The 57306-nt window shown below is 64.3% G+C and carries 49 protein-coding genes; 21 read left to right on the forward strand and 28 right to left on the reverse strand.

The window, feature by feature from the left end:
- From Q0602_RS23855 to glpD, 4 genes are all read right to left on the reverse strand, one after another.
- The coding region (locus Q0602_RS23855; RefSeq protein ID WP_298848696.1) for an OsmC family protein at positions 1 to 544 on the reverse strand (544 nt) is incomplete at its 3' end.
- Between the two features lie 386 nt (positions 545 to 930).
- Positions 931 to 2439: a glycerol kinase GlpK gene (gene glpK / locus Q0602_RS23860; RefSeq protein WP_295035632.1), complete on the reverse strand. Its 1509-nt coding sequence runs from the start codon at positions 2437 to 2439 to the stop codon at positions 931 to 933.
- Between the two features lie 71 nt (positions 2440 to 2510).
- The gene (locus Q0602_RS23865) at positions 2511 to 3239 is read right to left on the reverse strand and encodes an MIP/aquaporin family protein (RefSeq protein ID WP_295035634.1); all 729 of its coding nucleotides are present in this window, start codon (positions 3237 to 3239) and stop codon (positions 2511 to 2513) included.
- Between the two features lie 100 nt (positions 3240 to 3339).
- Complete coding sequence (gene glpD / locus Q0602_RS23870; protein WP_298848604.1) at positions 3340 to 4854, reverse strand: glycerol-3-phosphate dehydrogenase; 1515 nt, start codon at positions 4852 to 4854, stop codon at positions 3340 to 3342.
- Positions 4855 to 5220: 366 nt separating this feature from the next.
- On the opposite strand from glpD, the gene Q0602_RS23875 reads away from it, so the two are divergent.
- Positions 5221 to 6096, forward strand: a complete 876-nt coding sequence (locus Q0602_RS23875; RefSeq protein ID WP_298848606.1) for a glycine betaine ABC transporter substrate-binding protein — start codon at positions 5221 to 5223, stop codon at positions 6094 to 6096.
- A 127-nt stretch (positions 6097 to 6223) separates the two neighbouring features.
- On the opposite strand, the gene Q0602_RS23880 is transcribed toward Q0602_RS23875, so the two are convergent.
- The 6 genes from Q0602_RS23880 to Q0602_RS23905 form a co-directional block, all read right to left on the reverse strand.
- Positions 6224 to 7717 carry a carbohydrate porin gene (locus Q0602_RS23880; RefSeq protein WP_298848608.1) on the reverse strand — a complete coding sequence of 498 codons (1494 nt, stop codon included), beginning with the start codon at positions 7715 to 7717 and terminating at the stop codon, positions 6224 to 6226.
- Between the two features lie 125 nt (positions 7718 to 7842).
- Positions 7843 to 10302, reverse strand: coding sequence for a hypothetical protein (locus Q0602_RS23885; RefSeq protein WP_298848610.1), 2460 nt, complete (start codon positions 10300 to 10302; stop codon positions 7843 to 7845).
- Positions 10302 to 11138 carry a 5-dehydro-4-deoxy-D-glucuronate isomerase gene (kduI, locus tag Q0602_RS23890; RefSeq protein ID WP_298848612.1) on the reverse strand — a complete coding sequence of 279 codons (837 nt, stop codon included), beginning with the start codon at positions 11136 to 11138 and terminating at the stop codon, positions 10302 to 10304. Before kduI ends, Q0602_RS23885 begins: the two co-directional genes overlap by 1 nt.
- Positions 11139 to 11172: 34 nt before the next feature.
- The gene (gene kduD, locus Q0602_RS23895) at positions 11173 to 11913 is read right to left on the reverse strand and encodes a 2-dehydro-3-deoxy-D-gluconate 5-dehydrogenase KduD (RefSeq protein WP_298848614.1); all 741 of its coding nucleotides are present in this window, start codon (positions 11911 to 11913) and stop codon (positions 11173 to 11175) included.
- Positions 11914 to 11969: 56 nt separating this feature from the next.
- Entirely contained in the window at positions 11970 to 13271 is a 1302-nt protein-coding gene (locus Q0602_RS23900) for a TRAP transporter large permease (RefSeq protein ID WP_367277010.1), read from the reverse strand.
- Between the two features lie 22 nt (positions 13272 to 13293).
- Positions 13294 to 13800 carry a TRAP transporter small permease gene (locus Q0602_RS23905; protein ID WP_298848618.1) on the reverse strand — a complete coding sequence of 169 codons (507 nt, stop codon included), beginning with the start codon at positions 13798 to 13800 and terminating at the stop codon, positions 13294 to 13296.
- Between the two features lie 165 nt (positions 13801 to 13965).
- On the opposite strand from Q0602_RS23905, the gene Q0602_RS23910 reads away from it, so the two are divergent.
- From Q0602_RS23910 to Q0602_RS23945, 8 genes are all read left to right on the forward strand, one after another.
- A complete protein-coding gene (locus Q0602_RS23910) occupies positions 13966 to 15000 on the forward strand; it encodes a LacI family DNA-binding transcriptional regulator (protein WP_298848620.1) in 1035 nt (344 codons plus the stop codon).
- Between the two features lie 117 nt (positions 15001 to 15117).
- Entirely contained in the window at positions 15118 to 16089 is a 972-nt protein-coding gene (locus tag Q0602_RS23915) for a TRAP transporter substrate-binding protein (protein ID WP_298848624.1), read from the forward strand.
- Between the two features lie 133 nt (positions 16090 to 16222).
- Positions 16223 to 17311, forward strand: coding sequence for a glycoside hydrolase family 88 protein (locus tag Q0602_RS23920; RefSeq protein ID WP_295037796.1), 1089 nt, complete (start codon positions 16223 to 16225; stop codon positions 17309 to 17311).
- A 251-nt stretch (positions 17312 to 17562) separates the two neighbouring features.
- Entirely contained in the window at positions 17563 to 19149 is a 1587-nt protein-coding gene (locus tag Q0602_RS23925; protein WP_298848627.1) for an ABC transporter substrate-binding protein, read from the forward strand.
- A gap of 76 nt (positions 19150 to 19225) precedes the next feature.
- Positions 19226 to 20230, forward strand: a complete 1005-nt coding sequence (locus Q0602_RS23930) for an ABC transporter permease subunit (protein WP_149436969.1) — start codon at positions 19226 to 19228, stop codon at positions 20228 to 20230.
- A 15-nt stretch (positions 20231 to 20245) separates the two neighbouring features.
- Positions 20246 to 21145, forward strand: coding sequence for an ABC transporter permease subunit (locus Q0602_RS23935; protein ID WP_295037799.1), 900 nt, complete (start codon positions 20246 to 20248; stop codon positions 21143 to 21145).
- A 64-nt stretch (positions 21146 to 21209) separates the two neighbouring features.
- Positions 21210 to 22250, forward strand: a complete 1041-nt coding sequence (locus Q0602_RS23940) for an ABC transporter ATP-binding protein (protein WP_298848630.1) — start codon at positions 21210 to 21212, stop codon at positions 22248 to 22250.
- On the forward strand, positions 22247 to 23251 hold the full coding sequence (locus Q0602_RS23945; protein ID WP_295037802.1) for a dipeptide ABC transporter ATP-binding protein: 1005 nt from the start codon (positions 22247 to 22249) through the stop codon (positions 23249 to 23251). Before Q0602_RS23940 ends, Q0602_RS23945 begins: the two co-directional genes overlap by 4 nt.
- Before the next feature lie 52 nt (positions 23252 to 23303).
- Here the strand turns inward: Q0602_RS23945 and Q0602_RS23950 are convergent, their stop codons facing one another.
- The 4 genes from Q0602_RS23950 to ugpB all read right to left on the reverse strand — a co-directional run bounded on the left by Q0602_RS23950 (position 23304) and on the right by ugpB (position 27543).
- Complete coding sequence (locus tag Q0602_RS23950) at positions 23304 to 24410, reverse strand: ABC transporter ATP-binding protein (RefSeq protein ID WP_298848632.1); 1107 nt, start codon at positions 24408 to 24410, stop codon at positions 23304 to 23306.
- Between the two features lie 22 nt (positions 24411 to 24432).
- Positions 24433 to 25278: a sn-glycerol-3-phosphate ABC transporter permease UgpE gene (gene ugpE / locus Q0602_RS23955; protein ID WP_295037805.1), complete on the reverse strand. Its 846-nt coding sequence runs from the start codon at positions 25276 to 25278 to the stop codon at positions 24433 to 24435.
- Positions 25278 to 26153: a sn-glycerol-3-phosphate ABC transporter permease UgpA gene (gene ugpA / locus Q0602_RS23960; protein ID WP_298848634.1), complete on the reverse strand. Its 876-nt coding sequence runs from the start codon at positions 26151 to 26153 to the stop codon at positions 25278 to 25280. Before ugpA ends, ugpE begins: the two co-directional genes overlap by 1 nt.
- A gap of 67 nt (positions 26154 to 26220) precedes the next feature.
- Positions 26221 to 27543 carry a sn-glycerol-3-phosphate ABC transporter substrate-binding protein UgpB gene (gene ugpB, locus Q0602_RS23965; RefSeq protein ID WP_298848636.1) on the reverse strand — a complete coding sequence of 441 codons (1323 nt, stop codon included), beginning with the start codon at positions 27541 to 27543 and terminating at the stop codon, positions 26221 to 26223.
- 297 nt (positions 27544 to 27840) lie between these two features.
- On the opposite strand from ugpB, the gene Q0602_RS23970 reads away from it, so the two are divergent.
- Positions 27841 to 28287 carry a universal stress protein gene (locus Q0602_RS23970; protein ID WP_295037808.1) on the forward strand — a complete coding sequence of 149 codons (447 nt, stop codon included), beginning with the start codon at positions 27841 to 27843 and terminating at the stop codon, positions 28285 to 28287.
- A gap of 10 nt (positions 28288 to 28297) precedes the next feature.
- Here the strand turns inward: Q0602_RS23970 and sbmA are convergent, their stop codons facing one another.
- Together sbmA and Q0602_RS23980 are read right to left on the reverse strand one after the other, a co-directional pair.
- Positions 28298 to 29536: a peptide antibiotic transporter SbmA gene (gene sbmA / locus Q0602_RS23975; protein WP_298848639.1), complete on the reverse strand. Its 1239-nt coding sequence runs from the start codon at positions 29534 to 29536 to the stop codon at positions 28298 to 28300.
- A gap of 303 nt (positions 29537 to 29839) precedes the next feature.
- Positions 29840 to 30577, reverse strand: coding sequence for a GntR family transcriptional regulator (locus tag Q0602_RS23980; protein ID WP_298848641.1), 738 nt, complete (start codon positions 30575 to 30577; stop codon positions 29840 to 29842).
- 193 nt (positions 30578 to 30770) lie between these two features.
- Here Q0602_RS23980 and Q0602_RS23985 point away from each other — a divergent pair, with 193 nt between their 5' ends.
- From Q0602_RS23985 to Q0602_RS23995, 3 genes are all read left to right on the forward strand, one after another.
- Positions 30771 to 31604, forward strand: coding sequence for an amidohydrolase (locus Q0602_RS23985; protein ID WP_298848643.1), 834 nt, complete (start codon positions 30771 to 30773; stop codon positions 31602 to 31604).
- Between the two features lie 67 nt (positions 31605 to 31671).
- Positions 31672 to 32973, forward strand: coding sequence for an SLC13 family permease (locus tag Q0602_RS23990; protein WP_298848646.1), 1302 nt, complete (start codon positions 31672 to 31674; stop codon positions 32971 to 32973).
- 120 nt (positions 32974 to 33093) lie between these two features.
- Positions 33094 to 34845: a peptidase M14 gene (locus Q0602_RS23995; RefSeq protein ID WP_298848647.1), complete on the forward strand. Its 1752-nt coding sequence runs from the start codon at positions 33094 to 33096 to the stop codon at positions 34843 to 34845.
- On the opposite strand, the gene Q0602_RS24000 is transcribed toward Q0602_RS23995, so the two are convergent.
- On the reverse strand, positions 34842 to 36338 hold the full coding sequence (locus tag Q0602_RS24000; protein ID WP_298848649.1) for an amidase: 1497 nt from the start codon (positions 36336 to 36338) through the stop codon (positions 34842 to 34844). The two genes, Q0602_RS23995 and Q0602_RS24000, sit on opposite strands and share 4 nt — an antisense overlap.
- Positions 36339 to 36464: 126 nt before the next feature.
- Positions 36465 to 37481 (reverse strand): 1-aminocyclopropane-1-carboxylate deaminase, encoded by a 1017-nt coding sequence (locus Q0602_RS24005; protein ID WP_298848651.1) that lies wholly within the window; start codon positions 37479 to 37481, stop codon positions 36465 to 36467.
- Positions 37482 to 37692: 211 nt separating this feature from the next.
- On the opposite strand from Q0602_RS24005, the gene Q0602_RS24010 reads away from it, so the two are divergent.
- From Q0602_RS24010 to pnp, 8 genes are all read left to right on the forward strand, one after another.
- Positions 37693 to 38184: a winged helix-turn-helix transcriptional regulator gene (locus tag Q0602_RS24010; protein ID WP_298848653.1), complete on the forward strand. Its 492-nt coding sequence runs from the start codon at positions 37693 to 37695 to the stop codon at positions 38182 to 38184.
- A gap of 160 nt (positions 38185 to 38344) precedes the next feature.
- Positions 38345 to 39262 carry a 5-dehydro-4-deoxyglucarate dehydratase gene (gene kdgD, locus Q0602_RS24015; protein WP_298848655.1) on the forward strand — a complete coding sequence of 306 codons (918 nt, stop codon included), beginning with the start codon at positions 38345 to 38347 and terminating at the stop codon, positions 39260 to 39262.
- Between the two features lie 120 nt (positions 39263 to 39382).
- On the forward strand, positions 39383 to 40738 hold the full coding sequence (locus tag Q0602_RS24020; RefSeq protein ID WP_298848657.1) for an enolase C-terminal domain-like protein: 1356 nt from the start codon (positions 39383 to 39385) through the stop codon (positions 40736 to 40738).
- A gap of 111 nt (positions 40739 to 40849) precedes the next feature.
- Positions 40850 to 41794 (forward strand): tripartite tricarboxylate transporter substrate binding protein, encoded by a 945-nt coding sequence (locus Q0602_RS24025; protein WP_298848660.1) that lies wholly within the window; start codon positions 40850 to 40852, stop codon positions 41792 to 41794.
- A gap of 106 nt (positions 41795 to 41900) precedes the next feature.
- On the forward strand, positions 41901 to 42401 hold the full coding sequence (locus tag Q0602_RS24030; RefSeq protein WP_298848662.1) for a tripartite tricarboxylate transporter TctB family protein: 501 nt from the start codon (positions 41901 to 41903) through the stop codon (positions 42399 to 42401).
- 34 nt (positions 42402 to 42435) lie between these two features.
- Complete coding sequence (locus tag Q0602_RS24035) at positions 42436 to 43944, forward strand: tripartite tricarboxylate transporter permease (RefSeq protein ID WP_295040674.1); 1509 nt, start codon at positions 42436 to 42438, stop codon at positions 43942 to 43944.
- Between the two features lie 153 nt (positions 43945 to 44097).
- Positions 44098 to 45675 carry an aldehyde dehydrogenase (NADP(+)) gene (locus tag Q0602_RS24040; protein WP_298848665.1) on the forward strand — a complete coding sequence of 526 codons (1578 nt, stop codon included), beginning with the start codon at positions 44098 to 44100 and terminating at the stop codon, positions 45673 to 45675.
- A 214-nt stretch (positions 45676 to 45889) separates the two neighbouring features.
- A complete protein-coding gene (pnp, locus tag Q0602_RS24045) occupies positions 45890 to 48019 on the forward strand; it encodes a polyribonucleotide nucleotidyltransferase (RefSeq protein WP_298848667.1) in 2130 nt (709 codons plus the stop codon).
- A gap of 65 nt (positions 48020 to 48084) precedes the next feature.
- On the opposite strand, the gene Q0602_RS24050 is transcribed toward pnp, so the two are convergent.
- The 10 genes from Q0602_RS24050 to dksA form a co-directional block, all read right to left on the reverse strand.
- Positions 48085 to 49110 (reverse strand): acyltransferase, encoded by a 1026-nt coding sequence (locus Q0602_RS24050; RefSeq protein ID WP_298848669.1) that lies wholly within the window; start codon positions 49108 to 49110, stop codon positions 48085 to 48087.
- A 162-nt stretch (positions 49111 to 49272) separates the two neighbouring features.
- Positions 49273 to 50229, reverse strand: coding sequence for a type I pantothenate kinase (gene coaA / locus Q0602_RS24055; protein ID WP_295041147.1), 957 nt, complete (start codon positions 50227 to 50229; stop codon positions 49273 to 49275).
- Between the two features lie 49 nt (positions 50230 to 50278).
- Positions 50279 to 50767 (reverse strand): GNAT family N-acetyltransferase, encoded by a 489-nt coding sequence (locus Q0602_RS24060; protein WP_298848671.1) that lies wholly within the window; start codon positions 50765 to 50767, stop codon positions 50279 to 50281.
- Complete coding sequence (panC, locus tag Q0602_RS24065; RefSeq protein WP_298848673.1) at positions 50760 to 51638, reverse strand: pantoate--beta-alanine ligase; 879 nt, start codon at positions 51636 to 51638, stop codon at positions 50760 to 50762. The genes Q0602_RS24060 and panC overlap by 8 nt, the downstream gene beginning before the upstream one ends.
- Positions 51638 to 52429, reverse strand: coding sequence for a 3-methyl-2-oxobutanoate hydroxymethyltransferase (gene panB, locus Q0602_RS24070; RefSeq protein WP_298848675.1), 792 nt, complete (start codon positions 52427 to 52429; stop codon positions 51638 to 51640). Before panB ends, panC begins: the two co-directional genes overlap by 1 nt.
- Before the next feature lie 173 nt (positions 52430 to 52602).
- Positions 52603 to 53100, reverse strand: a complete 498-nt coding sequence (gene folK, locus Q0602_RS24075) for a 2-amino-4-hydroxy-6-hydroxymethyldihydropteridine diphosphokinase (RefSeq protein ID WP_295041391.1) — start codon at positions 53098 to 53100, stop codon at positions 52603 to 52605.
- Positions 53093 to 54532, reverse strand: coding sequence for a polynucleotide adenylyltransferase PcnB (pcnB, locus tag Q0602_RS24080; protein WP_298848678.1), 1440 nt, complete (start codon positions 54530 to 54532; stop codon positions 53093 to 53095). Before pcnB ends, folK begins: the two co-directional genes overlap by 8 nt.
- Before the next feature lie 370 nt (positions 54533 to 54902).
- A complete protein-coding gene (locus Q0602_RS24085; RefSeq protein WP_298848680.1) occupies positions 54903 to 55166 on the reverse strand; it encodes a hypothetical protein in 264 nt (87 codons plus the stop codon).
- 431 nt (positions 55167 to 55597) lie between these two features.
- Positions 55598 to 56500 carry a tRNA glutamyl-Q(34) synthetase GluQRS gene (gluQRS, locus tag Q0602_RS24090; RefSeq protein WP_298848682.1) on the reverse strand — a complete coding sequence of 301 codons (903 nt, stop codon included), beginning with the start codon at positions 56498 to 56500 and terminating at the stop codon, positions 55598 to 55600.
- A 113-nt stretch (positions 56501 to 56613) separates the two neighbouring features.
- Entirely contained in the window at positions 56614 to 57051 is a 438-nt protein-coding gene (gene dksA, locus Q0602_RS24095; RefSeq protein ID WP_149437079.1) for an RNA polymerase-binding protein DksA, read from the reverse strand.
- Between the last annotated feature and the right edge of the window lie 255 nt (positions 57052 to 57306).

The following is a 57306-nucleotide window of genomic DNA, read 5'->3' on the forward strand; positions in this document are numbered from 1 at the left end:
CGATCTTCATGCCGAGACGCTCGAGGATCCCCGTCATGTTGGCGATGGTCTGCTCCAGCGGCAGGTCCTTGCCTTCGATCCAGGTCTCCTGGCTCTCGCCGTCCTTGTCGAGCGAGCCGCCCATCAGCAGCGCCTGGGCGTTCTCGTCGATGTTCTCCACCGCCTCGATCTGGAACTCGGGGTTGTTCTGGATCACCCGCTTGACCGAGCAGCGCTCGATGGAGCGCAGAATGCCGGTGCGATCCTTGTCGGAGATGTCCGCCGGCAGCTCGATCTGGATGCGGAAGATCTGGTTGTAGCGGTTCTCCGGGTCGACGATGTTGTTCTGCGACAGCCGGATGTTCTCGGTGGGGATCTCGCGGGCGTTGCAGTAGACCCGCACGAAATAGGCCGCGCAGAGCACCGTGGAGGCGAGGAAGTAGTCGAACGGCCCCGGCGCCGAGCCGTCGCCCTTGTAGCGGATCGGCTGGTCGGTGATCACCGTGAAGTCGTCGAACTTGGCTTCCTGGCGCAGGTTGTCGAGATAGTTGACCTTGATTTCCATGGGGCGGACCGGGTTGCTGAATGGCGTGGCCCGGGCGTCGGCCGGGCGAATGGCGGCCATTATCCGGGTTTGAAGGCGAGGTGTCTTGGGGGGATCGGGAGACTGCTGGCTCGGAGACGTCTTCGGCCGATGCACGACAAGGCCCGAGTCCCCTGGCTCGGAGGACTCGGGCGCTGTCTTTCAGGGTGCGAGCTTATCCGAGGCGCGGCGGGGTGCTCTTAAAGTTTCTTTCATGACCGTGGAAGGGATGGGCTTTCTCGGTGGCAAGCTTTCGCGAGGGCGCTGTAAACCCCTCCCTGGGCGCTACCCTTGCCATCCATGGCAAGGGACCCTCGCTTCGCCTTGCCCCCCGACGCCCATCATCACAAGTGTTTGGAAATGCGTTCTTAGGAGGCGACCTGGAACGCCATGGTGGCCTGCACCGCCCGCTTCCAGCCGTCGTACAGCTCGTCGCGTCGATCTTTACCCATCATGGGTTCGAAGCGGCGTTCGATCGCCCACTGCTCGGAGATCTGCTCGCGGGATTCCCAGAATCCGAGTGCCAGTCCGGCGAGGTAGGCGGCGCCGAGCGCCGTGGTCTCGCTGATCTCGCTGCGCAGTACGTCGACGTTGAGAATGTCCGCCTGGAACTGGGCCAGGAAGTTGTTGGCGATGGCGCCGCCGTCGGTGCGCAGTTCGGTCAGTTCGATACCGGAATCGGATTGCATCGCCTCGAGCACGTCGGCCGTCTGATAGGCCATGGATTCGATGGCGGCGCGAATGAACTGCTCCTTGCTGGTGCCCCGCGACAGGCCGAACATCGCCCCACGCACGTTGGAGTTCCAGTAGGGCGCGCCGAGACCGGTGAAGGCCGGTACCAGATAGACGCCGTCGTTGCTTCCGGCGCGCTCGGCGTAGGCTTCGGAGTCCGATGACTTGCCGAGCATGCGCAGCCCGTCACGCAGCCACTGGACCACGGAGCCGGCGACGAAGATGGCCCCCTCCAGGGCGTATTCGACCTCGCCGTTGATCTCCCAGGCGATGGTCGTCAACAGCCCGTTGTCCGATGTCGTGGCCTCGCTGCCGGTATTCATCAGCGTGAAGCAGCCGGTGCCGTAGGTGTTCTTGGCCATGCCGGGTTTGAAGCAGGCCTGACCGAACAGCGCCGCCTGCTGGTCGCCGGCGATGCCCGCGATCGGAAGCTTTGTGCCGAAGAAGAACTTCGGCAGCACGTGACCGTAGACTTCGCTGGACGACTTGACCTCGGGCAGCATCGATTCCGGCACGCCGAACAGCTCGAGCAGTTCCGGATCCCATTGGCGTTCACGGATGTTGAACATCAGCGTGCGCGAGGCGTTGGTCACGTCGGTGACGTGTTCGGCGCCGCCGGTCAGGTTCCAGATCAGCCAGGAGTCCATGGTGCCGAACAGCAGGTCGCCTTTCTCGGCCTTCTCCCTGACGCCGTCGACATTATCGAAGATCCACTTGATCTTGGTGCCTGAGAAATAGGCGTCGATCACCAGGCCGGTCTTGTCGCGGACCATGTCGGCGTGGCCCGCTTCGCGCAGCTCGTCGCAGATCTCGGCCGAGTGCCGCGATTGCCAGACGATGGCGTTGTAGACCGGCTGGCCGGTGTGCTTGTCCCAGATCACCGTGGTCTCACGCTGATTGGTGATGCCGATGCCGGCGATCTCCTCGACGTCGACCTGGGTGTTGTTGATCACTTCGGTCAGGGTGGTCAGCACGCTGGTCATGATGTCGCGGGGGTTGTGCTCGACCCAGCCCGGACGCGGGAAGATCTGCTCGAACTCCCGCTGGGCGACGCCGGCGATCTTGCCGTCGTGGTCGAACAGCATGGCTCGCGAGCTGGTGGTGCCTTGATCGATGGCCAGAACATACTTCTTCTTGTCACTCATGAGAAACCTGTCCTTCTGAATGGTGAGTCCTGAATGAGGAGTCGACGTGTCTCTGAATAGCCCGTGGCGGCTCAATAGACCGTTGCGACGAGTGCAGCGAGGCTGCTGCCAATGATCGGGCCCGCGAACGGAACCCATGCGTAACTCCAGTCGTTGGAACCCTTGCTCCGGATCGGCAACATGGCATGGGCCAGCCGTGGCCCCATATCCCGGGCGGGGTTGATCGCGTAGCCCGTTGGCCCGCCCAGCGACGCGCCGATGGCGACCACCAGCAATGCCACAGCCAGCGGACCGAGCCCGTTGGGTGTATGACCGAACATGATGATGACGAACACCAGCACGAATGTCCCGATGGCTTCGGTCACGCAGTTCCAGAAGCGCGATCGGATCGTGGGGATGGTCGAGAACGTCGCCAGAATGGTGGTGGCATCCTCGGTGTCGTCGTATTGCTTCTTGTAACAAAGGTAGCAGAGCACGGCTCCCAGCCAGGCACCCACGAACTCGCCCGTGAAATAGGCCAGCGTATTGTCCAGGGTGATGGGAATGCCGTCCGCATACTCGGTGGCCGGGCCCAGCAACAGCGCGAGCGTGATGGCCGGGTTGAGATGGGCGCCGGTGTCGAACGCGATCCACACCCCGCAATAGACCGCGAGTCCCCAGCCGAAGAAGATCAGCAGCGGTCCGCCATTGTGACCGCCGGTCTTCTTGAGCAGCACGTTGGCCACCACGCCGCAGCCGAGCAGCGTCATGCACGCCGTACCGGCAATCTCATGCAGCACTATCGTTTCTATGACTCCCATGGTCTTCCTTAACTGTGAGTGATGTTACGGCCGGCATGGCCCGGATGACTGCGTCACGACGACGTTGCGATCGGTTGTCGAGGCGTGGCGCGTTCGTCGGCTACGTTTCCCCCTGCATCGCTGCCGGAGGCGGGCAGGCCAGGTAATCGGCGAGCCGACGCTTTTCGCTCTCGTCGAGCCGCAGACCGAGCTTGGATCGTCGCCAGAGGACGTCATCCGCGGTCCGGGCCCATTCGTGTTGGCGCAGGTAATCGACTTCGGCGGCATAGAGATCGGCGCCGAAGTGTTCGCCGAGATCGGCAAGGCTTTGTGCCTCGCCGAGGAGTTTCATGACCCGGGTGCCGTAGTTGAAGACCCAACGGTCGGCCGTGCGCGGCGGGATGAAGGCGTGGCTGGCCTGCAGCGACTCGACCAGCTCCCGGGGGTTGGCGTTCTCGCCGCCGGGCAGTGGATGACCCTTGCCGGTCCAGGCGGGTTCACGGTTACCCAGCTCAGGAGCCAGCTTGTCGACGGCGTCCTCGGCCAGGCGCCGATAGGTCGTCAGCTTGCCGCCGAAGACGTTGAGCAGCGGGGCGCCGCCGGAGAGATCGAGCTGGATGCGGTAATCGCGGGTGATTTCGCTGGCGTTGTCCTCGCGATCGTCGAGCAGGGGGCGTACGCCGGAATAGCTCCAGACGACATCGTCGGGACCGATCGGCTGCTCGAAATAGCGATTGGCGGCGTCGCAGAGATAGCGAATCTCGTCCTCCTCGATGGCGATCCTGTCCGGCTCGCCCTCATGCTCGACATCGGTCGTGCCGATCAGCGTGAAATCGTGTTCGTAGGGAATCGCGAAGACGATGCGCCCGTCCGGCTGCTGGAAGATGTAGGCGTAGTCGTGGTCGAACAGCTGGTTCACCACGATATGGCTGCCCTTGATCAGGCGCAGCGAATACGGGTGATCCTGGGAGGCGATATCGTCCAGGAAGCGCGCCGCCCAGGGGCCGGCTGCGTTGACCAGTCCGCGCGAATGCGCCTCGGTCGTCGCGCCGTCGGTCGTCTCGAGCATTACCTGCCAGCCGTCGGCATGGCGCACCGCAGCCGTTGCACGGGTACGCGTCATGACCCGCGCGCCGCGGCTGGCCGCATCCATGCAGTTGAGCACCACCAAGCGGGCATCCTGAACCCAGGCATCCGAGTAGGCGAAGCCCTTGGTGAACTCGGGCTTGAGCGGAATACCGGCTGCATGATCGGCGAACTTGACGCCTTGTGAGCCAGCCAGCGTCTGTCGTCCGCCCAGGTGGTCATACATGAACAGGCCGATTCGGATCATCCAGGCCGGCCGCAGATGCTTCTGATGGGGCAGGATGAAACGCATCGGCCAGATGATGTGCGGCGCGGCCTTGAGCAGTATCTCGCGCTCGGCGAGTGCCTTGGCCACCAGCTTGAACTCGTACTGCTCCAGATAGCGCAGGCCGCCGTGGATCAGCTTGGTGGAAGCCGAGGAGGTATGGCTGGCCAGGTCATCGGCCTCCACCAGCAGTACCGAAAGACCGCGGCCCACGGCATCCCGGGCGATGCCGGCGCCGTTGATGCCGCCGCCGATGACAATCAGATCGTAGCTTTCGTTGGCCATGTTCGGATCTGCTCATTGATGTTCACTTGAGATCATTGTGGCGCGAAATTGAACCTGATGAACTAAGCAGAAAGTCGTAGTGTTTAGACTCTTCTGTGGTTGGTTTTGGAAAATTTAATTAAAAATCAAACGGGTACGTAATGTTAATTCTCTGGTGGAAATGTTCATCAGTGAAAAATTAAATCGATATTTGTGAATATTCGCTATTCGTATCAGAACATGGCCCGTGTGAGGCGGGGCCTCTCTCTGGAATTCGAGGGCCAGCCGGGTGCTAAAGCTCAGATCCGTAGCTGAAAACGCGTGCGCTTTGAGCGATACTCATAACGATTTTTTCTCGAATGACATAAAAAACAGAGAGTCTCCGTTATGAGAAAGATGCTTTGCCCGCTGGCAGCCACGGTTTTCACTGCGATGTCCCTCTCACCGGTTCACGCCTTCGCGCAGGAGAAGACACTGACCATCGGCACCAACAATTGGGCGGAGAACGTCGCCGTCGCCAACCTGTGGAAGCTGGTGCTGGAGAATCACGGCTACGACGTCGAGTTGTCGGCCGTCGGCAAGAGCGCGCTTTACGCGGGGATGGCCGCCGATGATATCGATCTGTCGCTGGAGATATGGCTGCCGCATACCGACAAGGAATTTCTCGCACCCTACAAGGACACGCTCGAGGTTCACGCTGCCTGGTACGACAAGACCGGGCTGGGGCTGGTCGTGCCGAGCTACGTCGATATCGACACCATTCCGGAGCTGGCGAAACACGCTGACGAGTTCGAGTATCAGGGGAGTCCCACGATCCTGGGTATCGATCCGGGTTCCGCCATTGCCGGCATGACCGACGCGGCCATCGAGACCTACGATCTGCCGCTGGCGCAGGTCAACAGCTCGGAGCCGGCGATGATGTCCGCGCTCGACAGCGCCTACAAGAATGAAGAGCCGATCGTGGTGACGCTGTGGAATCCGCACTGGGCGTTTGCCGACTATGATCTCAAGTATCTCGAGGATCCCGAGAATATCTACGGTGATGGCGACACCATCTACTGGTTCTCGCGTCAGGGCTTCGCCGAGGACGACCCCTGGCTGACCGCGGTGCTCGATGCCTGGCACATGAGCGACCAAAGCCTCGGCACGTTGATGTCGGAGATCGAATCTCGAGGCGACCCGGTGGCTGGAGCGCGGACCTGGCTCGAAGAGAATCGGGACCAGGTCGATGAATGGCTGGCCGCTGGCGAAGAGGCTGGCTGAGCTGGCGGCATTGGCGGGTATCTTGACTCGCGAGGCTGTGTGACGAGCCTCGCGGGGTACAGAACGCTACCGGTGCTGGAAAATGGTTATCCACCCACCGCTCTCTGAGCCGATAGCGGGCGCGTTTCTAGAACCAGGTCTCCGCCTGCATTCCAAAGCTCCACTGACTGCCGGCATAACCCTTTTCGCCGAAGGCGTCGTCGCTGGCGAAGTCATTGAGTTCGTCGTCCCAGGTGATATAGGACGCGAAGACGCGAAGTTCCGGACGCTGGAAGAAGCCGCCCACGAATGGCTTGAAGGTCGGAGCGACGGTCAACTTGCCGAAACTGCCCTGTACCTTCTGGCGTCCCTTGTAGCCCTGGGGGTCGAGATCCATGGTCTGGTAACTGGCTTCATACTGCATCTCGAAGTTTTCGGTGATCTCGTTGGCAAGACGGGTGTTGAAAGAGGCCCAGAAGTAGTCGTCGTCATGGACGAAACGATCCTTGCTGACCTCGGCCAGCAGCGACGGTGCGATGCGCCAGTGAGGGGAGAGGTAGGTGGTGCCGTAGACGGCCAGGCGTGTCGCACGGGCGTCGTCGAGCAGCTCGCCGTTGGCGCCGATCTGCTTGACCTCCGCGCCGAGGCCCTCGCCGTGCAGCAGCGCGGCCATGAAGGTGCCTTCGCCCAGGCCGAAGAAGCTGTCGCCGCGGTAGGCCAGCATCCCGTGCACGCCGCTGTCGGCAGCGGTGCCGCTGCCATCGACGATGCGCTGGTCGTTGTCGTTGGCGGAGAGCGCGCTGAGCATGACCTGCCAGGGGCCGACATAGTTGTTGGCGGTCAGCACCAGGCTATCGGTGTCGGCGCTGATCTCGGTGTTTTCCGGATCGACGCTGAAATCGTCGAAGCTGCGGCCGTAGAGCGTGAAGTTACCGCGCCAGTCGTCGCCCAGCTCGACGTCGTAGACGCCGCCGCCGACGCCCGCCAGCTTGACCACATCGCTGTCGACCCAGTGGACGTCGAAGTTGTTGCGGTCCAGGCGCTTGCCGGCCCAGAGCGTGGCGTTCTCCAACGCGGTGCCCTCGAAGCTGGGCAGCTCGGAAAGCTCGACGAACACCTGGCGGACATTGAGGCTGGATTCATCGGCGGTCCAGTCGTTGCTGGTGGTGACCGAATCGGCGAGGGCGAACTGGAACCGCTGCCTGGCGCCGTTTTCGTAAGTTTTCAGATGATTGAAGCGAGCGTGGACGTAGGTGTCCGGCTCATTGCCGAGCCGGCCCACCGCGCCGCCCACCGAGCCGGCCGGCGTGACATAAGGGCCGCCGGGGATGCTCTTGCCGTCGTTACCCAGCAGTAGTCCCGAGCGAGCGTAGGCGCTGAAGGAGAACTCGTCCCCGCTGTCGACCTCCTTTTCCAGAGCGGCAAGGCGCGTTTCATAGTCGCTGCTGTCGTCAGGACGACGCTCCGATTCGAGTCGCGCCACGTTCGCCTCGGCGTCCCGGGCACGCTGCTCGGCGGCGGCTACCCGAGCCTCCAGCGCCTCGAGACGAGCTGCCAGGTCGGCATCGTCCGCAATGGCCGATGTGCTGGTGCCCAGGGACAGGGCCAGGGAGGAGAGAATCAGCCGGGAGGAGTTTTTCATTCTAGTATCCTTCGTACCTTGGGTGAGCCGTTGTTATTGGTTTTCGGGCATGAGTGCTCCCCGGAAGGGGAGAGCCGATGCTCTCCCCTCCCTCGAGAAGCGGACTTCAGGGGGTTGAATCCGGGCTAGTCGGCGAGCCTTTCGCGCTGGCCCGCCAGGGTGAACGCGTCGGGATCAATGAGGCGCCCTTCGGCCTCCACCCGGCCGTCGTCATGGAACAGCACGCGGCCATACTCCGGGTCTTCGACGACCCAGGCTTGCTGCTCGCGCACGGGGGTGAGTTGATAACGCGCGAGGAACGCTTCCGCCGAGGATCCGCGTCCCAGCCGCACGACCCACCAGCTGCGCTGCCCGGCAACGCGTAGCTCGTGATGGGCCGAGGCGCCGCGCGTCATCAACGTCGGGGGGGCGCTGGTGGTCAACGCCAGCACGCCGTGCCCCGAACGCGCCACGGCGCCGCGCTCATCGAGTCGCCACTCGTCGAACGCCGGAGTGGGGAACCAGCAGTGGGTGAAATCGGGCTGGGCCTCGTCGCCGTCGAACATCATCAGCGCCAACTGGCGGTACTGCTGGACGCGCGGGATGCTGGCCGAGCCGCCCCAGAACGAGGGTCGACCAAAGCCCGCCTTTACCCGTTCGCCCGGGTGGTTGATCCAGATCTGGGCGTGGGGCTCGCGGCCAACCCGGGCCTGCAGCAGGGTTTCCTGATACCCCCATTCGAACCAGCGGTAGCGGGCGGCGCTGCCCATGGCAGTGTCGCGGGTCTTGTAGTGGTAGAGCCGGGCAAAGCCGTTCTCGCCCTGCTGATAGGACCACTCCTGGCCCTGGTCGGTCTGCCAGCAGGCGCGCTGCTCGAGCGTCTCGGGCAAGTGCAGGCCATGATCTCGCAGGCACAGCGCCAGCTGCGCCAGGCAGTGGACATGGGCGCCGAAGCTGCCGGTGCGCCACAGCAGACGCGCCAGCCCGGTCAGTTCCAGGGTGTCGGCGACACACAGTGAGTGCTGGTAGCTGCGCCCCTGGGCGCCGGTGAGAACGCCCTGATGCGCCGAGTTGGCGACGATCGTGGCCAGCCGCTCGATGGCCCGCGCCGCCCGCTGGCGCAGATCGTCGTCGGGGCCGAGGGCGAAAATCGCGGTGAAGCCCTTGAGGTCGATCGGGAAGTAGGGCGCTGAGTTGAACTCGGCCATTTCCGCCTTCTCGAAATGGTCGAACCACGCCATCAGCCTTTGGCGCCCCGTCTCGCGCTGCTCGGCGCCGGTGCGCCCCGAGCGCCGGAAGCGCGCTTGCGGGTGCAGATGGCCGGCCAGGTAGCAGGCGGTGTGGAAGAGCAGGGCGTGGTTCTCGGAGAAGTACCACTGCACGTCGTTGCCCGGTTCGTCCATCCAGTAGCGGTAGTCGAGGATGGCGGCATCGATGCGTGCCACCAGTGCCGGCGCCAGCCGGTGCCCGTGTTGGATTCGCGCCCACAGCAGCGGTACCAGCGAGAAATCGGCGCAGTCGTAACACTGCTCGATGGCCGGCAGCTCCGCCTCGATGATCCTTTCGGCAGTGGCGCGCATCGCCTCGCTGCCCTCGTCAAGGCAGGCCAGGGCGCGTTCGGTATCCGACTCGGCGTTGGCGGCGATCCAGGCCAGCGTCTCGTCGATGCGGTCGTGCAGCTCCGCGGCGGGCGCGCCCAGCGCGGTACGCCGGGTGATCTCCGCCCCCAGTCGCAGGTCGGTGACGAAGCCATCGTGGTCGAACGTGATATCGAAATAGCGGTAGTCGGCGGGCAGTTCACGGGACTCGCAGAGAGGTGCCCGCTGCGCGCCGGCGGGGATCTCGAGCTGATATCGCTGGCGGCCATGGGACATGAAATGCCCGGCGACCTCCACCCTGGCCGTCACGGACCGTGTGAACGGCCGGGGGCAGACCAGTTCGATCGCCTCGCCGTCGTAGACGGTGCGATCGAGGTGCATGGCCTCCAGGGCGCGCTCGACCTCGCGCACCGTCTCGGGGTCGGCCGTGAAGGGGTAGCCGACCTGGGCATCGGGGCCGTCGAGCCAGACCAGCGAGAGGCGAATCACCGCGTCGCGTTCGCAGAGATCCTCGAACTGGAAGACGATGTCGTTATCGCCGGCCTGCAATTCGGCCTCGAACTCGGTCTCGTCCATGGCGTTGCGGGTCGCCGGCGACAGCCAGCCGGCGCTTTCGCCATTGACGTAAAGGCGTGCCGCGCCGCAGATTCCCGCGCGCAGGCGTGCCTTGCCGGAACGCTCGGCCCGTATGGCGGTCCGTGCCCAGCCGCGGATGCGCGTCGGGCGGAACCAGAATCCCGACAGGTCCAGCCACGGTGAGCCCATGGGCAGCACGTTGCGGGCCGCGCGCCAGTCTGGCAGCGGCTGCGGCTCGAGCGGTCGATCGCGACGTTCGGCGATATAGGCGGTACGGCAGGGGTAGGTGTGCGGAATCCAGTTCTTCTCCTTGGTCAGGAAGAAGGTGGAATCCATCTCGCCCTCCATGGTGGTGTCGGCCACGTCGTAGGCCGCCTCCACCAGCGGCAGTACCTGCCAGTAGGTCAACGGTTCACCAACTCGCAGGTTCATCAGCGCAGGCTCTCGATGGCAACGGGATCGACGTCTTCGTAGGCCTGGTTTTCCCCGGTCATGCCCCAGACGAAGGCGTAGGGGCCGGTGCCGGCGCCCATGTGGATCGACCAGGCCGGCGACAGCACCACGTCGCCGTTGGCCACCACCAGGTGGCGAGTGTTGTCGGGGCGCCCCATGAAGTGCATGACGCGATCCTCGGCGGCCAGATCGAAGTAGCAGTAGGCCTCCATGCGGCGCTCGTGCAGGTGCGGCGGCATGGTGTTCCACAGCGAACCGGGGGCCGGGTCGGTGATCCCCATCAGCAGCAGGCACGAGGGCGCCACCTTGGGGTGCACGTACATCGCCAGCGAGCGCACGTTGCTTCTGGCCGCGTCGCCCATGGTGATGACCTTCGCTTCCGATTTGGGAATCAGGCGATGAGGGATGTCCGCGCCGGCGGGCACCGAGTTCATATAGAAGCGGGCCGGTGCGTCGGCCTCGTCGCTGCCCAGGGTGATCTCCTTCGCCCCGCGGCCGACGTAGAGCACATCGCGGTTGGCCAGCGCTTGGCGCTCCCCGTCGATCTCGATCCAGCCCGGCTGGCCCAGGTTGGCAATGCCCATCTCGCGCGCATCGAAAAAGAACGGCGTACCCACCTCGCTGCCGTCGCCGAAGGTCAGCGGAGACTGAAGAGGCACGGCGCCGCCGACGATCATCCGGTCCAGATGGGTATAGGTGAAGGCGATCTCACCGGGGGTGAAAAGCCCCTCGACCATGAAGGTGTCACGTAGTGCGGTGGTATCCATGGCGTCGATCTGGTTGGGGCCGGCGCCGTAGCGTGTGGTCATGCTCATGGTGTTGCTCCCTGAGGGATGGAAGAGAAAGGACTCAGCGCGCCAGCCAGCCGCCGTCCACGTTCAATACGGTGCCGTGGATGTAGTCGGCGGCCGGCGACGCCAGAAAGACGGCGCTGTCGGCGATATCGCGGGGCTCGCCCCAGCGGCCGGCGGGAATACGCGCGAGGATCGCCTCCGAGCGCTCGGGGTCGTTGCGCAGCGCTTCGGTGTTGTTGGTGGCGATATAGCCCGGCGCGACAGCGTTGACGTTGATGCCGGAGGCCGCCCACTCGTTGGCGAGCAGCTTGGTCAGCCCCGCCACGCCGTGCTTGGAGGCGGTGTAGGAGGCCACGCGAATACCGCCCTGGAAACTGAGAAGGGACGCGATATTGACGATCTTGCCCGTGGCCCCACGCGCCAGCAGCGCTTTGGCGAACGCCTGGGAGGTGAAGAAGAGCGCCTTGAGATTGACGTCGATCACGTCGTCCCAGTCCGCTTCGGTGAAGTCGACGGCGTCGGCGCGGCGAATCATGCCGGCGTTGTTGACCAGCACGTCGATAAGGCGGGACTGAAAAAGATCCCTCGCCGCCATGGGGTCGGCGAAGTCGATGGCCATGACTTCGGCGGTGCCACCCTTCGCCGTGATGGCGTCCACGGTCTCCTGCGTCGAACGACGCCCGGCGCAGATGACGCTGGCACCCGCCTCGGCGATGGCGATGGCGATGGCGCGGCCGATGCCGGTGTTGGCACCGGTCACCAGCGCCACGCGTCCCGTGAGTGAAAATCGTGACATGGGAACTCCTCTGATTCGTCAGTCTTTCCAATGGATCGGGCTGTCGTTCCCGCGGATTACATCAGCCCGAAGAGGTGCGGCAGCCCCAGCGACAGCCAGGGGATGTAGGTGACCATCAGCAGGGCGATCACCAGCGCAAAAAAGAACGGCAGAATCGGTTTCACGACCTGGTCGATACGCAGTCCGGCGATCGAGCAGCCGACGAACAGCACGCTGCCGACCGGTGGTGTCATCGAGCCGACCCCGAGATTGAAGATCAGCATGATGCCGAACTGCACCGGATCCATGCCCATCTGCTGGGCGATGGGCAGAAAGATGGGCGTGAAGATCAGTACGGCCGGGGTCAGGTCGATGAAAAAGCCGATGACCAGAAGGCACAGGTTCATGATCAGAAAGACCACGATCAGGTTGTCGAACTGCAGAATCGTATCGGCAATCATGTCGGGGATGCCTGCTATCGTCATGACGTAGGACATGACCCCCGAAGAGGCGATGAGAAACAGGATGGAGGCGGTCAGGATCGCCGAGCGGCAGAAGATGCGCAGGTATTCCCGGGGCGTGGTCATGCGGTAGGCCAGCGAGAGGATCAACGCGTAGAGCACGGCGACCGCCGCCGCCTCGGTCGCGGTGAAGACGCCGATGACGATACCGCCGATGATCACCACGATCATTCCCAGTGCCGGCAAGGCGCGAAGAACGATCTGCAGCGCTTCGCCGGGCGTGCTGCGAACGCTGCTCCGGTAGCCGCGCTTCCTGGCGATGATGCCCGCCACGATCATGACGGTCAGGCCCATCAGCATGCCCGGGATATAGCCGGCAATGAACAGTGCCGAGATCGAGGTCCCACCGGAGACCAGCGAAAACAGAATCAGTGGACCGCTGGGGGGAATCAGAATGCCGGTGGGAGCGGAGGCGATATTGACGGCGGCGGCGTAGTCGGGCGCGTAGCCCTCCTTGCGCTGCAGTGGCCCCATGGTGCCGCCCACCGCCGCTGCGGCGGCGATCGACGAGCCGGAAATCGCGCCAAAGAGCATGTTGGCGATCACGTTGGTATGGGCCAGGGAGCCCGGCAGTCGCCCGCCTACCAGACGGGCCAGATCGATCAGGCGAATGGCGATACCGCCCTTGTTCATGATGTCGCCGGCCAGAATGAAGAAAGGAATGGCCAGCAGCGTGAAGCTGTCCAGCCCGGAAAACATCTTCTGCGTCGAGATGAAAAGCGCGGTTTCCGGAGGCAGATAGGCGATACCCACCAGCAGCGAGGAGGAGACGATCGCCACCGCTATCGGCGAGCCCATGAAAAGCAGCAGGAAGAAGATACCGAACAGGACGAACGCGGCGTTGAGCGGATCTGCCATGAAGTTCATGTAGGCAATCATGTCAGAGCCCCCCGACGCCGGATTTGGCGTAAGGCAAGCGCAGGCGGCCCGTCATGATCAGAAAGACATTCAGGATCTGGAGGATGAAGATGATCACTGCCGATATCGGCAGGATTGAATAGGCGTACCCCATCGGAATCTGCATGATTGGCGACATCTGGGTCAGCGCCGATAGGCTGGCTTTCCACCCGCCCAACAACAGGACGAATCCTGCAAAAACCAGCACGACAACAGAGTTGATGAGATAAAGAACACGTCCGGCCTTTTCCGGCAGCAGTGAAGGAATCAGGTCCAGAGCCAGGTGCCTGTTGGTGCCAAAGCAGTAGGCCGCACCTGTCAGCGCCATCCATATCATCAGAAAGCGCAGGGTCTCCTCGGTATAGAGGGCGGGAACGCCCAGCAGATATCTTGTCGTCACCTGCCAGAGCATCAGGCAGACCATGGCGATCAACATCATCGCCATCAAAACCAGAAGAACTCTTTCCAGCCATCTCTTGAACGAAAGCATAAGATCACTCCGGGACCGAACCACGGAAATAGAAGCGTGCCGTTTTCTGAATGATGATTAATGGGTCGGTATTTAAAGATTGAATATCGAAACTTAATTTTGCAATATGAAAAAAAATTTCATTACTTATACGATAGTCATAACTATCGGATCCGCGAAAGGGCAATGCGAAAGGGCAATGCGATGAAGAAAAAGGGAAGGCGGCTGAAGCTTGCCGATGTGGCGGCTCACTGCAACGTTTCGATCAGCACCGCGTCGCGAGCGCTATCGGGGACGCCGGGGGTGCGGGCCGACCTGCGCGAGCGCATTCTCGCCACCGCGCGGGAGCTGAATTACCAACAACCCAGTACGCTGGCTGGTCAGCGTATCGTGGTACTGGCCAGCGCGAGAGCGATGGTGGACTACCAGCGCAACCAGTTCACGACCCATGTGCTCTACGGGATCAAGGCGCAGGCCAAGCTGCTGGACATGGAACTCGAGATGCAGAGCGCGCCGGATCGCCAGAGCGAACTGGCGCTGCTGAAAGAGGCCGAAGCATCGAAGGAAGTGGCCGGGCTGCTGTTCCTGGCGGTGGACGACGAAGTCGTGCTGGCGCAGGCGCGAACGCTGGCCAAGCCCATCGTACTGGTCAATGGCGACGACCCGTTGATGCAGCTCTCCAGCGTGGCGCCGCACAATCGCGCAGCGGCGGCGGCCGCCACCCAGTATCTCGTCGACCTGGGGCATCAGCGCATTCTGTTCTGCACCAACCCGGGCCGTCGCACCATCGAGCGGCGCCGCGAAGGCTGGCTCGAATCGCTGCCCGTCGAGGTGCAGGCAGATCGGGACGACCTCATAGTCGAGGTCGAGGAGTGGACGCCGGAAGCGGCGAGGGCGGGAATCGCGGCAAGGCTCGATCGGGGCGACGATTTCACCGCCGTGCTGTGCGCCGGCGACAGCCTCGCCATCGGCGTGGTGCTGGAACTCCGCGCCCGCGGACTGCGGGTCCCGCAGGATGTCTCGGTGGTCGGTATCGACGGACTCCCCCAGGGCGAATTCCTGGCACCCGCGCTGACGTCGGTACACGTTCCCATGAACAGTATCGGTCAGGCCGCGGTCAATCTGATGCGCGAACATGTGCTCGATGAAAGTTTCATTGCCCGTCGTGTCGAGCTCGCCTGCGAACTCGTAGTGCGCTCCTCATCGGGACTAAAGTCCTAGTTATGAAAATTTTTTTCATATAGATATTGGTTTTCATCCCGGGCAGAATCGATCCGAACCCTGCGGAAGCGTTGCGATAAACGATCGCGGCTGCGGATGGATAGACGGGAGAAAACCATGAAATTATCTACAACGGTTGTCACCGCATTTTCGGTGGTAACTCTGAGTATCGCCAGCGCTAATGCCGATGTAAGAATGAGGCTGGCCAACGCGTTGTCAAAGGATCATCCGAGCAGCGTCGTGCTTCAACGGTTCGCCGATGAAGTCCGTGAAAAAACGGATGGCGAGGTGTCGATCCGTCTTTTCGTCAATGGCGTGTTGGGCTCCGAACGGGAAGTCCTCGAGCAACTTCAGAATGGTGCCGTTGATATCACCCGCGTCAGCGCGGCAAGTCTGGAAAACTTCGATCCCGTTTTTCGCGTCTTTTCTCTCCCCTATATTTTCGAGGATGAAGACGATTTCTACGCAAAAATGAGGGGGCCTGTCGCCTCGACCGTTTACCAGGCGACAAAGGACGATGGTTTTCAGGGACTGACCTTTTTCGATAGCGGTGCCCGCTCTTTTTACACCATCTCCAAGCCGATCGAGACGCCCCAGGATCTGCAGGGGCTCAAGCTTCGGGTGATCAACTCCAATACCTCGATCCGCATGGTGGAACTGATGGGGGGGACGCCGACGCCGCTTCCCTACGGGGAGGTCTACACCGCGCTACAGTCGGGCGTGATCGATGGTGCCGAAAACAATCCCACCGCCCTGACCATCGGCCGCCACGGTGAAGTAGCGAAATACTACTCCCTCGATCAGCACCAGCGTATTCCCGACTTTCTGGTGATCTCCAACCGTGCCATGGAGAAGATGACGGACGAGCAGCAGGAGATCGTCCGCGAGGCGGCCGCCCACGCCACGGAGGCCTATCGCGGGCTATGGGACGAAGCGGTGCGGAAAGCCCTTGCCGATGCCCGCGAGATGGGGGTGGAGGTCAACCGGCCTGACCAGGAGCCGTTTCGTCGCGCCGTTCAGCCGCTTATCGATGAGTATCGTCGAGACGACATCGTCGGCCCCCTGCTGGAACAGATCGTTTCGGATTGAACTCTCCCCGACGTGAGTGCGTTGTCTAGCGATGCATGCGCCTTGATCCCGTGGATCGTGAAGGCGTCGCGTCAAGCGGCTTGCTCACCCTCGTTCCGCTCAAAGTGTTCCCGGTTACATGGATGGTTGTTTCATGAGCGCTCTGCCAGAAATTTCGAAAGATGGACTGAAACGTCATATCGCGCTTGTCATCAGAGGGCTGACCGAACTGCGCCACGACGGTCGCTTTCACGAACCCAATCTCGATGGCACCGCGGGCGATTACGTCAGTTTCAACAGTTGGGAGTGGCCCCAGGGCGTCGGACTCTACGGGATCGCCAGGCTCTGGCAGCATACCCATGATGAAGAGGCGAAAAAGCTGCTGGAGAACTGGTACGAGGCCCAGTTGTCCTCCGAACTGCCTCCCCTCAATGTCAATACCACCGCGCCGATGCTGGCCCTGTCGATCCTGTGGTCGGAAACCGGCGATCCCCGCTGGGAGGAGGCCCTCGCCAGTTGGGCCGAGCGGTTGATGGCGGAGATGCCACGCACACGCTGCGGCGGGTTTCAGCACAATGTCTCGGACAAGATCAACGACGACGAGCTCTGGGACGACACCCTGTTCATGGTTGCGCTTTTCCTGGCCAACTATGGCCGGGCCGCCGACCGTCCGGAGCTCTCCGAAGAGGCCTGCCTTCAGTTCCTGGTACACACCCACTACTTGAGCGAGCGCGAAACCGGCCTGTGGTTCCACGGCTGGACGTTCGACGGCCATCACAACTTTGCGCGGGCCCGCTGGGCGCGGGGCAACTCGTGGATTTCCGCCGGCCTGCTGGATTTCCTCGAAACCGCCGACCTGACACCATCGCTCGAGCGTTATTTCGGCTGGGTACTGCGTGCCCAGATGGAAACCCTGCTCGACTACCAGTGCCCCAACGGCGCTTGGCGAACGCTGGTCGACGATGAGATCTCCTACGAAGAGATCTCCGCCACGGCGGCGTTCGGCTACGCCTTCCTGAAAGGGGCGCGTCTCGGTTACGGCGACGAACGTTGGGAGCGTGCCGGCAGATTGGCGCTGCAGGCGGTGATCGACAACATCGAGGAAGACGGCACGGTTGCCAACGTCTCCTACGGTACGCGGATGGGAAACACGCTGCAGTTCTACCGGGACATCCCGATCCATCCCACCGCCTACGGGCAGTCGATGTCACTGCTGTGCCTGGTGGAGGCGCTCCAGCACTGAGTCTTTCTCAGCGACATCGATGAAGCTGGCCTGACGTTGCGCAGGCCTGTCCCATACGGCCATCACAGCCTCCTAGACTGAATGCCCCCTCGCTGCAACCACCCCTTCTCACGCTATTGGACAATTGATTAAACGCTGCTTCACGCTCTAGTCTGTGCCGATTGCCGGCTGTCTGACAGGCCGGCATCACAACGACAAGCGGCCACAAGCCGATATCACAAGAACAGCGATAGCTGTGCAGGAGATGGATAATGAAGAAGACGCTGCTTGCGGCTGGCATCGCCGCCATGATGCTGGGCGCGACCCCGGTCATGGCCAAGACGCTGGTCTACTGCTCCGAAGGCTCGCCGGAGGGGTTCGATCCCTCGCTCTACACCGCTGGCACCACCTTCGATGCGTCGAGCAAGACGATCTACAACCGCCTGGTCCAGTTCAAGCCGGGTACCACCGAAGTCGAGCCGGCCATCGCTGAGAGCTGGGACGTGTCGGATGACGGCCTGGAAGTGACCTTCCATCTGCGCGACGACGTCAAGTTCCAGACCACCGACTACTTCACCCCGAGCCGCATGCTCGACGCGGACGACGTCATCTGGACGTTCGAGCGTCAGATGGACGAGAACAATCCATACTACAAGCTGGCCAACGGCAGTTTCGAATACTTCAACTCGATGTCGATGGGCGAGCTGATCAAGTCGATCGAGAAGGTCGACGATCACACCGTGAAGTTCGTGCTCACTCAGCCCAACGCGCCGTTCGTGGCCAACCTGGCGATGGATTTCGCCTCGATCCACTCCAAGGAGTACGAGCAGCAGCTGCTCGACGAGGGCAAGCCGGAGCTAGCCAACCAGCAGCCGATCGGTACCGGTCCGTTCCAGTTCGTCAACTATCGTGAAGACGCGGCCATTCGCTACCAGGCCAACCCGGACTATTTCCGCGGCAAGCAGCCGATCGACAACCTGGTCTTCGCGATCACCTCCGATGCCCAGGTGCGCTATCAGAAGCTGATGGCCGGAGAGTGCCAGGTGATGCCGTTCCCGAACCCGTCCGATGTCGAGGAGATGCAGCAGAACGACGACATCAACGTGCTCGAGGAGGCCGGTCTGAACGTGGCTTATCTGGCCTACAACACCCAGATGGCGCCGTTCGACAAGCCGGAAGTGCGCAAGGCACTGAACATGGCGATCAACAAGCAGGCGATCATCGATGCGGTGTTCCAGGGTGCCGGCCAGGTGGCCAAGAATCCGATTCCGCCGTCCATGTGGGGCTACAACGACGCCATCCAGGACGATCAGTACGATCCCGACAAAGCCAAGCAGATGCTCGAGGACGCGGGGGTCGAGAACCTGAAGATGAACATCTGGGCGATGCCGGTCCAGCGTCCGTACATGCCCAACGCGCGACGCACCGCCGAGCTGATGCAGTCGGATCTGTCCAAGGTCGGCGTCGACGCGCAGATCGTCACCTACGAGTGGGGCGAGTACCTGAAGCGCTCGTCGGACACCAAGCGTGACGGTGCGGTCATCCTCGGCTGGACCGGCGACAACGGCGACCCGGACAACTTCCTGGGCGTGCTGCTCGGCTGTGACGGTGTCGGCGGCGCCAACCGCTCGCAGTGGTGCTACAAGCCGTTCGACGATCTGATCCAGAAAGCTCGCACCCTGGATAGTCAGGAAGAGCGCGCCAAGCTCTACGAGCAGGCCCAGGAGATCTTCAAGGAGCAGGCACCTTGGGACACCCTGGCCCATTCCACGGTCTTCATGCCGCTGCGCAAGGAAGTGACCGGCTACAAGATCGATCCGCTCGGCGGCCATAGCTTCGAAGGCGTCGACATCGAGTGATTCTCTCCTAGCGAAGACGCGGGGCGGCCCTGACAGCCGCCCCGCGTCTTAACGCGTGACTAGCCAGTACTCCAAAATGTTCAAATTCTTTCTGGTCAAGCTGGCGCAGCTGGTCCCGACGTTCATTGGCGTCACCATCGTTGCGTTCGCTTTCATTCGCCTGTTGCCGGGCGATCCGATTCTGCTGATGGCGGGGGAGCGCGGCATTTCCGCCGAACGCTACGCCCAGCTCGAATCTCAAATGGGCTTCGACCGCTCTCTGGTCGTCCAATATCTCGATTTCCTGAAGGGATTGCTGCATGGCGATCTCGGTAACTCCCTGGTGACCCACGCCCCGGTCATGGACGAGTTCATGAGCCGCTTCCCGGCGACGCTCGAACTCTCGCTGTTCGCGTTGGCGTTCGCCGTCATCATCGGCCTGCCAGCCGGCGTGCTGGCCGCGGTCAAGCGTGGCAAGACGCTCGATCACACCATCATGGGGGTCAGCCTGACCGGCTATTCGATGCCGATCTTCTGGTGGGGCCTGCTGCTGATCATGCTGTTCTCGAGCACCCTGGGCTGGACCCCGGTCTCGGGGCGCATCTCGTACATGTACTTCATCGAGCCGGTCACCGGCTTCATGACCATCGACAGCCTGATCGCCGGCGACTGGGGCGCGTTTCTCTCCTCGCTGCACTATCTGATCCTGCCGTCGATCGTGCTGGGAACGATCCCGCTGGCGGTCATCGCCCGGCAGACCCGCTCCTCGATGCTCGAGGTGCTGGGCGAGGACTACGTGCGCACCGCACGCGCCAAGGGACTGTCGAACTTCCGCGTGATCATGGTGCATACCCTGCGCAATGCGCTGATTTCGGTGGTGACGGTGATCGGTCTCCAGGTGGGCCTGCTGTTGGCGGGAGCGATCCTGACCGAAACGATCTTCTCGTGGCCCGGTATCGGCAAGTGGATGATCGACGCGATCTCGCGACGCGACTATCCCTCGGTGCAGGGTGGCCTGGTCCTGATCGCGTTCATCGTGATGATCGTCAATCTGCTGGTCGATCTCGCCTATGGCGTCATCAACCCGCGCATCCGCCATTAACAGGGGGCTTTCATCATGAGTACCATTTCCACCCCCGCCGCGCCCGGTACCTTTCGCTACCAGTTGGCGTCCTTCTGGAGTGATTTCAGTGCCAGCCGCGGCGCGCTGGTCGGCCTGATCTTCATCGTCTTCATTCTGCTGGTCGCGCTGTTCGCGCCATGGGTCGCGCCACACGATCCGGCGATGCAGGATCGCTCGGCGCTGCTGGTGCCGCCGGTGTGGCATGCCGAGGGCAGCTGGAGCTACCTGCTCGGCACCGACGCGGTAGGTCGCGACATCCTCTCGCGGTTGATCTACGGCGCGCGCTATTCGCTCTCGATCAGCGCCATGGTGGTGGTGATCTCGATGGGCGTGGGAATTTTCCTCGGCCTCCTGGCCGGGTATTTCCGCGGCTGGGTCGAGACCGTCATCACTCGCGTGATGGACGTGGTGCTGGCGTTCCCCAGCCTGCTGCTGGCACTGGGCCTGGTCGCCATCCTCAGCCCCGGTCTGACCAGCGCCATGATCGCCATCGCGCTGGTTCAGCTGCCTTACTTCGTGCGGCTGACACGGGCCGCGGTGATCGGCGAGAAGAATCGCGAGTACGTCATCGCCAGCCGGCTCTCCGGTGCCGGGCATCTGCGCCTGATGTTCAATACCTTGCTGCCCAATTGCATGGCGCCGCTGATCGTGCAGGCGACGCTCTCGTTCTCCACCGCGATTCTCGATATCGCGGCGCTGGGCTTCCTGGGCATGGGTGTCCAGCCGCCGACGCCGGAGTGGGGCGCGATGCTGGCCAACGCCCGCGAGTTCATGGGTAGCGCCTACTGGGCGGTGACGTTTCCGGGGCTGATCATCCTGCTGACCGTGCTGATGATCAACCTGATGGGCGACGGCCTGCGCGATGCGCTGGACCCGAAGATGAAAAGATCGTGAGCGCTTCGCTCGGCCTGGCGCATGGCGTTCGGGGGCGGGTGCGGCGACGCGATGAGGAGTTGTCATGGCATTACTAGATATCGAAGGGCTCAGCGTTCGCTTCAAGACCAGTAGCGGCCTGTTTGCCGCCGTGGAAGGCGTCGACATCAACGTCGACCGTGGCGAAGTGTGGTCGATCGTGGGCGAATCCGGCTCGGGTAAGTCGGTGTCCATGCTCGCCACCATGGGCCTGCTGCCGTGGACGGCGCAGGTCACCGCAGACAAGATGGCGTTCGACGGCCAGGATCTGCAGCAGCTGAGTTCGCGCCAGCGCCGGCGCATCGTCGGCGGCGAGATGTCGATGATCTTTCAGGAGCCGATGAGCAGCCTCAACCCCTGCTTCACCGTCGGCACCCAGATCGACGAGATGATCAAGCAGCACCTGGGCGGCTCGCGTAAGGAGCGCCACGAACGGGCGCTGGATCTGCTGGCGCAGGTGGGGATTCCCGATCCGGCGCGACGGATCAAGGCCTACCCGCATCAGCTATCCGGCGGCATGAGCCAGCGGGTGATGATCGCCATGGCGATCTCCTGCAACCCTCGCCTGCTGATCGCCGACGAGCCGACCACCGCGCTCGACGTCACCATCCAGGCCCAGATCCTCGAACTGCTGTTGCGGCTGCAGGAAGACACTGGCATGGCGCTGATCCTGATCACCCACGACATGGGCGTGGTGGCGGAGACCGCCAAGCACGTGGTGGTGCAGTACGCCGGCCGCCAGGTCGAGAAACAGGACGTGAAGTCGCTGTTCGCCAACCCGCGCCACCCCTACACCGAAGCGCTGCTGTCGGCGCTGCCGGAGCGCGCAGGCGACCGGGATCGCCTGCCGACCATTCCCGGTGTCGTTCCCGGCCAGCACGATCGGCCGAGCGGCTGCCTGTTCAATCCGCGCTGCCAGTACGCCACCGAGCATTGTCGCGAGGTGGAGCCGGTGCCGGCCGCGGACGATCCCGCCCGTACGTTGTGTCACTATCCCCTGGAAGACGGGATCTCGCCGTCGCCGGCTGCAGCGGGCGCTGCGCGAGACAACCCGCAATCCAGCCCGCATAGAGAGGTGCGCCCATGAGCCGCGATGCCGTATTGAGCGCCGTCAATCTCACCCGTCACTATCAGATCAAGGGCAGCCCGTTCTCCAAGCCGGCGACGGTGAAGGCGCTCAACGAAGCAACCTTCGAGCTCTATCCCGGCCAGACGCTGGCGGTGGTCGGTGAGTCCGGCTGCGGCAAGTCGACCCTGGCCCGGGTATTGACGATGATCGAGCCGCCCACCAGCGGCAAGTTGACCATCAGTGGTCACGAGGTGTCGCTCAAGGAGGGGCAGCGCCCGCCGGCGGCGCTGCGCCGCGAGGTCCAGATCATCTTCCAGAATCCCTACGGGTCGCTCAATCCGCGCAAGACCGTGGCGACCATGCTGGAAGAGCCGCTCAAGCTCAATCGCAAGGAGATGAGCGCTGCCGAGCGCCGCGAGGCGGCGCTGGAGATGATCGCCAAGGTGGGCCTGCGCCCCGAACATGCCGATCGCTATCCGCACATGTTCTCTGGCGGCCAGCGCCAGCGCATCGCCATTGCGCGGGCGCTGATGCTCAACCCCAAGATCCTGGTGCTGGACGAGCCGGTCTCGGCGCTGGACCTGTCGATCCAGGCCCAGGTGCTCAACCTGCTGGCGGATCTGCAGGAGGAGTTCGGGCTGGCCTACGTGTTCATCTCCCATGACCTGTCGGTGGTGCGCCGCATCGCCGACGACGTGATCGTGATGTACTTCGGCCAACCGGTGGAGACCGGGCCGGCGGAGGAGGTGTTCACCACGCCGCGCCATCCCTACACCCAGGCGCTGTTCTCGGCCACGCCGGTGGCGGACCCCAACCGCCGCCGCGAGCGCGTCCACCTCAAGGGCGAACCGCCGTCGCCGCTGGCGCCGCCGCCGGGCTGCCCGTTCGCGCCGCGCTGCCATCTGGCGACCGAGGAGTGTACCCAGCTCGACCCGCCGCTGGATCCCGTCAACGACCGGGTCGCGGTAGCCTGTATCCATGTCGATCAGGCCGCCGCCAAATACGCCGTGGCGGGCTGACGCGACGCGGGACACGCGGGCGTGGATCTGCGCCGGTCGGTGGGCGAGAAGATCAGACGGCGAAGAGGGATGACAGCGGCGTCAGCCTTGCCGCATGTTCGAGGCGGCGATCCTGGTCGTCGAACAGGTGCAGCGGGCCGTCGACGGCCAGCCGGATCGCGCCCTGCTGTCGAATGCCGGATGCGGCGAGCGCCGTCACCGGCAGCCTGGCTGTCAGCGGCTCGTGATGTTCCGGCAGCCGGCAGTGAACCAGGGCATCCACGCCCAGCGGTTCGATCATCTCCACTTTGCCTGCCAGCTCTCCCTGCGGGTCGAGTCTCAAGTGCTCCGGGCGCAGGCCGAGCGTGGCCGCCCGCGTGGTCGCTTCAGGGTCGCCGGAGAGCTGGAGCCCAGCACACAGGTGGGCGCCGTCGCGAGCCCGTTTGACGGGTATCAGGTTCATCGCCGGCGAGCCGATGAAGCGGGCCACGAAGCAGCTGGCGGGGGCCTCGAACAGACTCATCGGTGTACCGATCTGCTCGATGCGGCCTTCGCGCATCACCACCAGGCGGTCGGCCAGGGTCATCGCCTCCACCTGGTCGTGGGTGACGTAGAGCATGCTCGCGCCCAGCCGCTGCTGCAGGCGTCGGATCTCCTGGCGCATCTGCACCCGCAGCGCGGCGTCGAGGTTGGAGAGCGGCTCGTCGAACAAGAATAGGGCTGGCTCGCGCACGATGGCGCGCCCCATGGCGACGCGCTGGCGCTGTCCACCGGAGAGCTGGCGGGGACGACGCTCGAGCAGGGCATCGATACCCAACAGTGTCGCTGCCTCGTGCACCCGACGCTCGATCTCCGCGCGCGGGCGCCGCTGCAGCTTGAGCGCGTAGGCCATGTTGTCGAACACGCTCATGTGCGGATAGAGCGCGTAGTTCTGGAACACCATCGCTACCCCGCGCTGGGCCGGCTCCAGGGCATTGGCGACGGTCCCGCCGATGATCAACTGGCCACCACTGATGGCTTCGAGCCCCGCCACCATGCGCAGTAGCGTGGACTTCCCGCAGCCCGACGGGCCCACCACGACCATCAGCTCGCCCGCCTCCAGGGTCAGGTCCAGCGCCTCGACGGCTCGATGGCCGCCCGGGTAGGTCTTGGACAACTGGCGGCAGGTCAGTGTGGCCATGGTGGCTCTCCACGGTTGGAAATCATTTCTCGGTATCGGTCAGGCCGCGCACGAAGAAGCGCTGCATGGCGATGATGACCGCCACCGGCGGCAGCACGGTCATCACCGCCATGGCGGTGGCCAGTTGCCAGGGCGGCAGGGTGTCGGTGGACTGCACCAGGTTCTTCAGGCTGATCACGGCGGTGGCGTGTTCCGGCGAGTTGGCCGCCAGCAGGGGCCACAGGTACTGATTCCAGCCGTAGATGAACATGATCACGAACAGCGCCGCCAGGTTGGTCTTCGACAGCGGTAGCACGAAGTCCTTCAGGAAGCGCAGCGGCCCGGCGCCGTCGAGCCGAGCGGCCTCGAACAGCTCCTGGGGCAGGCTCATGAAGCTCTGGCGGAGCAGGAAGGTGGCGGTGGCCGAGGCGATCAGCGGCAGGATCATGCCGGCATAGGTATCGATCAACCCGAAGCGTGCCACCACGCCGTAGGTCGGCACGATGCGCACCTCCACCGGCAGCATCAGGGTGACGAAGATCAGCCAGAAGCAGAGCGTGCGGCAGGGAAAGCGGAAGAACACTATGGCGTAGGCGGCCAGCAGCGAGATCGCGATCTTGCCGATCGCGATGCCGAGCGCCATCACCAGTGAGTTGGCGAGCAGGCGCAGGGCGCTGACACCGAGCCCCGCGATCGGCTGTGACAGCAACTGCCAGTAGTTGGCCAGCCCCTCGCCGCCGAACCACAGCGGGGCGATGCCGCTCTGCAGCGCTCCGGCGCTGTGGGTGGAGGCGGTGAGCGCCAGCCACAGCGGCAGTCCGAACACGATCACGCCGAGGATCAGCAGCAGATGGGTCAGCCGGTCGAGGAGGGGGCGATCGTAGCGCATCAGTACTGCACCCGGCGTTCGAGGTAACGGAACTGGACGAAGGTGAGTGCGCCGACCAGCACCATCAGCAGCACCGACTGGGCGCTGGAGCCGCCGAGGTCGCGGCCCACGAATCCATCCTCGTAGAGTTTGTAGACCAGGGTGCGGGTGGCGCCGCCCGGACCACCGAGGGTGGTGTTGTCGATGGTGGCGAAGGTCTCGAACAGCACGTAGACGCTGTTCATGACCAGCAGGAAGAAGGCGGTCGGCGAGAGCAGCGGCAGGGTGATGCCGAAGAAGCGCCGGAACGGCCCGGCGCCGTCGATGGCGGCGGCCTCGAGCAGCGAGGCCGGTATCATCTGCAGCCCGGCGAGAAAGAACACGAAGTTGTAACTCATCTGCTGCCAGATCGAGGCGATCACCACCAGCGCCAGCGCTTGCCCGGGATGCAACTGCGCGTCCCAGTGCACGCCGAAGCCGGCCAGGACGTGGGTCAGCACGCCGAGCACCGGGTCGAACATGAACAGCCACAAAAGCCCTGCCACCGCCGGTGCCACCGCGTAGGGCCAGGTGAGCAGGACGCGATAGAGCCTGGCACCATGGAGCACGCGATCGGCGAGTACCGCCAGCAGCAGCGCCAGCAGCATGGCGCCGGCGGCCACCAGTACGCTGAAAAGCACCGTCACGCCCATGGCTTGCCAGTATCCCGACGAGGCCATGACCCGCTGGAAGTTCGCCAGGCCCACGAATCGTTCGCCGAGCCCGAAGGCATCCTGGACATAGAATGCCTGGCGCAGAGAGTCCGCGGCCGGCCAGAAGAAGAAGACGGCCACGATGGCGAGCTGTGGCGCCAGCAGCAGCCAGGGTGTGAAACGATGGCGCTCGAAGGTGGTCATCGGTGATTCGGCGGGCGGCTTGCGCCGCCCGCCGCTAGCAGGGAGAAAACGAGAATCGGCGCCAACGTCAGTGCGCCACGCTCTGCTGGAACTGCGCCAGCTCCTGGTTGCCACGCCGGGCGGCCTCGTGCAGCGCTGCGGCAGCCGGCTCGTCACCGTTGAAGGCTTTCTCCAACTGCTCGGCGATGATGTTGCGGATCTGCGGCATGTTGCCCAGGCGCACGCCACGGCCGTTGTCATTCGGCGTGCCCCGGGTCAGTTGGTCGATCGCCACGCTGGCCCCCGGGTTGTCCGCGTAAAAGCCCTGGGATTTCAGGCGCTGGTAGGCGGCGGTGGTGATCGGCACGTAGCCCGTGAAGCTTGCCCAGTCGGCCTGAATGGCGGGGGACGAGAGGAAGTTCAGGAACTTGGCCACGCCGCGGTAGACCGCGTCCGACTGGCCCCGCATGACCCACAGCGAGGCGCCGCCGATGATCGAGTTCCTGGGCTGGTTCACCGCCTTGGCGTCATAGGGCAGCGGGGCGATGCCGAAGGTGAACTTGCCCTCGGCGGCCTCCTGGATGCCGGCCCGCGAGGCGGAGGAGGTGGTCAGCATGGCGCAGCGGCCCGACTGGAACCGCTTGGTGCCGCTGTCGGCGCGGCCGCCATATTCGAAGGCGTGGCTCTTCTGCCACTCGGCCAGGTCCTGAATGTGGGCCACGGTCGCCTCCTGCTTGTCGAAGACCAGGCGAGCGTCGGTGCCATCGAAGCCGTTGGCATGGGTGGCGAAGGGCAGGTCATCGATGGCGCTGAAGTTCTCGAGTTGCGTCCAGCTTGGCCAGGCGGTGGTCAGCCCGCATTCTGAGGCGCCGCTTTCGACCAGCTTGTGGGCCGCCTCACCCACCGCTTTCCAGGTCGCCGGTGGCGTCTCGATCCCGGCCTTCCGGAACGCATCCTTGTTGTAGTAGAGCACCGGGGTGGAGGAGTTGAACGGCATCGACAGCATTTGACCGTTGCTCGAGGTGTAGTAGCTCTTGACCGCGGGCAGGAAGGCGTCGGGATCGAACGGCGTGTCGGTTTCCTCCATCAACTGATGGATCGGATAGATCGCGCCCCGCGCGTTCATCATCGTCGCGGTGCCCACTTCGAAGACCTGAGTGATGGCCGGGGCCTGATTGGCGCGGAAGGCAGCGATGGTCGCGGTGAGATTGTCGCTGTAGCTGCCTTTATAGACGGGCTTGACCACATACTCTTTCTGGGAGGCGTTGAACTCGTCGGCGATCTCGTTGACCTTCTCGCCGAGCACGCCCTCCATGGCATGCCACCAGGTGATGGTGGTCGCTGCCTGGGCCGAGGAGGAGAGTGACAGGGTCGCCAGAGCGGCGTAGCAGAACAGGTGATGAAGTCGCACGGCAATGTCTCCGGGCAAGTCGAGCGGGAGGAGTGGGGTACTGGTGGCGTACCTTAGAAGAGAAAGATGTCAGTCCGATGGCCGTGCCGTGACGGTGCTGCATCCCTGCGCCGGGTCGAGGCGGGCACCCATCTGCTCCTGCGACCTTTTGCGGCCTTCCCCACGGCGCTGGATTGGCTACGCTGAGCGAGAGTCCGGTGTCCTGCCCGTCTGGCGAAACACCGGCGTCTACCGCGACCGACGTTGCGCGGTCTTCGAGTGACCCGTGAATCGATCGCCAACCAGGGGGGAGCGACCATGTCTCAACGGATTCTGGTACCGATCGACGGTTCCACCAGTGCGCGCAAGGCGCTGGAGCACGCACGCCTCATCCAGCGCGCGACCCAGGCCCGGATTCACCTGCTGCACATTCCCGAGGTGCCGATAGCCAAGGATGCGCTAGGCGCGAAAGTCGGTGCCGCGCCGGCCGACTATACGCCGGAGAAAGGGCGCCTGGCGGGGGAGCGCCTGCTCGAGGAAGCCTGGCAGGCGGTGGCCGGCGATGGGGAGGACGTGACCTATCACGTCGTGGAAGGGAGACCCGCGCAGGTGATCGTCCAGCAGGCGGCCGACCTCGGGGTCGACATGATCGTCATGGGCAGCCGCGGCCTCAGCGATCTCAAGAGCCTGATGGTGGGCAGCGTGTCGCACAAGGTGTCGCATATTGCGCCCTGCCCGGTGATCACGCTGCATGTGCCGGATTAGGCACGGCCGGTCAGGCGCCCGGTGCCGGATCCGGGCGCGCCGGCGGCGCGTCTTGGACCTCGATCACCGCCTCGAACGTGCGTAGCCGTTTGACGATCGAGAGCAGCTCGATGATCGTCGACCAAGAGTTGACCAGGTACTGGAACGATTCGCGAACCTGGCCGAACACGTTGAGCACCTGCTGCAGCAGACCCAGGGTCAGCTTGCCGGCGACGATCGACGGCGTCAGCACCACGAACGCGAAGATCGTGTCCGCCTGCAGGTATAAGATGCGGGCGATGTTGAAGTAGGCGTAGTGCCAGTAGAGGCGGAAATAGTTATGACGCACGCGGGAAAAGAGCCCGGCCACCGCGGTCGGCTCGGCGCGCGAGGGGTCGTCTTCGCCATAGACCAGCTCCTTGCGGTAGGCCGCCTCCACGCGCTGGTTGCGAAACTCGAGCCCCGGCAGCTTGATCCCCACCAGCGCCAGAAACAGCGTGCCGAACACGGACCACACGACCGCCGCCCATACCAGCGCATCGGAGACATGGCCGACCAGCGGCAGCTCGGTGATGTTCTTCGACATCGCCACCAGCAGCGGCAGGAAGGCGATCAGCGTCAGCACCGCCTTGAGCAGGTTGACGCCCAGACCTTCCAGCGTGGTCGAGAAGCGCATGGTGTCTTCCTGGACACGCTGGGCCGCGCCTTCCACGTGCCGAAGCCGCGGCCAGTGCGCCATGTAGTAGTCGTTCATCGCCGTGCGCCAGCGAAAGATATAGTGGCTGACGAAGAACAGGTTGAACACGCCCACCGTCACCGCGACGAAGGCGATGCCGGCAAAAGTGAGCATCTCCCGGTAGAGATCCAGGGCGGTCACGTCGCTGCCACCGGTGAGCGCTTGTTGCACCATGTCCCAGAACGGACCGTACCAGGCGTTGACCGCGACGCTGGTCTGCACGGAGAAGTAGGTCAGGAACACGATCAGCGCGGTGCCCAGAATCGACCAGTACTGCCACCGGTGCGGGGCGAAACGAAACCACGCGGCGGCGAACAGCCCGACACAGAGCGCGTAGTAGAGGTAGAACCAGAGAAACGGCGCCGACCAGAAGCGGGAGACGCCGATCGGCAGGGAGGTCTCGTCCGCTGGCGGCAGCCCGATGGCGGCGCCCCAGGTGCTGGCGGCGGACTCCCACAGGACGATGGCGAATAGCGCCCATCCCAGGGCGGTGAAGAAGAACAGCGACGGCTTGGGAAAGAACGATCGGAACACGGTGACGGCCCTGCGGTTATCGATGAACGGCGAAGCAGCGCCATGACGGCGCTACTGCGGTCATTCATCGACCTCGAGCCGGTTGTTACGTTCCCTTACCCGGGTGGCGGCCCCGGCCAGTCGTCTCCGAAGGTGTCTACAAAATGCCTGCGCTCGGCGGCAATAAGGCGTTGAAATCGACCTCGTACGCGAGCCCGGTCAAAATACTCATTTATCCCGCGTATACTGGAACGCCAGCCCGGTCCTTTTTTCGGCCGATTTCGCCTTGTCTCGCCCTCGCTCGTCGAATGTGCAAACACCCTCTCAGGAAATGTCCACCTGGTAGCGGAACGTGCTGGCGGCGCCACGCGAACGTCGATACTCCAGCGGCGTGCGATCGTAGCCGAGCGCCAGCCGCTCCACCATGACGACCGGCTGCCCCGTGCCGATGCCCAGGATGTCGGCGATCGTCGCCCCGGCCGTCTCGACGGTGAGTGTTTCCCGCGCCGATCCGATCAACTGGCCGCAATGGGATTCATAGAAGGGGTAGAGCAGGTTGCCAAAGTCCGCGATGTCGATGTGCATCAGGGCATCGAAGCGGGTGGCCGGCAGCCAGATCTCCTCGTGCAGGAGCGTTGCCCCGTCGAGTTGGCGGATTCTCTCCAGCCGAATCGTCTGTTCGGCCTCCATCAGTTCCAGCGCCTCCGCGATATCCCCGGGAGTGGGCCCCAGATGGCGCGAGAGAATACGACTTTGGGGGATCCGACGGTCACCGTGGGCATCCACCTGGCGGAAGAAGCGGAACAGCGAGCCCTCGAAATTGGGGCGGAGAATGAAAGTGCCGCGCCCCTGGCTTCTCTTCATCAGGCCATCCTGGACCAGTGTGTCCACGGCCTTTCTCAGCGTGCCGACGGCGACACCGTAGTGCCGGGTCAGTTCCGCCTCGGTAGGTATCGCGCCGCCGGGTGTCCATTCTCCTGCAGCGATCTTGGCAAGCATATCGTCACGTAAACGTTGATAGAGCGGTAGGCGTTCGTCCGTCATCGAGCTCGTTCCCTTCATGAGTGTTTCCCTCGTCACCCTGTTTCAAACAAATGTAACACTCTTGTTATCGTCTTTAGTCGTAGGCTGGCTGAATTGCGACCAATTAGGTGTATGCTTTGGTCTGATCTATTCATATAGTTGAATAGATGTTAAGGATTGGCTGAACCCTCCGTTCGCCGTCACTGTTCATGCCATTTACCAAGGGCCATTCATGACGCAACTGGCTACCGTCGCGCTGACCGGTGTCGATACCCATGCGCATATTTTCCAGCACGACCTGAAACTGGCGGGCAACCGACGCTACAGCCCGGACTACGACGCCACCATCGAGCAGTATCTGGCGCATCTCGATCATTGCGGGCTCTCCCACGGCGTGCTTGTACAGCCCAGCTTTCTGGGTACCGACAACAGCCACATGGTCTCGGCGCTACGCCGGTTCCCGCAGCGTCTGCGCGGTACCGCGGTAGTGGAGCGGGACGTGGACGACGAGACGCTCGATGAGCTGGTCGAAGCCGGTGTCGTCGGGATCCGGCTCAACCTGATCGGGCAACCCCTGGAAGATTATCGTAGCGCGGCGTGGCAAACGCTATTCGCCAAAGTGGCACGTCGCGGGTGGTCGGTGGAGATCCAGCGGGGGATGGAAGATCTGGACACGATCCTGCCGCAGATCCTGGCCGCGGACGTGGCGGTGGTGATCGATCACTTCGGATTGCCCTCCGGAGAGATCGATCCGATCAACTCCCACCATCGGGGGCTGCTGTCTCTGCTTTCGAGCGAGGAGATCTGGGTCAAACTGTCGGCGACCTATCGCAGTCGCTCGAATCCGGCACAAGCGCTGCGTTCCATCGATCGACTGCGCGATGCCTATGGCCATGGCGAGCGCCTGCTGTGGGGCAGCGACTGGCCGCATACGAGGTTCGAGGATCAGGTCGATTACGACAACCAGTTCTCGATGATGCAGACGCTGTTGCCGGACGCCGGCGAGCGCCGGCAGGTCCTGGTCGACAACCCGGCCAGGCTGTTCAAGATCGGACCTGCGGACTGAAGGCCGACGGACGACACGACAAGCACGCATGAAGAGTGCATGACAAGTACGCAAGGGGAACAGGATTATGATGAGTCTACTGGTGGTGGGGGCGATCGTCGTCTCCATCATTCTGGGATACCGCACCAGGATCAACATCGGGCTGTTCGCGATCGCCTTCGCCTACCTGCTCGGTTGCTTCGGGTTGGGGCTGAGTCCCAAGGAAGTGATCGCCATGTGGCCGCTGAAGATTTTCTTCATCATCTTCTCGGTCTGCCTGTTCTACAGCTTCGCGATCGTCAACGGCACGCTGGAGAAGCTGGCCGAACACCTGATGTATCGCTGCCGGCACTTTCCGCACCTGCTGCCGTTCGCCATCTTCCTGGCGGCGGTGGTGATCTCGGCACTGGGCGCGGGCTACTACACCGTGCTGGCGTTCATGGCGCCGATCACGCTGCTGCTGTGCAGCCGCACCGGGCTGAACCTGATCGTCGGCGCCATGGCGGTCAACTACGGGGCGCTGGCGGGTGCCAACTTCGTTTCCAGCCAGAGCGGTATCATCTTCCGTACCCTGATGACCAGTTCGGGCGTCTCCGACAACCAGGCCTTCATCAACAGCTTCGGCATCTTCGCCAGCACCATGATCGTGCCGATCGTCGTGCTGTCCGGCCTGATCCTGTTCGGCCGCAAGCGGGGCACGGCGATGGCGTCTTTGGCGCACGTCGAGCGCCCCAGCCCGCTCAACCGTGACCAGCGCGCCACCCTGATCCTGACCCTGGTGATGATGGCCACGGTGCTGCTGCCGCCCATCGCCAGCCTGATCCTGCCCGACAATGCCGCGGTGACGTTCGTCAACGCCAAGGTGGACATTGGCCTGATCGCCAGCGTGTTCTCGGTCATCGCGCTACTGATGAAACTAGGCGACGAGCGCAAGGCGATCGCTTCGCTGCCGTGGGGCACGATCATCATGATCTGCGGTGTCGGCATGCTCATCTCGGTGGCGATCAAGGCGGGCACCATCGATCTGCTCGGCTCCTGGATCGGCACCAACATCCCGCCGGTGCTGATCCCGGTCGCGTTCGGCGTCGTTGCCGCGTTCATGTCGCTGTTCGCGAGTACGCTGGGCGTGGTCACGCCGGCACTGTTCCCGCTGGTGCCGTCGCTGGCCGGCACGCTCTCGATCGACCCGATGATCATCTTCATCGCCATCGTGGTCGGTGCGCAGGCCACCTCGATCTCGCCGTTCTCCTCCGGCGGCAGCCTGATCCTCGGCTCCTGTCCGACGGACGAAGCGCGCTCGGGCCTGCTGCCCAAGCTGCTGTTCCGTGCCGCCCCGCTCGGCTTCGTCGCCGCGCTGGTGTTCAACCTGCTGCTGACGTTCGTGTTCTGAACGTGGGGTGACAATTGACCATCGTCATCGTAGCGTGATGAGCGGCGGCGTCCTTGCTGGCAAGGGCGCCGCTTGTCGTTCGAAACGACCCTTCGGCCCTGTCATGAGAGGAGCATCGCCGTGATCCTGTTCGACAAGCGTTATCCCGCCACGCTCGACACGCTGGTCGAGGCGTCCATGGCAGCCACCTTGGAAACCTGGACGTTCGACGACCGGGCCACGCGCCTCCGGGCCGAGGAGACGCTGGCAAGCCGCGGCATCACCGCACGCTGCCGCTCGGCCTACAAGCCGCTGGTCTGCGCCTTCCGCGAGGAGATCACGACCGAGGGCCTAACGCGTGTCGAGGTCAACTACCCCCGGCATCCCGACGCCCCGGCCTCGCGCTTCCTGCTGGAGAGCTATCCGCTGGCGGCGCTCTATCCCGGCGTCGGCTTCCAGTTCGCGGCGGGCGACATGCGTGACGAGCTGCCGGTCTACCGCCTGCGGTTGCATTACGCCGATGGGCGAGACGAGCCTCTGGAAGTGCTGGCGCCCAACCGCCGGCATCTCGACTTCGCGGATGAACAGGCGCTCTCCCCCTGCGGCTGGCAGATCGTCGATGGCGCGGGCGAAACCCTGACGACCTCCTATGAGCGGCTCTTCGCCGAGGCGATGACGGCCATCCGCGAGGCCGAATGGGACAAGCGGAGTGGGGGCGGGGAGCCCTATTTCGAGGAACCCTATTTCGAAGAGCTGAGCATCACCGTAACGCTGCCGATCGCCGATGAGCCTCTCGGCTATGCCGACGAGGTGCTGTCGCTGCGGGAAGCCCTGCACGAGGAGTTCTACTTCTCGCTGCTGGAGATGTTCCAGCGTCGCTCGGGGAGGCCACTGGGTGATCGCCACCTGCAGCCGGGGCAGATCGTACCGGAGATCCGGCTCGGCAACGGCTACGAGGTGAAGGTGGAGACGCGCGCCTACGATCGCGGGTCGATATCGTCTCCCCGTGAAGCGCTCGACGCCGTGAGCCGGCCGTTAGCGCCCGCGCAGATCGCCGACGAGCTGGCGACGCTCGGCGGGACGCCGTTTTACGCCACCTCGATCGCGGGGCGGCGAGTCGAGGGGCGCTACGTGGCCGGGCGCGACCGTGGTGTGATCGTCTCCGCCGGCCAGCACGCCAACGAGACCAGTTCACCCGCGGGAACGCTGCTGGCGGCACAGGCGCTGGCGCAGTGCGAGGGCGCGCACTTCGCGCTCTGTCCGCTCGAGAACCCGGACGGCTACGCGTTGCACCGGCGCCTGATCGCGGACAATCCACGGCACATGCATCACGCCGCCCGTTACACGGCACTGGGCGATGACCTGGAGTACCGCGAAGCGGGTGAGCACGAAACGGCCATTCGTCACGAGGCGGAGCGGCTGACCGAGGCGAGACTGCATCTCAACCTGCATGGCTATCCGGCCCACGAGTGGACGCGGCCGCTGTCGGGCTATGTCCCGCGCGGCTTCGAGATGTGGACGCTACCGAAAGGGTTCTTTCTGATCCTGCGTCATGCCCCCGGCTGGGCCGACGCCTCGCGTTGGTTGATCGAGGCGGTCACGCTGGCGCTCGACGAGGTGCCAGGGCTGCGCGCCTTCAACGATCGCCAGATCGCCCTGTTCGAGACCCATGCCGGCGATACCGGATTCGAGAGGGTCAACGGTTTCCCGTGTCTGGTCACGGAGGACGACCGCCACCGGGTACCGCTGACACTGATTACCGAATACCCGGACGAGACGGTCTACGGTGCCGCCCTCCAGGCCGCCGTGGCGGCCCAGCGGGCGACGGTGCTGGCGGCTTATCGAGCGTATCAGCGAATGCCCGAGCGTCTGCTCGCCGGCATGCCACACTAGCCCGCGGACGCCAACGCCGGCGGCAGGCGGGCGAGGTCGCCACTGACCGCCTCGAAGGCGCGCGCCAGTTGCAGCACGCCCCAGTCATCCCGGGGCCGGCCGATCAGTTGGAATCCCATCGGCAGGCCCTCTTCGCTCAACCCGGCCGGCAGGCTGATGGCTGGTGCGCCGAGCATCGAGGCGGGTACGACGACCTCCATCCAGCGGTGGTAGGTGTCCATCGGCCGCCCGGCGATCTCGCTGGGCCAGTGGGTATCGACGTCGAATGGAAACAGTTGCGCGCTGGGCATGGCCAGGTAGTCGAACCGTTCGAACAGCGCGCTCCAGGCATGATAGGCGTCGCCGCGCTGGACGTTGGCGGCGTAGATCTCCTGCGCCGAGAGCTGCAGGCCGCGTTCGACTTCCCACTGAGCTTCGGGCTTCAACCGCTCGCGAGTCGCGGGGTCGGCGTAGTACACGCCCAGGTTACCGGCGACGGCCCAGTGGCGCAGCGTCGTCCAGCTCTCCCATAGCGTCTCCGCGGAGAAGGGCAGGTCGATCTCTTCCACCTGGCAACCCAGGTCGGCGAAGCGCGCCAGCGCCCTCGCGCACAGCGGCAGCACACCGCTCTCCATCGGCAGATATCCACTCCAGTCGCCGAGCCAGCCGATCCTGAGACCGCGAACGTCACGTTCCAGCGCGGTGTCGACGGTATCGGTTTCGCGCCGTAACGGCTCTCCCAGGGAGAGCGGGGCGCGCCGATCGAAGCCGGACTGGATCTCCAGCAGTCGCGCCACGTCCCCGACGGTTCGGCCCATCGGGCCGTTGGTCGAGAGCTGCTGACCGAACGGTTCGGCGGCCAACCCAGGGACCCGGCCGAAGGAGGGCCGAAAGCCGATCACGTCGTTGAAGGCGGCAGGATTACGCAACGAGCCCATCATGTCGCTGCCGTCGGCCACCGGCAGCATGCGCATGGCGAGTGCCGCCGCCGCGCCACCGCTGGAACCGCCTGCGGTGCGGGTATGATCGAAGGCGTTGCGGGTGGCGCCGAAGACCGGGTTGTAGGACTGGGAGCCGAGGCCGAATTCCGGGGTATTGGTCTTGCCGATGAAAAGGGCGCCGGCGGCGCGCATGCGCGCTGCCATCAGGCTGTCCTCCACGGCAATCGGCCCGACGAGCAGCGGCGAGCCCTGGGTGGTCGGCAGTCCCCTGGCATCGGAGAGGTCCTTGATCGCCTGCGGGAAGCCGTGCATCCAGCCCCGCGAGCGACCGGCCGAGAGTTCCCTGTCGGCGGCGTCGGCCTCGGCGAGCAGTGCTGCCCGCTCGCGCTGCGAGACGATGGCGTTGACCAGCGGATTGGCAGCGTCAATATGGTCGAGGTAGGCGCTCATCACCTCCCGGCAGGAGACGGCGCGATCGTGAAGCTGCCGCGACAGCGTGGTGGCATCCCAGGTCACGATCTCGGTCAGGGCGAGCGCCGGCGCGGCGCGATTCGAATCGGAAAGCGGTGTCATGAGGGGAGAGCTTGTTGTTGGAGGTGGCTCCAGCATAGCGCAATGGGGCGCGGAATCACCGCCGACGCCACGCCGGGACCCGGCGACGGATCGTGCCGCCGGAGCCACCATTTCCGCAGATCGTGTTCAGCCGCGAGAGAACCATTCGCTGTAGGCGCTGAGCGCCGGCGCGCCGCCCAGATGGGCGTAGAGCACTTTCGAGCCCGCCGGAAACTCACCCAGACGAACCTTCTCGATCATGCCGTGCATCGACTTGCCTTCGTAGACCGGATCGGTTAGCACGCCTTCGAGTCGCCCGCAGAGGCGAATCGCTTCCAGCGTACCGTCGTTGGGCAGGCCGTACTCCGGATAGCCGAACCGCGTATCGAGCACCACGTCGTCGGCGGCGATCGGCTGGCCGAGCTCCACCAGGTCGGCAGTGTGCTGGGCGATGCGCACAATCTGGGCATGGGTCTGCTCCGGCTTGGCGGAGGCATCGATACCGATCACTTGGCGGGCACGCCCGTCGGCGGCGAAACCGACGACCATGCCGGCCTGGGTGCTGCCGGTGACCGAGCAGACCACGATATAGTCGAAGGTGAATCCCAGCTCGCGCTCCTGCTGGCGCACTTCCTCGGCAAAGCCGACGAAGCCGAGGCCGCCGTAGGGATGCTCCGAGCAGCCGGCGGGAATCGGGAACGGCTTGCCACCCTTGGCCCGAACGCTCTCCAGGGCGCGTTCCCAGCTTTCGCGGATGCCGATATCGAAGCCGGCCGGATCGAGGCGCACGTCGGCACCCATGATCCGCGACAGTTCGATGTTGCCGACCTTGTCGTAACTGGCATCGTGATAGTTGACCCAGTTCTCCTGGACCAGCACGCAGTCGAGTCCCAGGTGGGCGGCTACGGCGGCGACCTGTCGCGTCTGGTTGGATTGGATGCCGCCGATCGAGACCAGGGTGTCGTAGCCGCCTTCCAGCACTTCCGGAATCAGGTACTCCAGCTTGCGGGTCTTGTTGCCGCCGAAGGCGAGTCCGCTGTTGCAGTCCTCGCGCTTGGCGTAGAGCTCCACCTCGCCGCCGAGATGCTCGCTCAGGCGCTTGAGCGGGGTGATGGGAGAGGGGCCGAATGTCAGCGGATAGCGAGTGAACTTGTCGAGTTTCATGGGAGCTCCGGCTGTTGTTCTGGAGTCGTGATGGAGTTGTGGCGTCGTGATGGCAATGACTCGATCTATCCTAGAGCGAAATGGCGTGCGACGTGTTGCAAACTGGGGCGGTTGATTGGCTGAAAAATCGTCGATACCGCAAAAAATGCGGTTTATATTTCGAACAAAAGAGAATACGTGAAATTACATTAACAGAAGGGTGAGCCAGGCCATGCCCCAGATCAGCAGCGACGCGGGCGCGTCACTGGACCGGATCGATCGCCAGATCCTCGATCAGCTGCAGCGCGACGCCTCGATCTCCAACGTCACGCTGGCGGAGCGTGTCAATCTCAGCCTGCCCGCCTGTCTGCGACGGGTCGAGAGGCTCAAGCAGCAGGGGATCATCAAGGGGACGGTGGCGTTGCTCGATGCCGACAAGCTCAACGTCGGCATGGTGGTGTTGATCGGCGTCGTGCTGGATCGCTCGACACCCCAGTCGTTTGCCGATTTCGAAGCGGCCGCGCAGCACATCTCGGGGTGCATGGAGTGCCACGTGGTGACCGGCGAGTTCGACTATTTCCTGCTGATTCGCACACGTGACAACCAGAGCTTCAACCGACTGCATGCCGAGCAGCTCATCTACCTGCCTGGCGTGCGTCAGATCCGCTCGTTCATGGGCCTGCGGGAAGTGCTGTCGACGACGCAGCTGCCGTTCGCGAAATGAAGGCGACGCAGTGACGTTCATCTAAGGTCTAACGGCATCATAGTATGATGTATGACAACATCGTCATTCCAATTTCGCAGCTCGTGTTCCTTCGATCGAGGCACAGCGGCTGGGCGACTCAGTGACCGATTTACGTTAACCCACGATGAGGGGAGTCAAGGTGAATTTTTCCAAACAAGCGGTTGTTGCCTCCATCAAGGATGGCCTGCTGTCCTTCCCGGTGACCGATTTCGATGCCGATGGCAAGTTCGACGCCGACAGCTACCGCCGTCGTCTGCTGTGGCTGAAGGAGTACGAGGTCTCCGCCCTTTTCGTGGCTGGCGGTACCGGTGAATTCTTCAACATGACGATCGAGGAGTATCGCGAGATCGTCACCATCGCGGTGGAGACCATCGGCGGGCACGTGCCGATCATCGCCAGCGCCGGGCAGAGCGCCGAACTCGCCAAGGCCCACTGCGAAGCCGCCCGGGAAGCGGGTGCCGACGGCATCCTGCTGATGCCGCCGTACCTCACCGAGTGCCCGCAGTCCGGCATCGTCGAGTACGCCGCCAGCGTCTGTGAGTCGACCGACCTCAGCGTGATCTACTACAACCGCGCCAACGGCTACCTCAATGTCGATGGCGTCCAGGCGCTGGCCGACCGCTGCCCGAACCTGGTCGGCCTGAAGGATGGCAAGGGCGACATGCAGGCGCTCAACATCATCATCAAGACGCTGGGCGATCGCCTCGCCTATGTCGGTGGCGTGCCGACGGCCGAGATCATCGCCGAAGCCTATCTCGCCATCGGCGTCAGCACCTATTCGTCGGCGGTGTTCAACTTCGTGCCGGAGATGGCGGTGAAGTTCTATCGGGAGCTGCGCCAGGGCAACCGCGATTTCGTGCGCCAGGCGACACGCGAGTTCTTCATTCCCTTCGTCACCCTGCGCGATACCCAGAAAGGCTATGCCGTCAGCCTGATCAAGGCGGGCGCCGACCTGGTCGGCTACCCGGGCGGGAACGTGCGTGCACCGCTGACCATGCCCAGCGAGCAGGAGCGGGCCACGCTCAAGCAGTTGATCGAGAAAGCGCGCACGCTCTGAGCGACGCGCTCTGCGGATCCTTCATCAAGCCGGGAGCGGCCTCCGGGCCGGCCCGGCGACGGGCAGGCCGGCGACGCCAGCCCGGTCCCCCCGCGTTCATCGCCTCGACGGAGACTTCCTATGCCGAGCCACGGCACGCCAACCATCACGAACATGAAGGTGATGCCGGTCGCCGGCCGCGACAGCATGCTGCTCAATATCGGTGGCGCCCACTCTCCCTGGTTCACCCGCAACCTGGTCATCCTCGAGGACAGTGCCGGGCATGTCGGCGTCGGCGAGGCGCCGGGCGGCGATACCATCCAGCAATCCCTGGAGCAGGCGCGACCGCTGGTCGTGGGGCAGCCCATCGGCAAGCTGCGATCGATGGTGGCATCGCTGCACTCCGCCGGTCGCGGTGCCGATTTCGAGGATTTCGGCAAGGGCTCCTGGACCTTCGAACTGCGCATCAATGCGGTGGCGGCGCTGGAGGCGGCGCTGCTCGACCTGCTTGGCAAGTTCCTCGACGTACCGGTGGCCGAGCTGCTGGGTGACGGCAGGCAGCGCGACAGCGTCGAGGTGCTGGGCTATCTGTTCTTCGTCGGCGACGGCCAGAAGACGCCGCTCGGTTATCGCGAGCGTACCGAGGGCGGGGGCAACGGCGATCTCAGCCACGAGTGGTATCGCCAGCGCGACATGGCGTCGATGACGCCAGAGCGCATCGTCGAGCTCGCTCGCGCCGCGCAGGACCGCTACGGCTTCCGGGATTTCAAGCTCAAGGGCGGCGCGCTGCCGGGGGAGCAGGAGATCGAGGCCGTCACCGCGTTGCACGACGCCTTCCCCGAGGCGCGCACGACCATCGATCCCAACGGCGCCTGGTCGCTCGACGAGGCGATCCGGCTGTGCCGGAACCTGCATGGGGTCATCGCCTATGCCGAGGATCCCTGCGGGGCGGAACAGGGTTTCTCGGGGCGCGAGATCCTGGCCGAATTCCGCCATGCCACCGGGCTGCCGGTGGCGACCAACATGGTCGCCACCAACTGGCGCGAGATGGCCCATGCGCTGATGCTGCGCTCGGTGGACATTCCGCTGGCCGATCCGCACTTCTGGACGCTGTCCGGCGCGGTGCGCGTCTCCCAGCTGTGCCAGGACCACGGCATGACCTGGGGCTCGCACTCCAACAATCACTTCGATATCTCGCTGGCGATGTTCGCCCAGGTCGGGGCGGCGGCCGTCGGTCGTACCACGGCGCTGGACACGCACTGGATCTGGCAGGAGGGCGACGCCCGGCTGACCCGCAATCCGCCGCGGATCGTCGATGGCAGGGTCGCGGTCACTGACGCTCCGGGACTCGGCGTCGAGATCGACATGGCCCAGGTCGAGCAGGCCAATGCGCTCTACCGCAGCCTGCCGGCCGGTGGCCGCAACGATGCCATGGCGATGCAGTACCTGATCGAGGGCTGGCAGTTCGATCCCAAGCGGCCGGCGCTGGTTCGCTGAGGCGGCCGGGCTGGGCCTCACTTCACGCGCGCAAGACGAGTAAGACGAAAGACAAGACATTCAGCACGCGCGAAAGACAAGACATCCAGAGAAGAACCGAAGGAGCCGATAATGAAAAAGCTACTGAGCACGCTGACCTTGGCCGCCGCGATGGTGGTCGGCGGGTCGGCGCTTGCCGACGACTACCCCACCAAGAGCATCGACATGATCGTGCCGTTCTCCGCGGGTGGCGGTAACGACACCTTCGTGCGCGCGCTGCAGCCGCTGCTGGAGAAGCAGCTCGGCGAGGATCTGGTCATCCGCAACATTCCCGGCGGCGGCGGTGCCGTGGGGATGTCGCGTGCGGTGGCCTCGAAGGCCGACGGCTACACCCTGCTGGCCGCCAGCAACGCCATGCTGACGCTGGAGGCGATGGGCAACGTTCCCTTCAAGCACACCGATTTCGACTTTATCGCCAAGGTGATCGAGGAGCCCTACGTGATCGCGGTCGGCGGTGACAGCCAGTACGCCAATCTCGAGGATCTGGTGAACGCGGCCACCTCCGGCACCACCATCAAGGTGGGGGTCTCCGGCGTCGGTTCCTCCGCGCACATCGCCGCCGTGGCCATGGCCAACCGGACCGGTGCCGAGTTCAACATCATTCCCTATCCCGGCGGCTCCGAGGCGATCTCCGCCGCCATGGGCGGCCATGTCGATGCCGTCGTGCTGGGCGGCGCCGAACTGCGCTCGGCGCTGCAATCCGGCCGCCTGAAGGCGCTGGCGATGAGTTACGCCGAACGTAGCGATTCGCTGCCGGACGTGCCCACCTTCCAGGAGCAGGGCTACGACCTGACGCTGACGGTATGGCGCGGCATCGCGGCGCCCAAGGGGCTGCCTGCCGACGTCGAGAAGCGGTGGGTCGAGGCGATCAAGCAGATCGTCGCCGACGGCTCCTATGAAGAGACCGCCGGGAACCTCGGCACGCAGGTCTCTCCGCTCTACGGCGATGAGCTCGATGCGTTCATCGACCAGTCCGCAGAGGTGATGCGCGAAGCGGCCGGCGATCTGGCGAAGTAGCGTGCGGGCCGGGCAGCGCGGCGCACTCGCCCGCGCTGTCCGGCCAGTCGACAGGGTCGCACGGCGACCGTCCCTCTTCCTGGCCGAGGCGCTGGAGTCTGAATCCATGGAACGTGATATCGGTAAGCCGATTTTCGATCTTCTGCTGCTGATCGCGTCGGCGGCGGCTTTCGCCGGTGCGATGGCGTTGCCCGACATCGAGATCGTCGGCGATCTCTCGCCGGCGTTCTTTCCCAAACTGATCTCGGCGATGATCTTTCTGTTCGCCATTCCCTGTCTGGTCAAGGACGTGCGCGAGTGGCGAGGCGCCGCGCCGTCCGGCGGGTCGCGGCCCGCCAACCGGCGAGGGGTCATGCAGTGGCTGTGGATCGTGGGCCTCACCGTCGTCTACATCCTGCTGTTCGAGCCGCTGGGGTACATACCCAGCACGGCGGTGTTCGCCTTCTGCTGTGTCATCGGGCTGCTGTTCGCCAGCGGTGCCTGGCGCGAACTGAACGCCTCGCAGCGGGTGAAATCGCTGGTGGGTGCGGTGATCTTCGCGATCGTGCTCGCGGTGGCGATCTATTACGTCTTCACCGATCTCTTCGAGATTCCGCTGCCGGAGTGAGTGGCAGCGTCGGCAGGTGATTTAGGAGCAAGACATGATTTCCGGATATCTCGATGGGTTGGGCATGGTGCTGCAGGTCGGCACGCTGCTGGCGATCGCCGGTGGCACCCTGCTCGGTATCATCATGGGCGCGCTGCCCGGGCTGACCTCGGCGATGGCCATCGCGCTGCTGCTGCCGGTGACCTTCGGCATGCCGCCGGTGATGGGCATCGGCATGCTGCTGGGCGCGCTGTGCGGAGCCGGTGCCAGCGGGTCGATCCCTGCCATCCTCCTCAACATCCCCGGCACGCCCTCGTCGGTGGCGACCACGTTCGACGGCTTTCCGATGGCCCAGAAAGGCGAGGCCGGTCGCGCGCTGGGGCTGGCGATCGTTGCCTCGTTCTTCGGCGGTGTCGCCAGCATGGTGATCCTCAGCCTGCTGGCGCCGCCGATCGCGGAGTTCGCGCTGCGTTTCGGCGCGGCGGAGTATTTCTCACTGAGCATCTTCGGGCTGGTGATCATCGCCTCGGTTGCCGGCAAGTCGCTGTTGAAGGGGCTGATCGCCGGGCTGATCGGCTTTTTCGCCTCGACCATCGGCACCGACCCCATCACCGGGGTGGGACGTTTCACGTTCGACCAGCTGTCGCTGCTGACCGGGATCAACCTGCTGCCGGCACTGATCGGGCTGTTTGCCGTCTCCCAGGTGCTCAAGGATGCCTTCGAGTACGATCCGCACCAGCGCCTCGAGGAGAGCACGCACCGCATCGATATCGCGCGTCCCCGCTTTCTGGAAACGCTGCGCCACTGGAAAGCGGTCGTGGCCGGTATCCTGTCCGGGTCCATCGTCGGGCCGATACCCGGCGCCGGTGGCAGCATCGCTTCCCTGGTCGCCTATGATCAGACGAGGCGTTTCTCGAAATCTCCCGAAAAGTTCGGTACCGGGCACGCCCCGGGGATCGTGTCGGTGGAGAGCGCCAACAATGCGCTGCTGGGCGGCGCACTGATACCGACGCTGGCGCTGGGCATTCCCGGCGAGGCGGCAACGGCCGTGCTGCTGGGCGGTTTGATGATTCAGGGCATCACGCCTGGCCCGCTACTGTTCGATGACCAGAGCGGCACGGTCTACGGCATCTTCCTGGCCTATCTGGTCGCCAACGTCTTCATGCTGCTGATCATGTGCCTGGGCATCAAGCTGTTCATTCGGGTGCTGATGGTGCCGCGCAAGCAACTGCTGTCGGCGATCCTGGTGTTCTGCTTCATCGGCGTCTACGGCGTCGATGGCGATGTGTTCAATCTCTATCTGATGCTGGGTTTCGGGGTGCTGGGCTATTTCCTCAACCGCTATGATTTCGGCACCGCACCGGTCATCCTGGGGCTGATTCTCGGGCCGATCGCGGAGTCCAACCTGCGGCGCGGGCTGCAGGCTTTCCAGGGCGACTGGACCCCATTCTTCACCCGGCCGATCAGCCTGACGTTCCTGGTGATCGCGGTGGGGTTGCTGGCACTGACGCTCTGGCAGAACTATCGTGGCAATCGCCGCACCGAATCGAACGCGTCCTCGTGACGGTTGTCCACTCCGATGAATGACACGGCGCGAGTCGGCAATCTAGGCGACAGACACAGGTTTGCCGAGCGGGACGCCGTGGCGACCAGGGCGGGTTGATGCCGGCCCCGGTCGCAAGATGAATGAGTATCCACCATCACTGCAGGAGGCAAGATGAAACTGACAGGTGAAATGCTGATCGGCCAGCAGGCCGTCAAGGGCAGCCGCGATCCGATCCAGGCGATCAATCCGGCCACCAACGAGCGCCTCGAACCGAGCTATCCCGGTGGCACTCAGACCGAAGTCGATCGTGCCTGCGAACTGGCCTGGAGCGCCTTCGACGGCTACCGCGAGACCTCGCTCGAGGATCGCGCCAAGTTTCTGGAGACGATCGCCGACGAGATCGAAGCGATCGGTGACGATCTGATCGAGCGCGCCGTGGCCGAATCCGGCCTGCCCCAGGCACGCATCCAGGGCGAGCGCGGGCGCACCTGCGGCCAGCTTCGCCTGTTCGCCAAGACCGTGCGGGCCGGCGAGTGGCTCGACGTACGCGTCGACCCGGCGCTGCCGGACCGTCAGCCGATGCCGCGGGTCGATCTGCGTCAGCGTCACATCGCGCTGGGCCCGGTGGTGGTGTTCGGTGCCAGCAACTTCCCGCTGGCGTTCTCCGTGGCCGGCGGCGATACCGCTTCCGCCCTGGCCGCCGGCTGCCCGGTGATCGTCAAGGCCCATGGCGCCCACCCCGGCACCAGCGAGCTGGTGGGTCGTGCGATCCAGGCCGCGGTCAAGAAGTGCGACCTGCCGGAAGGCGTGTTCTCGCTGATGTACGGCTCCGGCCGTGAAGTCGGCACCGCGCTGGTCACCGATCCGCGGGTCAAGGCGGCGGGCTTCACCGGCTCGCGCAGCGGCGGCCTGGCGCTGTGGCAGGCGGCCCAGTCGCCCCCCGAGCCGATCCCGTTCTATGCCGAGATGAGCTCGATCAACCCGGTGTTCCCGCTGCCGGCGGCGCTGAAGGCGCGCGGCGAGGAGATGGGCAAGGCGTTCGTCGGCTCGCTCAACATGGGCGCCGGCCAGTTCTGCACCAACCCTGGGCTGGTGATCGCGCTCAAGGGGCCGGAGCTGGATGCCTTCGTCGCGGCGGCCAGCGCAGCGGTCCAGGGCAGTGCCGCCCAGACCATGCTCACGCCGGGCATCTTCGAGGCCTACGAGAATGGCGTCGGCGCCCTGGCGGGTAGCGGCAAGGCGAGGGAAGTGGCGCGAGGCCAGAAGGGCGAAGGCCCCAACCAGTGTCAGACCGGCCTGTTTGTGACCTCGGCGCAGGATTTCCTCTCCGACGAGGCACTTCAGGGCGAAGTCTTCGGCGCCACGTCGCTGGTGGTCGAGTGTGCCGATGCCGCCGAACTCGAGCGGGTCGCCGAACATCTGGAAGGGCAGCTCACCGCGACCCTGCAGATGGACGACGCCGACCTGGAGGCCGCCCGCGCGCTGCTGCCGATCCTCGAGCGCAAGGCGGGTCGGGTGATGGTCAACGGCTGGCCGACCGGGGTGGAAGTGTGCGATGCCATGGTTCACGGCGGGCCGTTCCCGTCGACGTCGGATTCGCGCACCACCTCCGTGGGCACGGCGGCGATCTTCCGCTTCCTGCGTCCGGTCTGCTATCAGGATCTGCCGGATGCGCTGCTGCCGGCAGCGGTCAAGCACGCCAATCCGCTGAAGCTGCGACGCCTGGTCGACGGCAAGCGCGAGGCGTAACTCGCCGCTGGCCGGGTCGCCGGTCGGCGACCCGGTAGTGACAATCCCAAGACCCCCGCTTCCGAGCGGGGGTCTTGGCGTTTCGGACAGCCTCTCGCCGTGCCGGGGAGCATGGGACCAAGGTCGCCCACCGGTAGCTCTATCCCGCTCGAACGCCTAGAATGAGCGCCGAGTCAAAAGACCCCATATGAATTCGACAAGTAAAGGAAAGCCCGTGAATCCGGTTCAGACCACGTTCCAGTACGGTTCGAGTACCGTCACCCTAGAAACCGGGCGCGTTGCGCGCCAAGCCACCGGCGCTGTGCTGGTCACCATGGACGACACCGTGGTGCTGTGTACCGTGGTCGGACGCAAGGACCTCAAGCCCGGCCAGGACTTCTTCCCGCTCTCCGTGCACTACCAGGAGAAGACCTACTCCGTGGGCAAGATCCCGGGTGGCTTCTTCAAGCGCGAAGGCCGTCCGACCGAGAAGGAGACGCTGACCTCGCGTCTGATCGATCGTCCGATCCGTCCGCTGTTCCCGAAAGGTTTCATGAACGAAGTGCAGGTCATCTGCACCGTGCTCTCCGCCGATCGCAACCAGGATCCCGATATCGCCGCGATGATCGGTACGTCCGCCGCGCTGGCGATCTCCGGCCTGCCATTCAGCGGCCCCATCGGGGCGGCGCGTGTCGGCTTCACCGAATCGCGCGGCTACTTCCTCAACCCCACGGTGGAAGAGCTGGCCACCTCCGAGCTCAACATGGTGGTGGCGGGTACCGACAAGGCCGTGCTGATGGTCGAGTCCGAAGCCCAGGAGCTGACCGAGGACGAAATGCTGGGCGGCGTGCTCTACGCCCACCAGGAGATGCAGGTCGCGATCGACGCGATCAAGTCGCTGGTCGACGAAGCCGGCAAGCCGAAGTGGGACTGGCAGCCGGCCGCCGCCAACGTGGCGCTCAAGGAAGCCGTCGCCGGCAGCTTCGAGTCCGCCGTGGGTGAAGCCTATCGCATCACCGACAAGATGGCGCGCCAGGATGCGCTGGCCGAGATTCGCGCCAAGGCGATCGAGCAGCTGGCCGGCGGCGACGCCCCGCAGTTCAGCGCCGATGAAGTCGGTGGCGCCCTGGCCAGTCTCGAGAAGCACACCGTGCGGCGTCGTGTCATCGCCGGCGAGCCGCGTATCGACGGCCGCGACCACAAGACCGTGCGTCCGCTGGACATCAAGGTCGGCGTACTGCCGCGCACCCACGGTTCGGCGCTGTTCACCCGTGGCGAAACCCAGGCCGTGGTCATCGCCACCTTGGGCACGCTGCGCGACGCCCAGTTGATCGAATCGCTGGAGGGCGAGCGCAAGGATCGCTTCCTGCTGCACTACAACTTCCCGCCGTACAGCGTCGGCGAAGCCGGTTTCATGGGCGGCCCCAAGCGTCGCGAGATCGGTCATGGCCGCCTGGCGCGCCGTGGTATCCAGGCGATGCTGCCGGGCGAAGACGAGTTCCCCTACACCATCCGCGTGGTGTCCGAGATCACCGAGTCCAACGGCTCCAGCTCGATGGCGTCGGTCTGTGGCTCCTCGCTGGCGCTGATGGATGCCGGGGTCCCGATCAAGGCGCCGGTGGCGGGTATCGCCATGGGCCTGGTCAAGGACGACGACGGCTTCGCCGTGCTGACCGATATCCTGGGCGACGAGGATCACCTCGGCGACATGGACTTCAAGGTGGCCGGTTCCGCCAACGGCGTGACCGCACTGCAGATGGACATCAAGATCGAGGGCATCAACGAGGAGATCATGGAGACGGCGCTGCAGCAGGCGCACCAGGCTCGTATCGAGATCCTCGACAAGATGAACGCCGTGATCGCCGAGAGCCGCAACGAGGTTTCCGACCATGCGCCGGCGATGCAGACGATCAAGATCTCGCCGGACAAGATCCGCGACGTCATCGGCAAGGGTGGTGCCACGATTCGCGGCATCTGCGAAGAGACCGGCGCGTCGATCGATATCGACGATGACGGCACCGTCCGCATCTACGCCGAGGATCGTTCCGCGGCCAAGCGCGCCATCGACACCGTGCTCGGCATCACCGCCGAAGCCGAGATCGGCAAGCTCTATCGCGGCAAGGTGGTGCGCCTGGCCGACTTCGGCGCCTTCGTCAACTTCATGCCGGGTACCGACGGTCTGGTGCACATCTCCCAGATCGTGCCGGAGCGCGTCAACGACGTGAAGGAGTACCTTAGCGAAGGCCAGGAAGTGACGGTCAAGGTGCTCGACATCGACAACCGCAATCGCGTGAAGCTGTCGATCAAGGAGATCACCCCGGAAGAGAAGGCTGCCTTCGAGGCGACCCTCGTCACCGAAGCGTGATCCCCCGGCGGTAACCGCCAACGCCCGGTCTGCGCCATGCAGGCCGGGCGTTTTTCATGGGCGGCTCATGCCGCGGCGGCTAGGGGGCGCGGCGCAGGCAGGCGTCGCTTGAGCTGGCGGGAGAGTTTCTTCTCCACGAATTCGTAGCTGAGCCAGGAGCAGAGCGCGATGACGGGCAGGCAGATCGCCAGCGCCAGGTAGGGGGCCAGGCCGAACTGCTCGGTCAGCACGTAGTTGCCCGACCACAGCACGATCACATGCAGCAGGTAGGTGGAGTAGGACCAATCCCCCATCGCCTTGAACACCCGGTTGTTGCCGATACGGGACTCCATCCCGATGAAGGCGACCACCAGCAGCGCGCTCGGCAGACCCCAGGCGAGGAACCGCAGCGCACCGGACGGATCGTTGAAATGGAGGATCGTGGCGCTGCTGGCCAGCGCCAGCGCGATCGGCCACCAGCGTCCCTGGGGCAGTCCGTAGCGTCTGTAGATGGCGCCGATGCCCATGCCCAGCAGGAATTCGAAGATGATCGGGTCGGTGTAGAAGTTGCTGATGAACGGCTGGTGGGCAAACAGCGTATTGATGACCACGATCGCCAGCACCACGCTCCAGAGCCGCCATTCGCGCTTGAGCATCAGCGAGGCCGCGAACACCACGTAGAACAGCATCTCGAAGTTGAGCGTCCAACCCACCGGCAGGATGGGATAGTAGCCGTAGCCGGCGGGGTTCTCCGTGGGCAGGAAAAACAGCGACATGATCAGGCCCTTGAGACTCAGGCCGTACTCCGGCATGACGTTGCTGGTGAAGTAGATGATCGCGGCGGTGATCAGCGTATAGAGCCAGTAGGCGGGCACGATCCGGACGAGCCGGTGCAGCAGGAACTGCGGCATCGTAAGCCGTTTGCCGCGGCTGGAGACGTAGATGATGAAGCCACTGATGACGAAGAAGATATCCACACCCACCTGGCCGCGGGTGGAGAAGAGGTACTCGACCCAGTTGTCCGCCTCGAAGCTGAAGAAGACCTGCATGAAGTGGTGGAAGACGACGATCCATGCCGCCAGGGCGCGTAACGCCTGTACCGAAATGAGCATCCCTCGGAGTCCTTGCCCAGAAGTCTAAGACGCCTCTTGAGAAGGGTGGATGCCGAAAAAGTTCGATGCCCTTACGCAAAATGACAAAACGCTGTTTCTATTTGCAGCCTGTCGCGCCGGTTCTCTGCCGCGTCACCGCTGACCCGTCGGGTCGGCCACGGCTCACAGCTTCCGCAGCGCCACCTGCTCCACCAGATGATCGCGACCCTTGCGCAGGATCAGATCGGCGCGTGGGCGCGTGGGCAGTATGTTCTCGCGCAGGTTGCGGCGGTTGATGTCACGCCACAGCCCTTCGGCGATCTCGAGCGCCGCCGGCTCGTCGATCTGGGCATAGCGGTGGAAGAACGAATCGGCGTTCTGGAAGGCGGTCTGCCGCAGCAGCTTGAAGCGCTCCAGGTACCAGTCGTGTATGTGAGCTTCCTCGGCATCGATGTAGATCGAGAAGTCGAAGAAGTCGGAGACGAACGGCACCATCTTGCCGTCTTCCGGGAGGTCGCGGACCTGCAGTACGTTGATGCCCTCGACGATCAGGATGTCGGGGCGGTCGACGATCTGGTATTCGCTATCGCGCACGTCGTAGGTCAGGTGCGAGTAGAGCGGCGCCCGGACATTGCGGGCTCCGGCCTTGATCCACGACAGGAAGCGCAGCAGGGCGCCGATATCGTAACTCTCCGGGAAGCCCTTGCGGGCCATCAGCTCCTTGTCGCGCAGCGTGGCGTTGGGATAGAGGAAGCCGTCGGTGGTGACCAGGTCGACCTTGGGGCTCGACGGCCAGCGCGCCAGCAGCTCCTTGAGGATGCGCGAGGTGGTCGATTTGCCCACCGCGACGGAGCCCGCGATGCCGATGATGAACGGCGTCTTCTGGGTGTCGTCGATGTCCAGGAAGCGTTTGCGCTGGGCGTACAGCCGCTGGCTCGCCTCGACGTAGGAGGAGAGCAGGCGTGACAGCGACAAATAGATCCGTCGCACCTCGCCCAGGTCGATCGGATCGTTGAGCGAGCGCAGCCGCTGCAACTCTTCCGCCGATAGCGTCTGCGGCGTATCGGCTCGAAATTCGGCCCACTGCTCGGCCGTGTAGAACTGATACGGGGAGAAGGGGTCCGGTCTCAATTGATTCATCGTGTCTCTTTCACTGTCGAACCGCCGCGTGGTCGGTACGCTGCAGGAGCTAGGGGACGTCATTGTCGACATTCGCGGCAAATTGTCTCAGTTGCATGGGGCGAATGCCACGCGAATCGGCGCTGCCGCAATCGGTGAAACCCAGTCGCCGATAGAGATCGATCGCCGCTTGGTTGTCGGTGAAGACGTTGAGCGTCACGCGCTCGGCGCGGCGCTGGCGGGCTTCGTCCAGCAGGTGACGGCACAGCGCTTCGCCAAGCCCCTGGCGTCTGCGCGATGGCGACACGATGACGCGGGCCAGATGATAGTGGCGCTCGCCTTTGACGACGAGCTGGCCGAAGGCGAGTGGCTCGCTGCCGGAGACGAGGCAGAACGAGAGCAGGCCGCCGCCGTCGATTTCCCGCCATAGCCTGGCGCCATTCGTCGGCCACGACAGGCCGGGGCCAGCCCAGCGCTCCAGCGCCCGTGCCGTTCCGATCCATTCGGCGATGCGGGCAAGGTCCGTCGGCAGCGCCGGACGCCAGCGGTCGTCAGCCATGGCGGATGCCGCTTCCGGCCGGACGCGGCAAGGAGACGGCCAGGTTGTCGATCAGTCGCGTCGAGCCCAGATAGACCGCCCCCAGCAGGCGGCCTTCGGCATGGCGAGCGATATCGAACGGAGCCAGGGCGGGTCCGCGGATCTCCAGGTAGTCGACTCGAAATCCGGATGCCTGTAGCGCTTGCCTGGCCTCCGAGAGCGCGGCGTCGGGTGCTCGGCCACTGGCCAGCGCATCGCGGCAGCGCGACAGCTCCCGGTGGAAGGCGGGCGCCAGAGCCCGGTCGTCGGCACCGAGATAGCCGTTGCGTGACGACAGCGCGAGGCCGTCCTCGGCACGAACGGTCGGCACGCCGACGATCTCGATCGGGAAATGCAGGTCGGCCACCAGCTTGCGGATGACGGCCAGTTGCTGGAAGTCCTTCTCGCCGAAACAGGCGATGTCCGGCTGCACCAGGTGGAACAGCAGCGAAACCACCGTCGCGACGCCATCGAAGTGGCCGAGGCGGCTGCCGCCGCAAAGCCCCTCGGAGACGTCCGGCACGTGGACCTGGGTCTGCGTCTCGAGTCCGCCGGGATAGAGCGTCTCGACGCCGGGGGCGAAGAGGAGATCGCAGTCGTGCGCCGCCAGCTTGTCGCGGTCGCTTTCGAGGGTGCGCGGATACTGGCCGAAGTCCTCGCCGGCGCCGAACTGCAGCGGGTTGACGAACAGCGTGGCGACCACCACGTCGGCGAGCCCTCGGGCCCGCTCGACCAGGGCCAGGTGGCCGGCGTGGAGATTGCCCATGGTCGGCACCAGCGCGATGCGCCGCCCGGCCATTCGGTGGGCCTGCAGGGTCTCTCGCAGCGGCGCGATATCATGCAGCGTCTGCATCAGAAACAGTGCTCCTCGGCCGGAAAGCGACGGGATTTGACCGCTTCGTCATAGGCGCGGAACGCCGACTCGATACTCTCCTGGCCGGGTAGAAAATTCTGCACGAAGCGTGGCACATAGCCACTGTTGAGCCCCAGCGTGTCGTGCATGACCAGGATCTGCCCATCCACGTCCGGGCCGGCACCGATGCCGATGACGGGCGCGGCGACGGCGTCCCTGACCGCTTTGCCCACGGCCCGGGGCACGCACTCCAGCAGGATGACGGCGGCGCCGGCCTCGACCAGTCGCTGGGCATCGTCGACGATGCGCTGGGCCGCATCGGCGGCCCTGCCTTGAACCTTGAACCCGCCGAGCTGGTGGACGCTCTGCGGGGTCAACCCGAGATGGGCGCAGACGGGAACGCCACGGCGCGTGAGTTCGCGGATGCCGTCGGCCATCCAGGCTTCGCCCTCGATCTTGATCAGTTCGGCGCCGGCGCGCATCAGCTCACCCGCGTCGCGCAGCAGTTGACCGATATCGGCGTTACTCATGAACGGGAGATCGACCATCAGCAGGCTTCGCTGCTTGCCCCGTGCCACGCAGGTGGTGTGATAGCGGATGTCTTCCAGGGTGACGGGCAGGGTGCTGGCGTGTCCCTGCAATACCATGCCCAGCGAGTCGCCGACCAGCAGCACATCGATACCGGCGGTATCGGCGCAACGCGCCAGCGTGGCATCGTACGCGGTCAGACAGCTGAACGCCGCGCCGCGCGCCTTGCAGTCGCGCAACGTGTCCAGGGTAACGCGCTTCATGCTCTCTCTCCCAATCGCGCCGAGCCCTGCTCGCTACGGCGTTGACGAAGGCTCCGACCTGCGGCTCGCGACCAGGGCGCGAGCCCATCCATCATGCCCGACAGGGCGATGCGGAGCAGAGTGTAGTGAGTTGCCCACCAGACGCAACACGACATTGGCGGCATGCCGAGGGTTCACGCCGGCAGACGGTGCAGCGTCTGATCTTCCAGCCTGTTTGCCAGACTCCCCGGCAGCTCGCCGCCGAGGGAGAGCGTCGGCGCGATTTCAGCCAGGGGTTCCAGCACGAATCGGCGATGCATCATCTCCGGATGGGGCAGGGTGAGACGAGGGGAGTGGCAAGTGAGGCCCGCGTACCACAGCAGGTCCAGATCCAGCGTCCGGGGCCCCCAGTGGCGATGCCGCACACGGCGATGGCGCTGCTCGATCGCCTGGAGCTGGTCGAGCAGCGCCAGCGGCGAGAGTCGAGTGCGCACGGCGACGACGGCGTTGACGAAATCGGGTTGATCCTGGGGGCCGACCGGAGCGCTGGCGTAGAGAGAGGAGACGGCAACGCGCTCGCTCACCGGTAGCGAGGCCAGTGCCGACACTGCCCGCGCCAGTTGGTCACGGGGCGACTCCAGGTTGCTGCCCAGGCCGACATAGGCCAGGGCGAAGCGTCGGTGGTCAGTCATCCAGCGTCGGCGGTATCGGCTTGTTGGTCGGCCGCCGACGCTTGCGCGGGCGTCGACGGCGGGGTTTGGGACTCGTTCCCGCCGGATTGCCGTTGCCGCCGCCGGTGTCGTTGGCGAGTAGCTGGCGCTGCCCCTCCTCGTCCGCCTGCTGGAATTCGGTCCACCAGGCACCCAGGCCTGGGGCCAGCTCGCCGGCTTCCTCGCGCAGCAGCAGGAAGTCGTAGGCGGCGCGGAAACGCGGATGTTCCAGTGTCTGGAACACCCGACGGCCGCGTCGGCGCGGGAGTTGCTGCTGAAGATCCCAGATCTCGCGCATCGGGATGCTGAAGCGCTTGGGGATCGAGGTATGTTGCAACTGACGACTGATGACCTGCTGCGCGGCGGCCTGCTGAGCCGGGACGTCCGGCAGGTCCTGCTCGTGGGCGATGCGCGGAGTGCGCTGCTGGACGCAGGGCCACAGCAGGGCGCCAAACAGGAAGGCAGGCGTGACCGGTCGATCTTGGGCGATCCGCGCATCGGTGTTGGTCAGCGCCTGCTCGACCAGCTTGACCGCCCAGGGGTGCTCGTCGAGGACTTCGTCGCTCTCGGGGAACAGCATCGCGAACAGGCCATGATCACGCAGCACCCGGAAGCTCTGCAGCGCGTGCCCGGAGAGGAACAGCTTGAGCACTTCCTCGAACAGCCTCGCCGGCGGGATCTGCAGCAGCAGCGGGGCCAACTCGCGAATCGGTGCCTCGGTACCTTCTTCAATCCGGAAGTCGAGCTTGGCGGCGAAACGCGCGGCGCGCAGCATACGCACCGGATCCTCGCGATAACGGGTTTCCGGATCGCCGATCAGACGGAGCACGCGATCGTCCAGGTCCTGTAGACCGCCGGTCCAGTCATGGATGGCGAAGTCGGTCACGCTGTAGTAGAGCGCGTTGACGGTGAAGTCGCGACGAATCGCATCCTCCTCGACGCTACCCCAGACGTTGTCGCGCAGCAGCAGGCCTTCGTCCGACTGCTGGCTGTGATTGCCCGCGTGCTCCTCGCCATGCCGTCCGCGAAAGGTCGTGACCTCGATCACCTCGCGCCCGAAGCGGACGTGAACGATACGGAAGCGCCGGCCGATGATACGGGAGTTGCGAAATAGCTGACGCACCTCGTCCGGTGTCGCGTTGGTGGCGACGTCGAAATCCTTGGGCCGGTTGCCGAGCAGGGAGTCCCGAATGCAACCACCGACCAGGTAGGCGTCGTAGCCGGCGCCATTGAGTCGATACAGTACCTTGAGAGCGCTTTCGCTGAGATTCTGACGCGAGACGTTGTGTTCGTCGCGAGGAAGGACTTGTCGGGTGGTCGTGGTCTCTTCGGCCGCCTGAGCGGATTCCGGGCCGAAGAAAGTCTTTAAACGTTCACCGGGACGCTGGAGAAAACGGGAAAATCCTTTGAACATGCGGCGAAATCGACTCGCGAGGTAGCAAAACCCCAGTGTAGCGGAGGCCAGAAGGCTTGCAAAGGCAATGGGGAGACGAGGGGGCGATCCAAAGGCTCGGTACAGGCTTCGCCATGGGGGATCATGCCGGGGTGGGTCGTGCCGACATCTGCCGTGACCTCATTCCACGAGGGGACGAGCAGGGTCGACGGGCACAGTAAAAGGGGAGACCCGATGGGCCTCCCCCTGCAAGGATGCTTCGCAACGTCCATGCCGCTTCTTCTTGTTCGTGATGGCGCATCGCCTTGAATACGCACCACAGTCGCTGAACGAGCGTGCAGTCACTGGCTTGTCGTTATCAGCCATGCTGTGTGTAGCGACCACCTCGTATTCAAAACAATAATCCAACCACGACAGGCAATGCCCTTTCCCGGTTGTTGTCGTTGTTCCGGGAAGTCTCCAGATCACGAGGAGGCTTGTTGTTGTTGCCTCGTTGGTGAAGAGCGTCGCGTCCTGATTTTGCGTCGGCTCGAGAACGATTGTTGTTGTTCGTGTCCTCGTTCGCCCTTGGCCAGTGTTGTTGTTGGGGGCCGATGGCGATTTGCCTTCCTAGGTTGATTGCCGCCTTGTTGTTGTTGTCGGCGTTGGGAGTCATTCCGATCCGTCTGTTGTTATTGGGCTTGATCGGATACCCGCTGTTATTTTTCTTGTTTTAGTTACAGCACGTGCCGTGCCACTCCTTGTTTTTTTTAAGGAAATCAATTTCTTGCGAATCCTTCTCCATGCTGGCCATCGTATGGCGACGTCCATGGGGGAATCCAGATGGTTCATAAGGGGGCATCTGCTGCGCGTCATGCGTAATTGTGGTGCGCCCCTTCTGCGCAATGGCGACAGGGTGGCGCAAAACGGCGCGAGTTTCGCTTAGACAATAGTCTTCAATCGAAGGAAGAAGCCGTTTTGGCGGCGCTGAGCGACACGCGTCGACCGCCAGGCAGGGGGCGACGAGGAGCTCTGTACAGGGGGGTTGCGTAAGGGGGCGCGTAGGGGTTTTGCATGGGGCTTCGTATCGGGGCTGTGTATCGGGGCTCACTCCGGCCGTTGACCCGGGATCGCGGTCATCAGGTCGGGGGACCAGTGCTCGAGAGCGTGTGCCAACTGAGTGGATATCTCAGCCTGGCGCAGCGCGGAGGATGGCGCCTGCCCCAGCAGTTTCAGCGCCTGATGGAGTACCGGGCGGGCCAGAGCGCCATCGTGGGGAATGGCGGCCGCGAGATTCTGCTTGGACAGCTTCTGGCCATCCTCGCCCAGGATCAGTGGCAGGTGGAGATAGCGCGGCTCGGGATAGCCCAGTGCGACCTGGAGCTGTCGCTGCCAGGGGGTATTGTCGAGCAGGTCGAAGCCGCGAACCACATCGGTGATGCCCTGCTCCGCGTCGTCGACCACCACCGCGAGTTGATAGGCCCAGAGGCCATCCTTGCGCCTGATGACCACGTCGCCCTGGAAGGTCGGGTCCAGGCATTGGCGTCCGAACAGGCGATCTTGCCAGCACACCGGCTGGATGCCCTTGTCGGTCCTCAGTCGCCAGGCCTGGGGGCGCCCGGGGTGAAGCGAGCCATGGCGGCACCAGCCGGGGTAATGACCATGCTGCTGCCACTCGCGTCGCGAGCAGCCACAGGGGTAGGCCATCCGGTCAGCGACCAGACGGTCCAGCGCCGCCTGATAGGCGGCTCCGCGGGCGCTCTGATGGCGGATCTCCCCGTCCCACTCCAGGCCGAACGCTTCCAACTGACGGCGGATCTGGTCGACGGCGCCTGGAGGGCAGCGTGGCGGGTCGATGTCCTCGATGCGCAGCAGCCATCGACCGCCGGCTGCTCTGGCATCCAGCCAACTGCCCAGCGCCGCCACCAGGGAGCCCAGGTGGAGCGGGCCGGAGGGCGTGGGCGCGAAACGGCCGATATAGCCCGAGGCAGAGGGTGGCGCAGTGGTCATGAGGCGGCTCGTGACGTGGGACATGGCAGTGCCGGATGACGCGAGGATAGCGCGAAACGCAAGACGGGCACCGCTGGAGGTGCCCGTCACACATCTATGGCAACCGAGGCCGTTCAGCCGCCGAGCTGCTTCTCCTTGAGCTCGGCCAGCGTCTTGCAGTCGACGCAGAGCGTCGCCGTGGGGCGAGCCTCGAGGCGGCGAATGCCGATCTCGACACCACAGGCCTCGCAGAAGCCGTAGTCTTCCTCGTCGATCTTCTCGATCGTTTCATTGATCTTCTTGAGCAGCTTGCGCTCGCGATCGCGCGTGCGCAGTTCCAGGCTGAATCCCTCTTCCTGCGTGGCGCGATCAGCGGGGTCTGCGAAGTTGTTGGCTTCTTCCTGCAAGTGGCGAACCGTACGGTCGACCTCTTCCATCAGATCCTGTTTCCAGCCCAGAAGGATCTCACGGAAATGCGCAAGTTGTTTGTCATTCATATACTCTTCACCCGGCGCCGGCTGGTACGGGGTGAATTGACTGGGCGCTTCCGTTTTCTTTTCCGCTACTGGCATGGGGGCTGCCTCGTTACGCAAGTGTCGTGACGCGTGTGATCTGGCCGAGTATCGGCCGGGGGCAGCGTCTGCCACTGCCCGAAGCCATGCTTATTTAGCGAAAAAGTTGCCGCTTTGCAACCGAATGGGCGCTTTATTTTTCTCATCCCCGGTTAGTGAAACCCGGGGAATCGGGCTGGCATCCGCCGGGTGGGCGATGCCGCGACTGTCGTCTCTCTGGACCGAATCTCTCCTGGCACTCGTCTTTCTGGCTTT

This window comes from uncultured Salinicola sp., assembly GCF_937921195.1.
Taxonomy (GTDB): Bacteria; Pseudomonadota; Gammaproteobacteria; order Pseudomonadales; family Halomonadaceae; genus Salinicola.

Excerpts from the sequence above, each read along its gene's own strand:
- Q0602_RS24060 (WP_298848671.1), bottom strand. The coding sequence starts at position 50,767 with ATGGCTGACGACCGCTGGCGTCCGGCGCTGCCGACGGACCTTGCCCGC.
- Q0602_RS23970 (WP_295037808.1), top strand. The coding sequence starts at position 27,841 with ATGTCTCAACGGATTCTGGTACCGATCGACGGTTCCACCAGTGCGCGC.
- Q0602_RS24005 (WP_298848651.1), bottom strand. The coding sequence starts at position 37,481 with ATGAAACTCGACAAGTTCACTCGCTATCCGCTGACATTCGGCCCCTCT.
- panB (WP_298848675.1), bottom strand. The coding sequence starts at position 52,429 with ATGAAGCGCGTTACCCTGGACACGTTGCGCGACTGCAAGGCGCGCGGC.
- Q0602_RS24000 (WP_298848649.1), bottom strand. The coding sequence starts at position 36,338 with ATGACACCGCTTTCCGATTCGAATCGCGCCGCGCCGGCGCTCGCCCTG.
- Q0602_RS24025 (WP_298848660.1), top strand. The coding sequence starts at position 40,850 with ATGAAAAAGCTACTGAGCACGCTGACCTTGGCCGCCGCGATGGTGGTC.
- Q0602_RS23940 (WP_298848630.1), top strand. The coding sequence starts at position 21,210 with ATGGCATTACTAGATATCGAAGGGCTCAGCGTTCGCTTCAAGACCAGT.
- Q0602_RS23945 (WP_295037802.1), top strand. The coding sequence starts at position 22,247 with ATGAGCCGCGATGCCGTATTGAGCGCCGTCAATCTCACCCGTCACTAT.
- kduD (WP_298848614.1), bottom strand. The coding sequence starts at position 11,913 with ATGTCACGATTTTCACTCACGGGACGCGTGGCGCTGGTGACCGGTGCC.
- ugpA (WP_298848634.1), bottom strand. The coding sequence starts at position 26,153 with ATGACCACCTTCGAGCGCCATCGTTTCACACCCTGGCTGCTGCTGGCG.
- Q0602_RS23915 (WP_298848624.1), top strand. The coding sequence starts at position 15,118 with ATGAAATTATCTACAACGGTTGTCACCGCATTTTCGGTGGTAACTCTG.
- gluQRS (WP_298848682.1), bottom strand. The coding sequence starts at position 56,500 with ATGACCACTGCGCCACCCTCTGCCTCGGGCTATATCGGCCGTTTCGCG.
- Q0602_RS23885 (WP_298848610.1), bottom strand. The coding sequence starts at position 10,302 with ATGAACCTGCGAGTTGGTGAACCGTTGACCTACTGGCAGGTACTGCCG.
- Q0602_RS23930 (WP_149436969.1), top strand. The coding sequence starts at position 19,226 with ATGTTCAAATTCTTTCTGGTCAAGCTGGCGCAGCTGGTCCCGACGTTC.
- Q0602_RS24040 (WP_298848665.1), top strand. The coding sequence starts at position 44,098 with ATGAAACTGACAGGTGAAATGCTGATCGGCCAGCAGGCCGTCAAGGGC.
- Q0602_RS23875 (WP_298848606.1), top strand. The coding sequence starts at position 5,221 with ATGAGAAAGATGCTTTGCCCGCTGGCAGCCACGGTTTTCACTGCGATG.
- glpK (WP_295035632.1), bottom strand. The coding sequence starts at position 2,439 with ATGAGTGACAAGAAGAAGTATGTTCTGGCCATCGATCAAGGCACCACC.
- Q0602_RS23985 (WP_298848643.1), top strand. The coding sequence starts at position 30,771 with ATGACGCAACTGGCTACCGTCGCGCTGACCGGTGTCGATACCCATGCG.
- Q0602_RS23935 (WP_295037799.1), top strand. The coding sequence starts at position 20,246 with ATGAGTACCATTTCCACCCCCGCCGCGCCCGGTACCTTTCGCTACCAG.
- dksA (WP_149437079.1), bottom strand. The coding sequence starts at position 57,051 with ATGCCAGTAGCGGAAAAGAAAACGGAAGCGCCCAGTCAATTCACCCCG.
- Q0602_RS24010 (WP_298848653.1), top strand. The coding sequence starts at position 37,693 with ATGCCCCAGATCAGCAGCGACGCGGGCGCGTCACTGGACCGGATCGAT.
- coaA (WP_295041147.1), bottom strand. The coding sequence starts at position 50,229 with ATGAATCAATTGAGACCGGACCCCTTCTCCCCGTATCAGTTCTACACG.
- Q0602_RS23925 (WP_298848627.1), top strand. The coding sequence starts at position 17,563 with ATGAAGAAGACGCTGCTTGCGGCTGGCATCGCCGCCATGATGCTGGGC.
- Q0602_RS23865 (WP_295035634.1), bottom strand. The coding sequence starts at position 3,239 with ATGGGAGTCATAGAAACGATAGTGCTGCATGAGATTGCCGGTACGGCG.
- ugpE (WP_295037805.1), bottom strand. The coding sequence starts at position 25,278 with ATGCGCTACGATCGCCCCCTCCTCGACCGGCTGACCCATCTGCTGCTG.
- glpD (WP_298848604.1), bottom strand. The coding sequence starts at position 4,854 with ATGGCCAACGAAAGCTACGATCTGATTGTCATCGGCGGCGGCATCAAC.
- pcnB (WP_298848678.1), bottom strand. The coding sequence starts at position 54,532 with ATGTTCAAAGGATTTTCCCGTTTTCTCCAGCGTCCCGGTGAACGTTTA.
- Q0602_RS24020 (WP_298848657.1), top strand. The coding sequence starts at position 39,383 with ATGCCGAGCCACGGCACGCCAACCATCACGAACATGAAGGTGATGCCG.
- Q0602_RS24030 (WP_298848662.1), top strand. The coding sequence starts at position 41,901 with ATGGAACGTGATATCGGTAAGCCGATTTTCGATCTTCTGCTGCTGATC.
- Q0602_RS23900 (WP_367277010.1), bottom strand. The coding sequence starts at position 13,271 with ATGGCAGATCCGCTCAACGCCGCGTTCGTCCTGTTCGGTATCTTCTTC.
- kduI (WP_298848612.1), bottom strand. The coding sequence starts at position 11,138 with ATGAGCATGACCACACGCTACGGCGCCGGCCCCAACCAGATCGACGCC.
- Q0602_RS23905 (WP_298848618.1), bottom strand. The coding sequence starts at position 13,800 with ATGCTTTCGTTCAAGAGATGGCTGGAAAGAGTTCTTCTGGTTTTGATG.
- Q0602_RS23980 (WP_298848641.1), bottom strand. The coding sequence starts at position 30,577 with ATGAAGGGAACGAGCTCGATGACGGACGAACGCCTACCGCTCTATCAA.
- Q0602_RS23880 (WP_298848608.1), bottom strand. The coding sequence starts at position 7,717 with ATGAAAAACTCCTCCCGGCTGATTCTCTCCTCCCTGGCCCTGTCCCTG.
- Q0602_RS23990 (WP_298848646.1), top strand. The coding sequence starts at position 31,672 with ATGATGAGTCTACTGGTGGTGGGGGCGATCGTCGTCTCCATCATTCTG.
- Q0602_RS23950 (WP_298848632.1), bottom strand. The coding sequence starts at position 24,410 with ATGGCCACACTGACCTGCCGCCAGTTGTCCAAGACCTACCCGGGCGGC.
- Q0602_RS23920 (WP_295037796.1), top strand. The coding sequence starts at position 16,223 with ATGAGCGCTCTGCCAGAAATTTCGAAAGATGGACTGAAACGTCATATC.
- folK (WP_295041391.1), bottom strand. The coding sequence starts at position 53,100 with ATGACTGACCACCGACGCTTCGCCCTGGCCTATGTCGGCCTGGGCAGC.
- Q0602_RS24085 (WP_298848680.1), bottom strand. The coding sequence starts at position 55,166 with ATGACTCCCAACGCCGACAACAACAACAAGGCGGCAATCAACCTAGGA.
- Q0602_RS23910 (WP_298848620.1), top strand. The coding sequence starts at position 13,966 with ATGCGAAAGGGCAATGCGATGAAGAAAAAGGGAAGGCGGCTGAAGCTT.
- Q0602_RS24035 (WP_295040674.1), top strand. The coding sequence starts at position 42,436 with ATGATTTCCGGATATCTCGATGGGTTGGGCATGGTGCTGCAGGTCGGC.
- panC (WP_298848673.1), bottom strand. The coding sequence starts at position 51,638 with ATGCAGACGCTGCATGATATCGCGCCGCTGCGAGAGACCCTGCAGGCC.
- Q0602_RS24050 (WP_298848669.1), bottom strand. The coding sequence starts at position 49,110 with ATGCTCATTTCGGTACAGGCGTTACGCGCCCTGGCGGCATGGATCGTC.